At 43.8% G+C, this 56959-nt stretch carries 58 protein-coding genes and 4 pseudogenes (2 of these 62 running past the window's edge); 28 read left to right on the top strand and 34 right to left on the bottom strand.

The genetic code is table 11. The annotated features are described in order from the left end of the window. The 3 genes from ACRQ5D_RS08120 to ACRQ5D_RS08110 form a co-directional block, all read right to left on the bottom strand. Positions 1-1528, bottom strand: partial view of an outer membrane beta-barrel protein gene (locus ACRQ5D_RS08120; RefSeq protein ID WP_432328638.1) — the 5' portion only. 488 nt of this gene lie to the left of the window's left edge; the window shows 1528 of its 2016 coding nt (coding positions 1-1528); its start codon is at positions 1526-1528; its stop codon lies off the left edge, out of view. Between the two features lie 172 nt (positions 1529-1700). Then, the gene (locus ACRQ5D_RS08115) at positions 1701-1880 is read right to left on the bottom strand and encodes a hypothetical protein (protein WP_432328637.1); all 180 of its coding nucleotides are present in this window, start codon (positions 1878-1880) and stop codon (positions 1701-1703) included. After that, positions 1859-2464 (bottom strand): carboxypeptidase-like regulatory domain-containing protein, encoded by a 606-nt coding sequence (locus ACRQ5D_RS08110; protein ID WP_431199381.1) that lies wholly within the window; start codon positions 2462-2464, stop codon positions 1859-1861. Before ACRQ5D_RS08110 ends, ACRQ5D_RS08115 begins: the two co-directional genes overlap by 22 nt. A 437-nt stretch (positions 2465-2901) precedes the next feature. Here ACRQ5D_RS08110 and ACRQ5D_RS08105 point away from each other — a divergent pair, with 437 nt between their 5' ends. Continuing rightward, positions 2902-3174, top strand: coding sequence for a hypothetical protein (locus tag ACRQ5D_RS08105; RefSeq protein ID WP_091174755.1), 273 nt, complete (start codon positions 2902-2904; stop codon positions 3172-3174). A gap of 135 nt (positions 3175-3309) precedes the next feature. Here ACRQ5D_RS08105 and ACRQ5D_RS08100 read toward each other — a convergent pair whose 3' ends face one another. From ACRQ5D_RS08100 to ACRQ5D_RS08090, 3 genes are all read right to left on the bottom strand, one after another. Continuing rightward, positions 3310-5880 (bottom strand): zinc-dependent metalloprotease, encoded by a 2571-nt coding sequence (locus ACRQ5D_RS08100; RefSeq protein WP_432328636.1) that lies wholly within the window; start codon positions 5878-5880, stop codon positions 3310-3312. Positions 5881-6046: 166 nt separating this feature from the next. Beyond that, positions 6047-6865, bottom strand: a complete 819-nt coding sequence (locus ACRQ5D_RS08095; RefSeq protein WP_431199378.1) for a PDZ domain-containing protein — start codon at positions 6863-6865, stop codon at positions 6047-6049. Further along, the gene (locus ACRQ5D_RS08090; protein WP_431199377.1) at positions 6814-7170 is read right to left on the bottom strand and encodes an aspartyl protease family protein; all 357 of its coding nucleotides are present in this window, start codon (positions 7168-7170) and stop codon (positions 6814-6816) included. Before ACRQ5D_RS08090 ends, ACRQ5D_RS08095 begins: the two co-directional genes overlap by 52 nt. Positions 7171-7354: 184 nt before the next feature. Here ACRQ5D_RS08090 and ACRQ5D_RS08085 point away from each other — a divergent pair, with 184 nt between their 5' ends. Continuing rightward, on the top strand, positions 7355-8680 hold the full coding sequence (locus tag ACRQ5D_RS08085; protein ID WP_091174747.1) for a D-alanyl-D-alanine carboxypeptidase/D-alanyl-D-alanine-endopeptidase: 1326 nt from the start codon (positions 7355-7357) through the stop codon (positions 8678-8680). Positions 8681-8802: 122 nt separating this feature from the next. Here ACRQ5D_RS08085 and efp read toward each other — a convergent pair whose 3' ends face one another. From efp to ACRQ5D_RS08055, 6 genes are all read right to left on the bottom strand, one after another. Continuing rightward, positions 8803-9366: an elongation factor P gene (gene efp, locus ACRQ5D_RS08080; protein ID WP_090532660.1), complete on the bottom strand. Its 564-nt coding sequence runs from the start codon at positions 9364-9366 to the stop codon at positions 8803-8805. Positions 9367-9586: 220 nt separating this feature from the next. Then, positions 9587-10207 (bottom strand): ABC transporter ATP-binding protein, encoded by a 621-nt coding sequence (locus ACRQ5D_RS08075; protein ID WP_091174743.1) that lies wholly within the window; start codon positions 10205-10207, stop codon positions 9587-9589. 136 nt (positions 10208-10343) lie between these two features. Then, positions 10344-11129: an acyl-ACP--UDP-N-acetylglucosamine O-acyltransferase gene (gene lpxA, locus ACRQ5D_RS08070; protein ID WP_090532656.1), complete on the bottom strand. Its 786-nt coding sequence runs from the start codon at positions 11127-11129 to the stop codon at positions 10344-10346. Next, on the bottom strand, positions 11126-12532 hold the full coding sequence (locus ACRQ5D_RS08065) for a bifunctional UDP-3-O-[3-hydroxymyristoyl] N-acetylglucosamine deacetylase/3-hydroxyacyl-ACP dehydratase (RefSeq protein ID WP_091174740.1): 1407 nt from the start codon (positions 12530-12532) through the stop codon (positions 11126-11128). Before ACRQ5D_RS08065 ends, lpxA begins: the two co-directional genes overlap by 4 nt. Positions 12533-12588: 56 nt before the next feature. Further along, positions 12589-13482 (bottom strand): UDP-3-O-(3-hydroxymyristoyl)glucosamine N-acyltransferase, encoded by an 894-nt coding sequence (gene lpxD / locus ACRQ5D_RS08060; RefSeq protein ID WP_432328635.1) that lies wholly within the window; start codon positions 13480-13482, stop codon positions 12589-12591. Between the two features lie 564 nt (positions 13483-14046). Continuing rightward, positions 14047-15279, bottom strand: coding sequence for an HD domain-containing protein (locus ACRQ5D_RS08055; RefSeq protein ID WP_091174736.1), 1233 nt, complete (start codon positions 15277-15279; stop codon positions 14047-14049). Positions 15280-15541: 262 nt separating this feature from the next. Between ACRQ5D_RS08055 and ACRQ5D_RS08050 the strand changes: the two are divergent. Next, positions 15542-17096, top strand: a pseudogene (locus ACRQ5D_RS08050) (PglZ domain-containing protein). 145 nt (positions 17097-17241) lie between these two features. On the opposite strand, the gene ACRQ5D_RS08045 reads toward ACRQ5D_RS08050, so the two are convergent. The 3 genes from ACRQ5D_RS08045 to ACRQ5D_RS08035 form a co-directional block, all read right to left on the bottom strand. Beyond that, the gene (locus ACRQ5D_RS08045) at positions 17242-18009 is read right to left on the bottom strand and encodes an exodeoxyribonuclease III (protein ID WP_091174730.1); all 768 of its coding nucleotides are present in this window, start codon (positions 18007-18009) and stop codon (positions 17242-17244) included. A 188-nt stretch (positions 18010-18197) separates the two neighbouring features. Continuing rightward, a complete protein-coding gene (locus ACRQ5D_RS08040; protein WP_091174728.1) occupies positions 18198-18908 on the bottom strand; it encodes a peptidylprolyl isomerase in 711 nt (236 codons plus the stop codon). Positions 18909-19187: 279 nt separating this feature from the next. Further along, positions 19188-19538 (bottom strand): hypothetical protein, encoded by a 351-nt coding sequence (locus ACRQ5D_RS08035; RefSeq protein ID WP_091176622.1) that lies wholly within the window; start codon positions 19536-19538, stop codon positions 19188-19190. Between the two features lie 291 nt (positions 19539-19829). On the opposite strand from ACRQ5D_RS08035, the gene ACRQ5D_RS08030 reads away from it, so the two are divergent. The 6 genes and pseudogenes from ACRQ5D_RS08030 (at position 19830) to ACRQ5D_RS08005 (ending at position 26517) form a co-directional block, all read left to right on the top strand. Continuing rightward, a complete protein-coding gene (locus ACRQ5D_RS08030; RefSeq protein WP_143020927.1) occupies positions 19830-20153 on the top strand; it encodes a hypothetical protein in 324 nt (107 codons plus the stop codon). A 73-nt stretch (positions 20154-20226) separates the two neighbouring features. Further along, complete coding sequence (locus tag ACRQ5D_RS08025) at positions 20227-22548, top strand: TonB-dependent receptor (RefSeq protein ID WP_091176617.1); 2322 nt, start codon at positions 20227-20229, stop codon at positions 22546-22548. Positions 22549-23020: 472 nt separating this feature from the next. Further along, the gene (gene tsaE / locus ACRQ5D_RS08020) at positions 23021-23437 is read left to right on the top strand and encodes a tRNA (adenosine(37)-N6)-threonylcarbamoyltransferase complex ATPase subunit type 1 TsaE (RefSeq protein WP_090532637.1); all 417 of its coding nucleotides are present in this window, start codon (positions 23021-23023) and stop codon (positions 23435-23437) included. A gap of 53 nt (positions 23438-23490) precedes the next feature. Further along, a complete protein-coding gene (locus ACRQ5D_RS08015; protein WP_091176613.1) occupies positions 23491-24717 on the top strand; it encodes an alanine dehydrogenase in 1227 nt (408 codons plus the stop codon). Positions 24718-24726: 9 nt separating this feature from the next. Continuing rightward, complete coding sequence (locus ACRQ5D_RS08010; protein ID WP_091176609.1) at positions 24727-25410, top strand: M15 family metallopeptidase; 684 nt, start codon at positions 24727-24729, stop codon at positions 25408-25410. A 109-nt stretch (positions 25411-25519) separates the two neighbouring features. Further along, positions 25520-26517: pseudogene (locus ACRQ5D_RS08005) on the top strand (YihY/virulence factor BrkB family protein). 338 nt (positions 26518-26855) lie between these two features. Here ACRQ5D_RS08005 and hisS read toward each other — a convergent pair. The 3 genes from hisS to ACRQ5D_RS07990 form a co-directional block, all read right to left on the bottom strand. Next, positions 26856-28232, bottom strand: coding sequence for a histidine--tRNA ligase (gene hisS, locus ACRQ5D_RS08000; RefSeq protein ID WP_431199371.1), 1377 nt, complete (start codon positions 28230-28232; stop codon positions 26856-26858). Between the two features lie 268 nt (positions 28233-28500). Then, on the bottom strand, positions 28501-29187 hold the full coding sequence (locus ACRQ5D_RS07995; protein ID WP_432328634.1) for a hypothetical protein: 687 nt from the start codon (positions 29185-29187) through the stop codon (positions 28501-28503). Continuing rightward, positions 29184-29549, bottom strand: coding sequence for a hypothetical protein (locus ACRQ5D_RS07990; RefSeq protein ID WP_432328633.1), 366 nt, complete (start codon positions 29547-29549; stop codon positions 29184-29186). The genes ACRQ5D_RS07995 and ACRQ5D_RS07990 overlap by 4 nt, the downstream gene beginning before the upstream one ends. Before the next feature lie 960 nt (positions 29550-30509). On the opposite strand from ACRQ5D_RS07990, the gene ACRQ5D_RS07985 reads away from it, so the two are divergent. The 5 genes from ACRQ5D_RS07985 to ACRQ5D_RS07965 all read left to right on the top strand — a co-directional run bounded on the left by ACRQ5D_RS07985 (position 30510) and on the right by ACRQ5D_RS07965 (position 36236). Further along, positions 30510-31172 carry a 3-keto-disaccharide hydrolase gene (locus tag ACRQ5D_RS07985; protein ID WP_208102382.1) on the top strand — a complete coding sequence of 221 codons (663 nt, stop codon included), beginning with the start codon at positions 30510-30512 and terminating at the stop codon, positions 31170-31172. A gap of 130 nt (positions 31173-31302) precedes the next feature. Next, the gene (locus ACRQ5D_RS07980; protein WP_091169100.1) at positions 31303-33039 is read left to right on the top strand and encodes a GMC oxidoreductase; all 1737 of its coding nucleotides are present in this window, start codon (positions 31303-31305) and stop codon (positions 33037-33039) included. A gap of 20 nt (positions 33040-33059) precedes the next feature. Next, positions 33060-33707: a gluconate 2-dehydrogenase subunit 3 family protein gene (locus tag ACRQ5D_RS07975; RefSeq protein WP_091169104.1), complete on the top strand. Its 648-nt coding sequence runs from the start codon at positions 33060-33062 to the stop codon at positions 33705-33707. A 604-nt stretch (positions 33708-34311) separates the two neighbouring features. Further along, positions 34312-35430, top strand: coding sequence for a Zn-dependent alcohol dehydrogenase (locus ACRQ5D_RS07970; RefSeq protein WP_091169108.1), 1119 nt, complete (start codon positions 34312-34314; stop codon positions 35428-35430). Positions 35431-35438: 8 nt separating this feature from the next. Then, complete coding sequence (locus ACRQ5D_RS07965; RefSeq protein ID WP_091169111.1) at positions 35439-36236, top strand: alpha/beta hydrolase; 798 nt, start codon at positions 35439-35441, stop codon at positions 36234-36236. Positions 36237-36429: 193 nt separating this feature from the next. Here ACRQ5D_RS07965 and ACRQ5D_RS07960 read toward each other — a convergent pair whose 3' ends face one another. Continuing rightward, positions 36430-37326: a hypothetical protein gene (locus ACRQ5D_RS07960; RefSeq protein ID WP_091169114.1), complete on the bottom strand. Its 897-nt coding sequence runs from the start codon at positions 37324-37326 to the stop codon at positions 36430-36432. Between the two features lie 93 nt (positions 37327-37419). Between ACRQ5D_RS07960 and ACRQ5D_RS07955 the strand changes: the two genes are divergently transcribed. Both ACRQ5D_RS07955 and ACRQ5D_RS07950 read left to right on the top strand, forming a co-directional pair. Further along, positions 37420-37872 (top strand): 3-oxoacyl-ACP synthase, encoded by a 453-nt coding sequence (locus ACRQ5D_RS07955; RefSeq protein ID WP_091169118.1) that lies wholly within the window; start codon positions 37420-37422, stop codon positions 37870-37872. A gap of 310 nt (positions 37873-38182) precedes the next feature. Further along, on the top strand, positions 38183-38560 hold the full coding sequence (locus ACRQ5D_RS07950; RefSeq protein ID WP_091169120.1) for an RNA recognition motif domain-containing protein: 378 nt from the start codon (positions 38183-38185) through the stop codon (positions 38558-38560). A 153-nt stretch (positions 38561-38713) separates the two neighbouring features. Here ACRQ5D_RS07950 and ACRQ5D_RS07945 read toward each other — a convergent pair whose 3' ends face one another. Further along, on the bottom strand, positions 38714-39643 hold the full coding sequence (locus ACRQ5D_RS07945) for a sensor histidine kinase (RefSeq protein ID WP_432328632.1): 930 nt from the start codon (positions 39641-39643) through the stop codon (positions 38714-38716). After that, positions 39621-39893 (bottom strand): hypothetical protein, encoded by a 273-nt coding sequence (locus ACRQ5D_RS07940; protein ID WP_432328631.1) that lies wholly within the window; start codon positions 39891-39893, stop codon positions 39621-39623. The genes ACRQ5D_RS07945 and ACRQ5D_RS07940 overlap by 23 nt, the downstream gene beginning before the upstream one ends. A gap of 244 nt (positions 39894-40137) precedes the next feature. On the opposite strand from ACRQ5D_RS07940, the gene ACRQ5D_RS07935 reads away from it, so the two are divergent. The 10 genes and pseudogenes from ACRQ5D_RS07935 (at position 40138) to ACRQ5D_RS07890 (ending at position 47813) form a co-directional block, all read left to right on the top strand. Further along, the gene (locus tag ACRQ5D_RS07935; protein ID WP_432328630.1) at positions 40138-40521 is read left to right on the top strand and encodes a hypothetical protein; all 384 of its coding nucleotides are present in this window, start codon (positions 40138-40140) and stop codon (positions 40519-40521) included. A gap of 29 nt (positions 40522-40550) precedes the next feature. Beyond that, positions 40551-40981, top strand: a pseudogene (locus ACRQ5D_RS07930) (dienelactone hydrolase family protein). A gap of 81 nt (positions 40982-41062) precedes the next feature. Next, positions 41063-42025: a lysylphosphatidylglycerol synthase domain-containing protein gene (locus ACRQ5D_RS07925; protein WP_091169130.1), complete on the top strand. Its 963-nt coding sequence runs from the start codon at positions 41063-41065 to the stop codon at positions 42023-42025. After that, positions 42022-43152 carry a glycosyltransferase family 2 protein gene (locus tag ACRQ5D_RS07920; protein ID WP_091169132.1) on the top strand — a complete coding sequence of 377 codons (1131 nt, stop codon included), beginning with the start codon at positions 42022-42024 and terminating at the stop codon, positions 43150-43152. The genes ACRQ5D_RS07925 and ACRQ5D_RS07920 overlap by 4 nt, the downstream gene beginning before the upstream one ends. Before the next feature lie 221 nt (positions 43153-43373). Further along, positions 43374-44582 carry an ABC transporter permease gene (locus ACRQ5D_RS07915; protein ID WP_091169135.1) on the top strand — a complete coding sequence of 403 codons (1209 nt, stop codon included), beginning with the start codon at positions 43374-43376 and terminating at the stop codon, positions 44580-44582. Between the two features lie 40 nt (positions 44583-44622). Continuing rightward, positions 44623-45860 (top strand): annotated as a pseudogene (locus tag ACRQ5D_RS07910) (PP2C family protein-serine/threonine phosphatase). Positions 45861-45946: 86 nt separating this feature from the next. Next, entirely contained in the window at positions 45947-46543 is a 597-nt protein-coding gene (locus ACRQ5D_RS07905; protein ID WP_090532602.1) for a ribonuclease HII, read from the top strand. A 57-nt stretch (positions 46544-46600) separates the two neighbouring features. After that, a complete protein-coding gene (locus tag ACRQ5D_RS07900; protein WP_431199365.1) occupies positions 46601-46960 on the top strand; it encodes a hypothetical protein in 360 nt (119 codons plus the stop codon). Further along, positions 46912-47292: a hypothetical protein gene (locus ACRQ5D_RS07895; protein WP_431199364.1), complete on the top strand. Its 381-nt coding sequence runs from the start codon at positions 46912-46914 to the stop codon at positions 47290-47292. Before ACRQ5D_RS07900 ends, ACRQ5D_RS07895 begins: the two co-directional genes overlap by 49 nt. Positions 47293-47306: 14 nt before the next feature. After that, positions 47307-47813: a glycosyltransferase family 4 protein gene (locus ACRQ5D_RS07890; RefSeq protein WP_431200969.1), complete on the top strand. Its 507-nt coding sequence runs from the start codon at positions 47307-47309 to the stop codon at positions 47811-47813. A gap of 80 nt (positions 47814-47893) precedes the next feature. On the opposite strand, the gene ACRQ5D_RS07885 is transcribed toward ACRQ5D_RS07890, so the two are convergent. The 5 genes from ACRQ5D_RS07885 to ACRQ5D_RS07865 form a co-directional block, all read right to left on the bottom strand. Further along, the gene (locus tag ACRQ5D_RS07885) at positions 47894-48865 is read right to left on the bottom strand and encodes a transglutaminase family protein (RefSeq protein ID WP_091169143.1); all 972 of its coding nucleotides are present in this window, start codon (positions 48863-48865) and stop codon (positions 47894-47896) included. A 96-nt stretch (positions 48866-48961) separates the two neighbouring features. Further along, positions 48962-49897 carry an alpha-E domain-containing protein gene (locus ACRQ5D_RS07880; RefSeq protein ID WP_090532596.1) on the bottom strand — a complete coding sequence of 312 codons (936 nt, stop codon included), beginning with the start codon at positions 49895-49897 and terminating at the stop codon, positions 48962-48964. A 95-nt stretch (positions 49898-49992) separates the two neighbouring features. Next, complete coding sequence (locus ACRQ5D_RS07875) at positions 49993-51441, bottom strand: circularly permuted type 2 ATP-grasp protein (RefSeq protein ID WP_090532594.1); 1449 nt, start codon at positions 51439-51441, stop codon at positions 49993-49995. Between the two features lie 198 nt (positions 51442-51639). Further along, positions 51640-52014 carry a helix-turn-helix domain-containing protein gene (locus ACRQ5D_RS07870; RefSeq protein WP_431199362.1) on the bottom strand — a complete coding sequence of 125 codons (375 nt, stop codon included), beginning with the start codon at positions 52012-52014 and terminating at the stop codon, positions 51640-51642. A 23-nt stretch (positions 52015-52037) separates the two neighbouring features. Next, complete coding sequence (locus tag ACRQ5D_RS07865; protein WP_431199361.1) at positions 52038-52496, bottom strand: AraC family ligand binding domain-containing protein; 459 nt, start codon at positions 52494-52496, stop codon at positions 52038-52040. 89 nt (positions 52497-52585) lie between these two features. Here ACRQ5D_RS07865 and ACRQ5D_RS07860 point away from each other — a divergent pair, with 89 nt between their 5' ends. Further along, the gene (locus ACRQ5D_RS07860) at positions 52586-52786 is read left to right on the top strand and encodes a hypothetical protein (RefSeq protein ID WP_431199360.1); all 201 of its coding nucleotides are present in this window, start codon (positions 52586-52588) and stop codon (positions 52784-52786) included. Positions 52787-52788: 2 nt separating this feature from the next. Further along, the gene (locus tag ACRQ5D_RS07855) at positions 52789-53592 is read left to right on the top strand and encodes a zinc-dependent alcohol dehydrogenase family protein (RefSeq protein ID WP_431199359.1); all 804 of its coding nucleotides are present in this window, start codon (positions 52789-52791) and stop codon (positions 53590-53592) included. Between the two features lie 50 nt (positions 53593-53642). On the opposite strand, the gene ACRQ5D_RS07850 is transcribed toward ACRQ5D_RS07855, so the two are convergent. The 8 genes from ACRQ5D_RS07850 to ACRQ5D_RS07815 form a co-directional block, all read right to left on the bottom strand. Continuing rightward, positions 53643-54107 (bottom strand): hypothetical protein, encoded by a 465-nt coding sequence (locus ACRQ5D_RS07850; protein ID WP_091169149.1) that lies wholly within the window; start codon positions 54105-54107, stop codon positions 53643-53645. A 51-nt stretch (positions 54108-54158) separates the two neighbouring features. Further along, positions 54159-54857 carry a hypothetical protein gene (locus ACRQ5D_RS07845; RefSeq protein ID WP_091169150.1) on the bottom strand — a complete coding sequence of 233 codons (699 nt, stop codon included), beginning with the start codon at positions 54855-54857 and terminating at the stop codon, positions 54159-54161. Positions 54858-54917: 60 nt separating this feature from the next. After that, positions 54918-55298 carry a VOC family protein gene (locus tag ACRQ5D_RS07840; protein ID WP_176844483.1) on the bottom strand — a complete coding sequence of 127 codons (381 nt, stop codon included), beginning with the start codon at positions 55296-55298 and terminating at the stop codon, positions 54918-54920. A 59-nt stretch (positions 55299-55357) separates the two neighbouring features. Beyond that, positions 55358-56047: a helix-turn-helix domain-containing protein gene (locus ACRQ5D_RS07835; RefSeq protein WP_432328629.1), complete on the bottom strand. Its 690-nt coding sequence runs from the start codon at positions 56045-56047 to the stop codon at positions 55358-55360. Continuing rightward, positions 56004-56165 (bottom strand): DUF6597 domain-containing transcriptional factor, encoded by a 162-nt coding sequence (locus ACRQ5D_RS07830; RefSeq protein ID WP_432328628.1) that lies wholly within the window; start codon positions 56163-56165, stop codon positions 56004-56006. Before ACRQ5D_RS07830 ends, ACRQ5D_RS07835 begins: the two co-directional genes overlap by 44 nt. Positions 56166-56292: 127 nt before the next feature. Further along, the gene (locus tag ACRQ5D_RS07825; RefSeq protein ID WP_091169160.1) at positions 56293-56595 is read right to left on the bottom strand and encodes a hypothetical protein; all 303 of its coding nucleotides are present in this window, start codon (positions 56593-56595) and stop codon (positions 56293-56295) included. Positions 56596-56633: 38 nt separating this feature from the next. Further along, positions 56634-56900: a Txe/YoeB family addiction module toxin gene (locus ACRQ5D_RS07820; RefSeq protein WP_091169163.1), complete on the bottom strand. Its 267-nt coding sequence runs from the start codon at positions 56898-56900 to the stop codon at positions 56634-56636. Next, positions 56888-56959 carry the final stretch of a hypothetical protein gene (locus tag ACRQ5D_RS07815; protein ID WP_432328627.1) on the bottom strand. 90 nt of this gene lie beyond the right edge of the window, so 72 of the gene's 162 nt are visible here — the last part of the coding sequence; its start codon lies off the right edge, out of view — the gene reads right to left on this strand; it ends in the stop codon at positions 56888-56890. The genes ACRQ5D_RS07820 and ACRQ5D_RS07815 overlap by 13 nt, the downstream gene beginning before the upstream one ends.

Genomic DNA, 56959 nt, shown 5'->3' with positions numbered 1-56959 from the left:
TGATGCCATAGCTGCTGCTTGCCTCTGCATCAATAACATCAACAATATTTACCCTGAATTTTAAACCGGGGGTAAAGTTGAGGTTTTTGGCTATGTTTTTTAATGGAGCAGCTGATGCGGCAACATTATTACTATCGATGCTGTTTGAGAATGCCACACCATTGGTGTAAGTCAAGGCGCTATTAAATTGCAGGGTAAACTTACGCTGGGCCCACGGCTTGGCGTATACCACGTTAGCAGTGCCCGAATAGTAACCATCCGCATTTAAATAGTTGGTAAGATTGGTGCCCTCAAAGCTTTTTAACGATGGATCTGCTGCTAACACCGCCTTACTAAATTTGCGGGGATAAGAAATAGTGTTTTGTACTATTTTATTTTGTGTTGCGGTAAAGTTGAAATTGGTAAAGAAAATATTGCCGGTTTGGAAACTGAAATTATTATATCTCAATGAAAAGTTATTGGCAAGTTCCGGCTTCAGGTTAGGGTTACCCTGTACCGGGTAAAGCGCGTTTGTGAAATCAATAACGGGCTGCAACTGGCTAAATGTAGGCTGGTTGCTTGATCCGTTATACAGGAAGTTTAAAGCTTTTCCCCTCGAAAAATTATAGCTGAAACGAGCGGTTGGGATCACGTTAAACGTGGTTACGTGCGTAGCCGAATCGTTTTTAAGATTGAGGCCGTTTAATGCGGCCGGTTGTACGCCAATACCCAAAGTAACGTTGTATTTCTTTTCGATAAAGCGATAGTTCAGGCCAACGCGGTTGGTGGTAAAATTGTATTTATAGTTATTGCTCAACCTGTCGTAATGGTCATATGTATTGGCGGTACTGAGCGTATCGGTTTCCCTGTCGCTTGTGGTGTTTGAGCGGTTAAATGCATAATTAAGCTCCAAATACCCCCTTTTACTTATTGGCTCCAGATACGAGATGTTTGTACCAAAGCTGGTTACGCGGCTATCGGTATAAGTTTGCTGATTGGCAGGCGCCTGGCGGGGTGCGCCATCGGCATAATCATAAGTTGGATTATCGAACTGCGATGTTTTTGACGTATTAGCGCTGATGTTAATGCTCAGGTTGCGGCCATGCCCGTTAAAGCGGTGATTATACAAGGCGTTAATACCGTAGCCTGGCGTTGTGCCATCGCTGTGCGACAATGAGGTGTATGACGAGTTGGTTATTCCGCCGATAGTTGATGATACGGATTCATTAGCATTAGTATTAGTGCTCGAGTAGGTGAAGTTCGGTACAACTTTTAAGTAATTAATGGTATCGGGTTTCCACTCGAGGTTAAAATTAAAACGATGGTTAATAGGATTATCTGTTTGATCGCTTTTTTGCGTACTTATACTTGGTGACTGAACGTTGTTGGTTTGGATAGATGAGCTAATGGTGTTGGTAGTATTATCAGTATAGCTGTAACTTCCGTAAACAGAGAGTGTTTTACCCCACTGATCGCGGAAGTTGGCACCAATGGCGTGCGCGTTGGTGATGCCGTTTGCGCTGGTTGTTGAGCTGCTTGAGCCACGCAATGCATTGCCCCTGCCGCCACCGCCTCCCCCGAAACCACCTCCCCACCTCCGGTGGCGCTGCCATAGGTAAATGTATTTACGTTGGTATTGTTAATAGTTCCCAATACGGCTATCTGCTGTTCATTATTGAAGTTAAAAAATTTCAGATCGCCTATATAGCGGTTGGCATTGGTTATGCCCGGGGCTTTGGGTAAAAATCTTCGCCATCGCCGGCAGTAGCCTGCCCAAAATAACCGTGGTTTTTGTCTTTACGAATGGTGATGTTCAGGATCTTGTCCGGTTCGCCGGTTTTGATGCCGGTAAGGTTAGCCTGGTCGCCGTAGTCGTCAATTACCTGGATACTTTCAACCACATCGGCAGGCAGGTTCTTGGTTGCTGTTTTAACATCACCCCCAAAAAATCCTTTCCGTTAACCCTTACTTTGGTCACCGATTTGCCCTGTGCGGTTACGTTGCCGTCTTTATCTACATCAACGCCGGGCAGTTTCTTTAACACGTCTTCAACAGGAGCATTTTCGCGTACAGGATATGCGCTTACTTTATATTCGGTAGTATCCTCTTTTAATATCACCGGGTTAACACCTACGATGGTAACCTGGTTAAGCATATTGGTTTCGGTTTTTAAAACTATCGGGCCAAGGTCAACCGGTTGGCTCCCGGCATCAAGCGAGTAATGTTTTTTTATTGCGGTGAAACCGATTGACGAAATGGTAAGGGTTAGTTTGTTGCCCTTTACTACCGGGAACGAAAACTTACCGGCTGCATCGGCAATAGCGATGGTGCTATCACCGGCATTTGAAACCAGCTTAACGCTACTTCCGGGTAAGGAAAGCTTAGTGGAATCAACGACAGTTCCCTTTACCTCCCGCCCCGTTTGAGCGTTGGAACCAAAGGCAAATAACAGGGTAAAACTTAAAATAAGAAATAGGGGTTTCATAAACGTTTTTTCGGCGTGCAATTATTGTTTTTGTGTGTATATAGACGCAATTGAACTGCAAATGTTCAACTTAAAATTTGCTAAAAGCCTAATCAATATATTATTGTTACACATTAGGCCTGTAATTGCTTATCAATCATATTATTGTTACAAATTATTACGCAAAAAAGGCCGGGGTCTCCGGCCTTGTGGTTGTTATAAAGATCAGTCAGTCAATTATAAGCGGCGGGGAGTGCTCAATGAGCTACGTTTGGATGTTTTTAGGTTTATTACGAATATGTGAATAATTAGTTTCAATATTTGTTGCAGCAAATACCAAATAATGCTATTGATGCGTTAATAATCCACACAAGAAATAAACTATTGTTTAAAATGAATTTATATGATAGTAACATTGTGGCATGAAATTTCGTTATACTTAAACCAAACATTAACCTATGAACAATATTGGAAACTCGCTGCATTCAAAAGTGCACAAATGGATCGATACGATCGGTTTTAGGCTGAATACATCGCAAACAAATAGTAAAAGCCATGTTACAACCAACCATTATTTTTTTGAAACCTTTAATTTTTTCGAAAAATCGAAGAAAAACAGGCCCGAGTTAACAAAATTTTTATGTTTTGATGCTTACGGCGAAAAAATAAACGTGAAGTCGCTGCTTGATTTGCAGGTTGCTTTCTTTGAAAATATAAGCCAGCTTAAATAGGCAAAGGGCTTTTCACACCCTGCCTTATAATTGTTTTAAGTCATCAGCGTTTTGTTTAAATAAATCCATAAAATAAAAATCCCACCCTACAAATAGGGCAGGATTTTAAGAAGGATTTTTAAGGGGTGTGCCAGATTAGTTTTCAACATTGGTGCGTGGCCAGCAGTTCATACTTCCTGTTTTTTCATTCAGTATATCCTGGTTGGGGGTGTTTATACCCCTAATCATTCCCCCTGCAATATTTACAACCGGCCTTGTTGGATTAAGGGCTTCCTTTATCCTGAGGTGAAGGTCGGCATAATGAGCTGCGGTTATTGCATCGCCGCCTTTTGGCAGGCCGGTATCAATTTTCTTTAATTCGGCACGTACCATGGGCCTGATGTCAGACAATGCGATGTTGATTGGAGTAAAGCCCCAGCTTGCCAGCTGCGCACTTGATACACCAGGGAACGCGAAGCTTGCATCTGTATTTAACAGGTTCTTCAGGTTTTCGATATAGCCCCTTTGCAGGTTGCGCTGATAGCCGTCGGGTTTGGTTGTGCCGAATATGCCTGTATGTAAATCGGTTAATAACTGCGCAACGGTATAGGCATTAGCGCCGTTTTTGGCCTCATTGTCATACATCCGCGCCAGCCTTGAAGGGTTTAACTCATTGCCTAGCAATGAAACCTGCATGGCTTTAATACGGTTTATCATAACACCGTTATCAAACTTAGCCAATTCGGCTTTGTTAATTAGCCATAACGGGGTTGTGTATAATTGCTGGTTTAAAAACAAAGCGGCTTCGCGCTGGCGTTCTTTGTTCACAAAATCATAAACCGCACCTTTTTGATCATATGTTTTAAAGTTTTCGTTCATGCCGCCAATGTTGGTGGTAACATGCCCCATGTAACGGTAATACTGACCTAAAACTTCATTATATAATTCATTAAGATCGGCATAGTCCTCATCTTTTTTGTACGACCATTTTTCGAGGTTTGGCAAAATCCGTTTCAGGTTGGCAATACCATAGGCGCTGGCCTTCATGGCATTATCACCCAAATCTTCATTTTGCAGGCGGGGATCGATAGTGGTGCCCTGGCGGCCGAAATAATAAACCGGGTTGCCGGCATTCTTGTTGGTCCACACGGCTAATGTTTCCTTTTCCTGCTCCGGCGTTTTATTGCCCGCGAACCAGGTATAACCCCATTTTATCGCCCAGTTATCGTACTCGCCAATTTGCGGATACAGGTGCGTAACGCCATCGCCGGGTTGGGCTATGTAGTTAAAGCGGGCATAATCCATAATGGAAGGTGCGGTACCATGTGTATCGGTGAAGGTTTTTGAGCGTAGTGAATCAACAGGGTAAGCGTAGCTTGAGCCAAAGTTGTGTGGCAAACCTAAAGTATGACCAACTTCATGCGATGATACGAAACGGATCAGCTCGCCCATTTGATCGTCAGCAAATTGTGCGTGGCGGGCTTTGGGGTTTACCGCTGCTGTTTGGATCAGGTACCAATCGCGCAATAGCTGCATCACGTTGTGGTACCAGCCAACATGGCTTTCCAGGATCTCGCCGCTGCGCGGATCGGCCACGTGGGGGCCATAAGCGTTTTCTACATCCGATGCAAAATACCTGATCACGCTGTAGCGGGCATCTTCGGTGCTAAATTGTGGGTCCTGTTTTGCCGTTGGGGCTTCTTTAGCGGTTATGGCATTTTTAAAACCGGCAGCTTCAAACGCTTTTTGCCAGTCGTTTACGCCCTGTATTAAATAAGTTACCCACTTTTTAGGTGTAGCCGGATCAATATAAAACACAATTTGCTTTTTGGGTTCAACCAGCTCGCCTTTGGCATAAGCAATGGGGTCTTTAGGCTCTAACCTCCAGCGGTGAATATAGGCTGTTACTAAGGCTTTTTGAGCATTGGTGCCATAATCTGTTTGGCGCTGGCCAAAAAAGCCCACGCGCGGGTCCATAATCCGGGCTTTCATCGGGACTTTGGGCAGTAAAAGCATGGAGGTGTTCAACTCAAATGTAATGGCTGCATTACTGTTGTCAGTTGGCGACTCGCCGGCGCGGTAGGTTTTTAGTGTGCGCGCCTCAATATTTATCGGGAAGCTTTTAATGGTGTCGATATAGGAACGAGAGTTATCAACCCCCATGGTTTTATAAGCCTTTTTGATATCATCAGATAAACCAATAGCGGCAATATCGCCATTGTAAAAATCTGTAACATCAATTAAAACGCCGGTAGTGTCTTTGTTAAAGGCTTTTACCTCAAAGGAGGCCAGTATAGCATCAAGGTTTGAGTTTTTAACCGATTGGTACATATCGCTGGTGCTATCGGCACGTAACGAATAGCTGGGCACCCGGATAAATACCTGCTTATCGTGCTTTTCCCATTTCCAAACCTGGTTGTTAATTTCTTCGCCGCCATATTGCTGGCCAAATGTTTTGAGGCCGCCCGGTGTTTTTACAAAACGGGTAACCACCAGCATTTCGCGGTTAATTAATGAATCGGGTATTTCGTAGTAATATTTGCCATCAACTTTATAAGTATTAAAAAGGCCGCTATCAGCCTTTGTTTTAGCGGGAATAAGGTCGCTAAACTTTTTAATACCTTCCTTTTTGGGGTTCCGGTTGTTGCTGTCGCAACGGTTCCGCCTGGTGTGGTAATGGTTTTTAGGGTAAGGCTTGGGTTTGCAGCTTGCTTCCTGGCAGCGCAAGAGCCCGCCAAAACCGCAAGTGCCAATACTGAGCCGCGTAAATAAATACCCGGCAACGGATGTTTTTTCATTTATTAAAAATAGTTTAAACCGTAAACTTATATAAAAAACAGGTTTTTTTAGCTGCAAAGTGTTTTATCAATAATAATTTTACAGGTATTACTAATTATATCCTGCGTTTTAATGTCAGTACAACTTTATCAACCCGTTTGTCATGGTACACCTCAAGCAGCAGGCTTCTATCATCCTTTGATTTGAGTATTTCATCAATATCCTGGAGGTTCATTTTTGAAACGGGTTTAAAATTTACCGATATGATCTCGTCGTCGCGCTCAAGGCCAATTTCATCGGCTGCCGAACCGGGCTCTACGCGGCTGATAACAATCTTGTCGAGGTGGTCGCCTGCGGCATAATACTCAAGGCCGCTCATGTCATGCTCAAACGGATCGTTATAGGTTGGGCCGGGTTTTAAATACATGGCACTATCCGGATAATCAAGAATAACGGTAAATCGCTTTAAGATCCCAACGCCAAGGTTTCCATCGCGCTTCACCGACAGATTGATTTGGTTATTGCTATCATCAGGAAATGAAGCTATTACTCTTTTCATCCTGAATTTACCTAAACTGAATTCGTCCATCCGGCTTATAAAGCCGTTTATTGGTCCGTTTAAGCCAATGCCGAGGTTGGCCGAAGCAATAAATTTTTGCGGAAGGCCATAGGTTTTGATATAACGTTCAATTGATACCGGGTGCCCTGCGCCAAGGTCAACAACCAGCTTTGTATTAATGGGTGCTACGCCTGGCATTATAACCCGCGCATCCACATAGGCTTTCCTGTCTTCGACAGACAGGGGGATCTTATTCGCTTTTCTGAAGGGTTTGAGGTCTTTGGGCCTGCAAACGGTAACTACGCTGTCCTGGAAACTGATCTTTACGGCCAGGTTGTTAAAAAACTCGTAGCCCAGTAACCCATGAATGGGCATGCCTGCGTAACCCGAAAGGTTAAAGAGATCTTTTTTAATATGGCAGCCGCAACATCATAGCTAACCAGTCCCGGTATGGCAACATCTAAGGTTGAGGTTACATAAGCTTCAGAATCCTCCCCTTCGCCAAGTCCCGGGATTTTTAATGTACGTTTATTAGGAATACTGATAGAATCGGCTAATTTAGGATCGGTTATGATCATGAGACCTACGCCGGTATCCAATATAAAGTTAAAGGGCCCTTTGTTGTTGATCTTAAGTTGAATGATCATCAGGTTCCGTTCCAGTTTAAACGGGATATTCACCTTTTTTTATGCACATCAAGATCAAAGTACTGGGCCCGGGCTGTGGTTGTAAGGCAAAATGTTAACACAAATGCCAGCCACAATGCTCCCGGATGGCGTATTTTATAATATAACTTGTGTAACAAAGTGGTTATAGTTGGTATATTAAATTTACGAGATTTATTTGTTAAAAAATTATTTTATTATGCGAAAGTCAACAATTTCATTTCTGTTAATTGTTTGTGTTTTATCCCTTTGTCGTGATATTGTTTATGCCCATTCCATAAAAAAACGAAAGGTTAAAAAGCTTTTTAAGCATTCGCAGATTGTTAATGATCACTTTACCGGTTTCGCCCTTTATGATTTGGACGAGCATAAAATGATATATGAATTAAACGCCGATAAATACTTTACCCCGGCATCCAATACCAAGCTTTTTACTTTTTACACCTGTTTGAAAATGCTTGGCGATTCTATCCCGGCATTGCGTTATCAAACCCGCGGAGATTCGCTGATATTTTGGGGTACCGGCGACCCTTCTTTCCTGCACAGCGATTTGAAAGGAGTAAATGGGCTTAACTTTTTGAAGAGTAGCAGTAAACACCTTTTTTATTCGCCCGGTAACTATACAGGTGAGTTTTTTGGTGCAGGATGGGGCTGGGACGATTACAATGATTATTATCAGGCCGAAATAACCGCCCTGCCTATTGAAGATAACGTTGCCCGGCTTTACGCAGATAATGACGGTAACATGCAGGTAAGGCCCCAATATCTAAAACGGTTTTTAAATGCCGATATTAATTATCGCCCGGCACAGTTTAAAGTTAAGCGCGATTTTATCAGCAATAACTTTGTGTACCCTGCCGGGGTGATCCCCCCAAATTATAAACAGGAAATCCCATGGAAAACAAGCCTGCAGCTTACCATGGCCCTGCTGCAGGATACACTCAAAAAGCAGGTGTCCTTATTGCAGGAACCAATGGCTGCGGATGCGCGGGTTATTTATAATACCAATGCCGATTCCGTTTACCGGCGGATGCTGCAGCCGAGCGATAATTTTATTGCCGAACAATTGCTGCTGGTGTGCTCGTCGGTAAAGTTTAATACCCTCAGTACTGATTCGGTGATCAATTACTCAAAAACACATTTTTTGAATGACTTGCCCGATGTGCCGCAATGGGTTGATGGCTCGGGATTGTCGCGGTATAATTTGTTTACCCCCAGAGACCTTGTAGCCCTGCTGCTCAAAATTCAGGACGAGGTGAAAGATGAAAACCTGTTACATAGCATGATGCCGATAGGCGGCGTAGCGGGTACAATTAAAAGCGCCTATAAAACCGATAACGGGCATCCTTTTGTTTGGGCAAAAACCGGATCGTTAAGCAACAATCATAACCAAAGCGGCTACATAGTTACCCGCAAAGGCAAACGCCTGGCTTTTGCATTCATGAACAATAATTTTACCCGGCCAACCCGCGAAGTAAGAGATGAGATGGTTAGGATAATGACGTATATACATGATAAGTTTTAATCCCTCTATAATGATCCCGAAACAAGTACGACATGAGCGGGGCTAAAACCAGGAAGAGGTTTCGTGAAAACGAAACCTCTTCCTGGTTTATATCTGTTTCCTACCCTTTGAGGGCCGGTGGATTAACCTTTTACACGCTCAACGTAAGCGCCGGTAGCGGTATCAACTTTAACTTTATCGCCAATGTTGATGAATAACGGTACACGGATCTCCGCGCCGGTTTCAACGGTGGCATTTTTCAAAGCACCGCTTGAAGTATCACCTTTAACGGCTGGCTCGGTGTAAGTGATTTCCAGCTCGGCCGAGCCCGGTATAGAACCCATGATGGGCTCGTCGCTTTCGAAGGCAACAATTACGTTCATGCCTTCTTTCAAAAATTTAACTGCCGGGCCAAATAATGCCTTTGGTACGTTATGCTGATCGTATGTAGTGTTGTCCATTACTACTAATGAATCACCTTCGTCATACAGGTATTGATAATCATTGGTTTCAACGCGGGCTATGTCAACCTCTTCATCGGTACGGAAACGGTATTCAACCAGTTTACCTGATTTAACGTTGCGCATACGGGCCTGGTAAAACGCGCGTAAGTTGCCCGGGGTACGGTGTAAAAACTCCTCAACCTGAACTAATTCGCCGTTGAAGCGAAGTACATTTCCATTTTTAACATCTGATGCCTTAGCCATAAAATAATATTGAGGCGCAAACTTAGGAATTTGATTTGAGATTTGAGACGTTAGATTTGAGATTTTCTACTCTGCAGCCACATTTAAAGGGTTATGTATAAAACAGATATGAGATATCAGACGTGAGATTTGAGCTTTTTCAATCCTTTGTACATTCACAATATCTATGAATAGATATCCGATTTGCATTGTCTCAAATCTCAAATCTAACGTCTCACATCTAACTTTTATAATCCACAATGCTTAACCTGTGATTACAGAAGCCATACTCATGCTCCTGATTGGAGCATACTATGGTAAGCCGGCCTTCGGCGAATTGTTGTACGAGGCTTAGGTACCAATCAACGCCCTGAGTATCGAGGTTGGAGGTGGGCTCATCGAGCATAAGCATGGGCGTATCTGCACAAAAAGCAAGGGCCAGCTTAAGGCGCTGTTTCATGCCCGATGAAAAGTATTTGATAAGCTTATTGGCACTTTTAGGGAGGTTAAGCAGCGCGATAACCGTTTCTTTATCTATACCCGGTTTAAAGCTTTTAAATTTAAAATGAAAGTCGACCATCTCGCTCATGGTAAACTCTTCTATCAGCTCAAGATAGGGAGCAGCCAGGCTTAAATGAGTAAAAACGGTATCTATTTCAACCGGTTTTCCTTCGTTAGCAAATTCAATTTTACCTGTAGAAGGCGAAAGGCTCCCATTTAAAACCTGCAGTAAGGTTGATTTCCCGGAACCGTTTGGGCCAAGGATAGCATATGACTCGCCGGAAGTAAAGGTATAATCCACTCCCCTGAAAATCCAGTCGCGGTTAAAGCGGCGGCCGATGTCTTTGAGGGTGATGGTCATTTTTTTAGTCGATAGTCAATAGTCCATGGTCCATAGTCGATAGTCCATAGCCGTTTTGCGTTAATGAATGCAGGGCCACGGCAATTGTTTCGGAAATCCATGGACTATCGACTATGGACCATGGACTTCCAGCCATTTAGGTATTCCCAAACCCTTTCATGATACCGCGTTGTGAGTTTTGCAGGAAGTTGATGATCTCATCGCGTTCTACACTGGGGGTAAACTCGGCCTCGATGATATCAAGCGCTTTGGTTACATTATATTTTTTGAGGAATATGATCCGGTAGATCTCCTGGATTTCGGCTATTGTAGCAGCCGAAAATCCCCTGCGGCGCAAGCCTACAGAGTTGATACCTACATATGATAGCGGTTCGCGACCAGCCTTGGTAAACGGGGGAACGTCTTTACGTACCAATGAACCGCCCGAGATCATGCTATGCGCGCCGATTTCAACAAACTGGTGCACGGCAGATGAGCCGCCGATGAAAGCGTAATCATAAACCGTAATGTGGCCTGCCAATTGCACGGCGTTGGCAACAATTACGTTATCGCCAATAACACAATCATGCGCTACGTGTACATAAGCCATCAGCAGGCAGTTGCTGCCAATGGTGGTGGTATTTTTATCAAGGGCGGTACCGCGGTTAAGGGTAACACACTCACGTATAGTGGTGTTGTCGCCAATGGTTACGGTGCTTTGCTCGCCTTTATATTTTAAATCCTGCGGCGGGGCGGATACAACCGCGCCGGGGAATATCCGGCAATTTTTACCTATGCGGGCGCCATCCATAATTACGGAGTTGGAGCCGATCCAGGTACCTTCGCCAATTTCAACATCCTTATGGATGGTAACGAATGGTTCAATTACCACGTTATCGGCAATTTTGGCCTGTGGATGGATGTATGCTAATGGCTGGATCATGCTTCAGATTCTTTTACTTTTACAATTTGAGCCATCAGTTCGGCCTCAACAACAACACGGTCGCCCACCATGCCTATACCTTTCATGGTAGCTATGCCGCGGCGGATGGGGGCAATCAGGTCGCAAATATAAATAATGGTATCGCCGGGAACTACTTTGCTTTTAAAGCGGGCGTTCTCGATTTTCAGGAACAGGGTAAGGTAGTTTTGCGGATCGGGAACCGTGTTTAACACCAGGATGCCGCCGGTTTGCACCATACCCTCAATTTGTAATACACCGGGGAAGATTGGCGCGCCGGGGAAATGGCCTTTAAAAAACTCCTCGTTAATGGTTACGTTTTTACACCCTACAACGTGGCTTTTAGTAAGCTCCAGGATCTTGTCGATCATCAGGAAAGGCTGACGGTGAGGCAGCATGCCCATAATTTCCACCGTATCAAAAACCGGTTTGGCGTTCAGGTCATAAGTTTTTACCTGCTTACGGCTTTTTTCCTTTTTGATGAGCGCTTTGATCTTTTTAGCAAAGGCAACGTTAGCCGCATGGCCTGGCCTTGCGGCCATGATGTGCCCTTTAAGCGGCACGCCAACCAGCGCCAAATCGCCTATCATATCCAACAGTTTGTGGCGTGCCGGCTCGTTTTGGTGGCGAAGTTCAATATTATTTAAAATGCCCTGCGGGGCAACATTGATATCCTTGCGGTTAAACAGCTTGGCCAGGTGATCAAGTTCTTCCTGGTCAACATCTTTATCAACAACCACGATGGCATTGTTCAGATCGCCGCCTTTAATCAGGTCATGCTTTAGCAACATTTCCAGCTCGTGCAAAAAGCAGAAGGTACGGCATGAAGCAATTTCTTTTTTAAACTCGCCAATAGTTGAGATACTGGCATGCTGGCTGCCCAGCACCTGCGAGTTATAATCGACCATACAGGTAAAACGGTAATCATCCAAAGGCATGGCAACCATTTCAACCTTACGCTCAGGTTCAGAGTAGTGAATGTTATAGGGAATATGATAGTATTCGCGGTCGGCATCCTGTTCAACCAGCCCAACTTCGGTTATTACATCAACAAACTGTATCGAGCTGCCATCCATAATGGGAGTTTCGGGGCCATCAAGATCAATCAGCAGGTTATCAACTTCAAGCCCAACCAAAGCGGCCAGCACGTGCTCAACAGTATTTACTGTAGCACCGTTCTGGCTTATAGATGTTCCGCGTGAGGTATCACTCACGTTATCAACATCGGCATCAATAATTGGCGCACCGGGAATATCAATCCTCCTGAATTTATAACCGTGGTTTTCAGGGGCGGGATTAAAGGTCATTGTAACGCTTTGTCCGGTGTGTAAGCCTGTTCCTGATACCGAAACCGGCGCTTTAATAGTTCTTTGTTTAACGTTCATATTTAAATTTACAGGCTAAGGCTATTCGCTTACCTTGCCTTTACGTAGTTCTTCAATTAATTTTTCAAGCTCGTACACCTTGCGGTCAAGCTCCGGCAGCTTTCGCAGCTTAGCGTGGGCACGAAGGTAATCTTTATATGGCATATATGGAGAGCCCCCCATGCCTTACCTTCTTCTGTTATAGAGCCGTTTATCCCCGTCTGGGCCGAAAACTGCGATCCGTTAGCAATATTGAGGTGACCGGCAAAACCAACCTGGCCGCCAATTACAACCCTTTCGCCAATTTTGGTACTGCCCGAAATGCCCGACTGTGCTGCAATTACAGTATGCGCACCAATTTCCACATTGTGGGCTATCTGGATCAGGTTGTCAATTTTCGCGCCTTTGCGCACTATGGTCGAACCCATGGTTGCCCTGTCGATAGTAGTATTTGAACCCACTTCAACGTCGTCTTCCAATATTACGTTACCAATCTGTGCAATTTTGGTGTAAGTACCATCGGGGTTAGGGGCAAAGCCAAAGCCATCACTGCCTATTACCGCTCCTGAATGCACTATCACATTGTTGCCAATAACGCAATCAAAGTAAACTGTAGCCCCTGCAAACAGTGTTACATTATTGCCAAGGGTTGCATTATCGCCAACATTAACGTTTGGATAGATCTTACAATTATCGCCGATGCTTGCATTTTGGCCGATATAGGCAAACGCGCCGATATAAACGCCCGCCCCTACCTGTGCTGTGGGATGGATAAAGCTTGGCTGTTCAATTCCTTTTTTATCAAGCCTGAAAGTGTTGTACTTGTCAAGCAGGACAGTGAACGCGCTGTAAGCGTTTTCAACCCTGATCAGTGTAGCTTTTACGGGCTCCGTTAACTGCTGATCATTATTAACAATAACAATGGAGGCGTTGGTAGTATACAGAAACTGCTCATACTTAGGGTTGGCCAAAAAGAAAGGCTGCCGGCTCCGGCTTCCTCTATCTTGGCAAGCTGGCTAACAGTTGCCGAAGGATCGCCTTCTACAGTTCCGTTGAGCAGTAAACTTATATCATGAGCGGTAAATTGCATCGGGCAAATTTAAATGTTAAAATTGAAGCAACAAATTATTAATGAGTTATGAACACGCGTTAAAAAGTTTTGACTGTCAACGCGTTTTATTTTTCACCATTTCTTCATTTGTCGCAGATGTATATCGGTTTCGTTTTGCTATTTGTTAAAATCCAAAGTACGACGCCATTGTTTTATCGCTCTCTTAAATAGGGGCGTTGCCTGCGGCCGGGCTTTCCGTTCCAAGTCCTCGCTTGCCCAACCCGTAATTCCAACCCTCACTGCGGGCTTTACACTACAATTCCTAACGCGGCCAGTGCACATTTCCGGCATTTATCCACAATGCCTTTTTATGTAGAGACGCATAATTGCGTCTCCTTTAGGACAGATCGCTTTGCCAATCTCGAACTGCCGTAACCTGCATGCGGGAGACGCAATTATGCGTCTCTACAGTGAAAACCGCCTGTTAATTCAACAACTCCTTATTATAACACAGGATATATTTTTTCACCGTTTTGGCCAAAGCTACCAGGTTTGAGTTGTCGCTGGCGGCGGCAATATCCTTTACCTCGCCATTCTTCATTAATATACCAATGTTGCCATCGTTTTGGTTATAAGCGTTGTTGCGGATAGATGTGGTAAACACAAAGTAGGCCGCAGCATCTTCATAACTAACGCCATACTTTTCCATCGCCTTTTGGCGGAGGCTTTCAACAAAAGCTTCATCGGGGCATTCATTGGTAATATCAACCCTGAAAAGGTTACGCTGCACCAGGTTTTTGCAAAGATGAGAAAGTACCAGGTCGGGATGATATGCCCACACTTTTACCGATGCCATAATATCGGTATCATCCAAACATGCAAAAGTTTCCAGGTGATGGTCCTCGTTCATGAAAGCATCCCGGCTGATGCGGTTCTTTAAAAAATGCAGCAGGGCCGGAGTAGCAAATAGTTCCTTACCCTGCGAAATCAGTTCGCGGCCGCGCCTGAAGATCTTGGTTAACACCTCCTCGCCCGCTATCACTGTTTTATGCAGGTAAACCTGCCAGTACATCAGACGGCGGGCAATCAAAAATTTCTCTATCGAGTAAATGCCTTTTTCGTCAACAACCACATGATCGTCTTTAACATTGAGCATCTTAATGATGCGCTCGGAACTGATCACCCCTTCGGATACACCGGTGAAGAAACTGTCGCGATTAAGGTAATCCAGCCTGTCCATATCCAGCTGACTGGATACCAGTTGATGTAAAAACTTACGCGGATAGGTATCATTAAAAATATCAATGGCCATGGTAAGCTTACCCTCAAACCGGGCATTAAGCTTATTCATCAGCATTGATGAAATATCTTCATGGGCAATGCCATCAATAATGGTATTTTCCAAAGCGTGAGAAAATGGGCCGTGGCCAATATCATGCAATAATATGGCAATGGTAACCGCTTCTTCCTCTTCGGCAGAGATCTGGTGGCCTTTGCTTCGCAATGTTTCAAGCGCGGTATCCATCAGGTACATGGAGCCCAAAGCATGATGAAAACGGGTGTGCAGTGCGCCGGGATAAACCAGGTGCGTCATGCCCAGTTGCTTGATATAGCGTAACCGCTGAAAGTACGGATGGGATATGAGGTCAAAGATCAGTTCGGTTGGGATACTGATAAAACCGTAAACCGGGTCGTTAATTATTTTCTTTTTATTCAATGCTGCTTATGTAAGTGCAAAAATGTAAAACAAAGGTAAAATAAGCGCGACAGGTTTGTTAAATTTTGTTAATACCTTTACTGAATAACAACAAAAGCATCTATTTGGGGTTTACTGTCTGAATCAGAATTCATAGAATTTTAGGATTCACAGAATTTAATGGTAAAAAATTGATATTTGAAAAGCATTTAACCTTATACCGGATCATTCTGAAAGTTTTTAAATTCTGAAAATTCTGATTCAGAAATTTAATATACATATTATGCAAGACACCACCATTTTATGGGCCGATGACAGAAATTGACCTGCTAAGACCACATATACTTTTCCTGGGCGAAAAGGGCTATAAAGTAACCACTGTTACCAATGGCTACGACGCCGTCGACTCTTTTAAGAACAATTATTTCGACCTGGTTTTCCTGGATGAGAACATGCCCGGCCTTACCGGCCTGGAAACTCTGCAGCAGATCAAGAACATCAACAATGATGTGCCCATTGTGCTGATCACCAAAAATGAGGAAGAGTACCTGATGGAAGATGCCATCGGTTCAAAAATAGACGACTACCTGATTAAGCCGGTACACCCTAAGCAAATCCTGCTTACTATAAAAAAACTGACCGAAAACAAACGCCTCGTTACCGAAAAAACCACCATGGCCTACCAGATGGATTTCCGTACACTGGGCATGACCCTTAACGAAAACCTGAGCCACCAGGAATGGGTTGACGTTTACAAGAAACTGATCTACTGGGAGCTTGAGCTGGAAAAGCTGGAAGATGCCGGCATGCACGAGATCCTGACGCTGCAAAAGGCAGAAGCAAATATGCAGTTTTGCAAGTTTGTGGAGCGCAACTACCTTAACTGGATCAAAAACCCGGACCTGGCGCCAATCTCATCGCCGCAGTTATTTAAAAAGAAGGTATTCCCTAAGCTGGATGGCAAAGGGCCTTTGTTTTTTATATTGATAGATAACCTGCGGTATGATCAGTTTAAGATCATTAACCCAATTATTTCCGAATATTTCAGACTGGAGGAAGAGGACACTTATTATAGTATCCTGCCAACAGCTACGCAATACGCCCGTAATTCCATTTTTTCGGGGCTGATGCCTTTGGATATGGAGCGCCGCTATCCATCTATGTGGCAAAACGACGAGGATGAAGGCGGCAAGAACTTGTACGAAGCCGAGTTTTTAGCCGACCACCTGAAACGTGTGCTGCGAAAGGATTGCAAACACTCATACCATAAGATCCTGAATATTGACGAAGGCCGCGCGCTGAATGAGTCGGTGAATAACCTCATGAACAACGAGCTTAACGTGGTGGTATATAACTTTGTGGATATGCTTTCGCATGCCCGTACAGATATGCAGATGATCCGCGAGCTGGCAAGTGATGATGCTGCTTACCGTTCATTAACCCTGTCGTGGTTTGAGCACTCCCCGTTGTTCGACCTGCTGAAATATCTCGCACAAAAACAGGTACGTGTTATCATTACTACCGATCATGGTACCATCCGCGTAAAAAACCCGAGCAAAATTGTGGGCGACAGGAACACTAACACCAACCTGCGCTATAAACAAGGCAAAAACCTTAACTATAATGCCAAGGAGGTTTTCCATATCCGCAACCCGCATGATGCCATGCTGCCAAGGCTGCACATTAGCTCAAGCTTTGTTTTTGCCAAGGAAGACAGCTATTTCGTATACCCGAACAACTACAACCACTTTGTGAATTTCTATAATGAAACTTTCCAGCACGGAGGGATCTCGTTAGAGGAAATGATAGTACCGGTGGTTACTTACGGGCCTAAGTAAACCCATTAATGTCATTGCGAGCGTAGCGCGGCAATCGCGTAGCTATACAGGGCGTATATGCTTCCGTGCGATTGCCGCGCTACGCTCGCAATGACATTTTTTAATATTTCTTAAAGTCTCCCCTTCAGGGGAGATTTAGAGGGGCTTAAAACTCCAATTCCAGCAATACCGGGCAATGATCGGAGTGCTTGGCCTCCGGCAATATGGCCGCGCGGCGGATCTTATCTTCAAGCGGGGTGCTGGCCATGGCGTAATCAATACGCCAGCCTAAGTTTTTACCGCGTGATCCGGCGCGGAAGCTCCACCAGGTATAATTATGCGGTTCTTTGTTCAGGTGGCGGAAGGTATCTATAAATCCGCCTTCAATAAAGTTCTCCATCCATTCACGTTCCTCCGGTAAAAAGCCCGATGAGTTGGCGTTTGATTTTGGATTGTGAATATCAATAGGGCGGTGACAAATGTTATAGTCGCCGCAAACCACCAGGTTAGGGCGCTCCACTTTAAGCAGGGTAAGGTACTTGCCAAACTCATCTAAAAAACGGTATTTAAAAACCTGCCGGTCGTCACCGCTTGAACCCGATGGAAAATAAACGCTCATCACCGAAACCTCATCAAAGTCAACTCGGATGCAGCGCCCTTCACGATCAAAGTCAGGAATACCACAGCCGTACTCAATATGCTTGGGCAATATTTTGGTAAAAATGGCTGTTCCGCTGTAGCCTTTCTTTTCGGCCGGGAACCAGTAGTGCTGATAGCCCATCTGATCTACCAAACCCAGATCAGTCAATACATCTGGCGTGGCTTTAATCTCCTGCAAACAAACAACATCGGCGTCAGTAGCTTGCAGCCAGGCCAGCCAACCCTTGTTTATTGCCGAACGGATACCATTAACGTTATATGTAAGTATTTTCATTTGAGATTTCGGATGTTCGATTTCGGAATTAACTGCGATTTAAAATCACGAAATTACAACAAAATTGTCATTTCGATAGAGCAGAGACGGGGTCTTAGCGACGGGGCGAAAGAGAAACCTTATACGCCCAGTATAGTTTAATTTGCATGGCGTATAAGATTTCTCCCTTCGGTCGAAAAGACAACTTTTTATTTTTTTGCGGGAAAAAGAATAGCATCCAACTGCCTGCATTCCTTTTTGCTTAGCAACTCAACCGTCATAGGCACATCAGCATTGGGACGATCATTGGCATCCTTTTTTACGGCAGCAATCCTATCAACTATATCAATCCCTGAAACAACCTCGCCAAAAACGGTATAATTTTGATCAAGGTGTGGCGAACCGCCGACTGATTTATACCATTCCCGCTGCCATGCCGGGATCTTGCGGCCTTTAAGCCGGGTATTTTCCAGTGTATCCAGTTTGCCGTCGGTAAAGCGTTTGCCTTCCACAATATAAAACTGGCAGCCGCTCGACTCTTTTTTGGGATTATCATCACGGGCGGCAGCAAGTACGCCGCGTTTATGAAACAAGCTGTCGCGAAATTCGGCCGGGAGGGTATAACCCACATCGCCATTGCCCAGTTCAGCGCCGGGTTTTGCTTTTACCGGGTCTTTTGAATCCGGGTCGCCGCCCTGGATCATGAAATTCTGGATCACGCGGTGAAACAGCGTACCATTATAAAATCCCTTTTTGGTTAGTTTGATAAAGTTATCGCGGTGCAAAGGCGTTTCATTATACAGGCGAAGGATACAATCGCCATAAACCGTATGGATACGCACATACTGATTTTTAGGCGGCCCGGCAAACGCGGCTGTAAAGGTTAATAAAAGAATGCTTAGGGTAAAAAGTTTCTTCATGTATGGCCGTTGATTGTTTTCGATTTCGCTGATTGCGTTGATTTTTTTATTGATGAAGATAGATTATTTGTTCCGAATCTTCTAATTCCCTCCTCGGGATCAATTAAAGGGGTAAAAAGCTGGGAAATGTGCGATTCCCCTCTTGAGAGGGGGCGGAGGGGTGTGTTTATGCTTTGATAAGCCAATCGCAGAAACACACCCCTGCTATCGCTCTTCCCTCCGCGCCCCCTCTCAAGAGGGGAATTATAAAGCCCTGTTATCAACCCAATAAACCACTCACTATTCTGCCCCATCCATCTCCTCAAAGTAATTTACAATGAGCGATTTCATCATCATTTCCTGTTCAAGCAGGGTATAGTTCGGGATTACTTTTACGCGTTTCCAGTGTGGCCAGCCATCCTGGTCAAGGCCTTCAAGCTCGTAAAAACCCATCATGCTCATTAAGCGGCAGGTTGCGATATGCATCAGCTCTTCCTTTTGGCGCTTGCTGAACTTACGCGGCCCCTGGCCCAGCTCCTGTACCCCGATCAAAAAAAGCATCACCTTTATATCGGGCTTTTCGTTATCAAAATCGTCAGCTATCCGCTGCTGCAGCACATCCCATTTTTTATTAATCTCAGCAGGTGTCATATTTGGCAAAGATAGATTAGTTCATGGTTCATAGTTGATGGTTCATAGTAAAAATCTGGCAAATGGCTTTTTCCTAACAAACGCCAAAGCCATGACCTATCATTTTATGTTAGTTCATGGTTCATAGATGATAGTTCATAGTAAAATGTGCAATGTGGCCTTTTTCTATCAAACACTAAACCATGAACCATCATCTATGAACTATAAACACCACATTATTGTTACAATGTTGCATTAATATTCTCGTTTTAATACTTATTTTTGCCGTATTCCGTTAAAGGGATGTTGACTGTGAAAAAAAACCGCTTACATATTGTATTTGCGTGGCTGCTGCTTGTTTGCTTTGCGGCCGGGCAATATATGGTTTATTCGCACCAGCACGCGTTGATCAAGGGAATTACCAAACACAGCCATATGGCTGTTGGTCAGCAAACTGTTAAAGAAAAATGTTTGCTGTGCGATGCCATGCACCATACCGATGCTGTGGCCGTTAGCAACAGTTCATTTTTTATCCCTCTTGTAACTTCTGATCATTTTTTTAAACCCGGCGATTACAATTTTGTAAGCCTTGCGCTTATCCTTGCCGCCGGCCGCGCCCCTCCGGTTATTGCTTAAGGTTACCTTACTCTTTCCTCAAAACATAGCCGTTGTTAATAACGGTATTTATTGATTTTCTTAATCTTTTATCATGAAATTAAAGCTTATAAGCTTCATTATATTGCTGTTGGTGCAGGCTTCCGCATTTGCAGATGTTATTATTGTTAAAGGCCGAGTGGTCGACGCGCAATCAAAACAAACCTTACCGGGTGCTGTGATTACTATCCCCGAATTAAAAATATCTGCCATCACCGATCCTAATGGCGAGTTTTCCTTTAAATCATTACCCAACAGGGGCAGGTTCCTGTTCTCGATAGAATATGTGGGTTATAAATCCCTTACCAAAATAGTTGATCTTTCGGCCGGCACTCCGCTGGTTTTTGAATTGCAGTCGAGTATTATCGAAACCCACGAAGTGGTTATTACCGGCACAGCTATCAGCGCTAATAATAAACAAAACAGCACGTCAGTATCAGCTGTGGGGCGCGATGGCTTGTTAAGACAGTCAACCAACCTCATCGACGCACTTGCACACCAGGTGCCGGGCATGTCACAGATCACTACCGGCCCCTCTATTTCCAAACCGGTTATCCGCGGCTTAAGCTATAATCGTGTAGTTACTTTGAGCGACGGGGTTAAACAACAAGGGCAGCAATGGGGCGATGAACACGGTATTGAGATTGATCAATACAGCTCGGACAGAGTAGAGGTGCTTCGCGGGGCAGCTTCACTGCTATACGGATCAGACGCGCTGGGCGGTGTTATAAACCTGCTTGAACCACTTACCCCGCCCGACGGGCAGATCAAAGGTGAGTTTTTAACCAACTACTCCACCAACAACGGCCTAACCGGAACTTCATTGATGCTTACCGGTAACGAAAACGGACTGGTATGGCGTGCCCGCGGCAGCTACAAAAACGCCTACTCCTTTAAAACGCCAGACTACTATTTCCCTAACTCCGGTTTTAATGAAACCGACCTGAGCGGCATGATCGGTCTTAATAAATCGTGGGGTTACTCGCATATCAACCTTAGCTATTTTAAAAACAATATCGGTTTTTACGATCCGGAGCCTGCTAATGGTCTCAACTTTTTGCATGACGATGGCACACCGTTTACGCAGGATGAATATAAAAGCCGCACGCTTGAATACCCTAAACAGGATATCCGTCATTATAAAATAAACTGGGATAACAACTTCATTACCGAAGGGGGCAACCTGAAAGTGAACCTCGGCTACCAGAAAAACCAACGCCGCGAGCTCGACGGACCGGATCCTTCCCTATTCTTTGATTTGAATACGTACTCGGGCGATGTAAAATATTATGTTACCGAAGCAAACGGATGGCAACCTGTTTTTGGCGCGAGTTCGGACATCGGCCATAGTTTAAACAAAGGCTCGGAGTTTTTGATCCCGGCTTATGATACTTATGGCGTGGGCGCTTTCGCATACATCAAAAAAACCTGGGATAAAAACACCTTTAATGCCGGTATCAGGTACGATTATCGTAAAAACAAGGGCAAAGGCCTGGTTGAGGATGGCGAAGCCAAATTTACCCCCTTTACCAACAAATTTTCGAACATAAGCGGAGCGTTGGGTTATACGCATGAGTTTAATGACAATTTGAATTTCAAGGCCAACGCCGGCTCGGCTTTCCGTGCGCCAAACCCGGCCGAACTTGGCTCCAACGGTGTACATGAAGGTACTTTCCGCTATGAAATAGGCAACCCTAACCTGGCGCCTGAAAGAAGTTACCAGGTTGACGCTACCATGCAATACGACGACAAAATTGTAAGTGCCAGTTTAGGGATCTATGAAAACTATATCCACAACTTTATTTATGCGTCGCACAAACAGGGGGATGTAGCACAGGCCGTAAACGGAGCCGGTAGCCCGAGCCAGTTTGATGTATACCGTTACAACCAGGTTAATGCTAACCTGTATGGCGTCGAAGGTAACTTTACCCTGCACCCGGTAAGCTTCATTCATTTTGAAAATACCTTTGGTTATACTTATGCCCGAAACAACACGCTCGACAGGCCGCTGGCGTTCATCCCTGCAGGTACGCTGAAAAATACGCTGCGTTTTGAGCCAACTATTAAAGGGGTGAAACAATCATACATTTCGGTAGGTATTGATAATTTCTTTAACCAGTACCGTTATGATTCCGCTTTTGAAACCGGCACCAAAGGCTACACGCTATTAAATGCCGGCCTGGGCACAACGGTTAACTTTGGCAAACAACCAGTTAAACTGTATGTATCGGGTAATAACCTGGCCAACATCAAGTACTACGACGCGCTTAGCCGTCTTAAGCCCGGTCGTATAAGTTCGGAAGATCCGGAATTTGGCATTTATAACATGGGGCGCAATATTACCTTCGGTATTTATTTGCCATTATCCATCAATTAATCATTAATGATATTTTATATAAAAAGTCCTGCTGCCCGGCGGGACTTTTTATTTTCCTGTAAGAGCGATAAGATGCAAGGGTTTTTTTAAAGCATTGACAGCTAATTTATAATTTAGGGATTTTGAGTATTTTTGGGCAAATAAAAAGATGTCGTGGGGAGTAATCACCGGGGGAGTTCCTGAAAAACCGTGATGGCGTATTAGATAGGCTTTAGCGATGATGTGCGGGGGCAGCGTTAGTGATACTAGCGGATACCGGCCTTGTGGCTAATGCTTGTGCAGTATGAGCGGATAGCACGGGCCGCAGGCAACGCCCACATTACTATCGATCAAAAAAATATATTTAATAATCAATAATTTACGATCACGTCATTATAAAAAACAATCACACGCAAGCACAGCTGCTCTCTGTAGTATGCGGTTGCCACGCTGCGCTCGCAAAATGACATGGTATAGAAAAAAATTATAACACGTGCAACTATCTGTAAATTCAACATCTCAATTACCGCAGGCTGCCGAAGCCATCCTGGCCAACTCGGCAGGGAATAAAATTTTTCTTTTTTATGGCGAAATGGGGGCGGGCAAAACAACGCTCATCAAAGCTTTATGCGAAGAACTTGGCGTAACAGAACAGGCAACCAGTCCGACGTTTTCAATCGTAAACGAATACACCGGCCGCGACAGCAGGATCTTTCATTTTGATTTCTATCGCCTTAAAAATCAAACAGAAGCATTGGATATGGGCTATGAGGAATATTTTTACAGCGATGCCTACTGCTTTATTGAGTGGCCCGAAAAAATTCCCGACCTGCTGCCGAACCGTTACACCAACATCCGGATCCGGGTTTTGGACAGCACCTCGCGCAGCATCAGCATGGAAAATATTTAGTTTTATCATACATCGTTTTTTCTTATCTTCAACAGCCTTAAAAAAAACACATCATGAGTTCAGGGATATATAGCGGGTTTTCGGATATTGCCAAGCAAGCAATGTTGCAGCCCCAGGAGTCGTTGCTGGAGGTAAAAAGCAAAAAGAACAAGCTATACATCGGCATTCCCAAGGAGGTTTCCTTCCAGGAAAACCGTGTGCCCTTGACCCCGCTGTCGGTAGCGCTGCTGGTTAATAACGGCCACGAAGTGATGCTGGAGAGTAATGCCGGGCAGGCCGCCAATTTTTCGGATAAGGATTACAGTGAACAGGGCGCGCAGATAGTATATGATACCAAAAAGGTTTACGAGGCCGATATCATTATTAAAATAGCCCCTCCTACCACTCATGAAATTGAGCTGATGAAGCCCGGGCAGCTTCTGATCTCTACCCTTCAAATCGCTACGCTCAAGGCCGAAAGCATTCAGGCGCTGATGGCCAAAAAGATCACCGCGCTAAGTTTTGAGCATTTGCGCGATGAGGGCAATACCCTTACGGTGGTGAGGGCTATGAGCGAAATTGTGGGCGCTACTTCCATACTTATAGCAGCCGAATATTTAAGCAACGTTTTTGAAGGCAAAGGCCTGATGCTGGGCGGTATAACCGGCGTTCCGCCAACCGAAATTGTGATTCTGGGTGCCGGAACCGTGGGCGAATACGCGGCACGCACCGCCATATCATTGGGTGCCGAGGTTAAGGTGTTCGATCCGTCGATATACAAGCTCCGGCGCCTGCAAAACAATATCGGCAACCGCGTTTTCACTTCGGTGGTACAGCCTATTGTATTGGAAAAAGCCATCACCACCTGCGATGTGGCTATAGGGGCGCTCCGTGCCGAAGATGGCCGCAGCCCCTGTATTATATCCGAGGAAACCGTTAGCCGCATGAAACGCGACTCGGTGATCATTGATGTAAGTATTGACCAGGGAGGTTGCTTTGAAACATCCGAAGTTACCAATCATACCCACCCCGTTTTTCGCAAATATGATGTAATTCATTATTGTGTGCCTAACATCGCATCGCGTGTGGCCCGTACCGCTACCTATGCGCTCACCAATATTTTTGCACCTATACTGCTTGATATTGGCGATATGGGCGGCATCAAAAACCTCATCTGGCAAAAATCGGGGGTGCGTAACGCGGTTTATATTTACCAGGGCCAGCTTACCAATAAACACATTGGCGAGCGTTTCTCGATCCCCTGCAAAGACCTCGATTTGCTGATCGTATCGCACAGGTAAACTGATAATATGAATCATCGATATTTGATATTGCTGATGTTTGTAGCGTGTACTTTGCGTGTTAATGCGCAGCACTATAAATATATCGACAGTGCAAAAATTTATGGTATTGCCCGCTATAAACTACAGGTTAAAGCAAACCCGGATAAACAGCTGGTTGAAATAAAGAAATATATCCCCGAAATTATCTTAGACCTGCGGTATGCTACAACTAACAATTTTATGCGCCGCCGTATGTACACAACGGCCAAAGCTTATGCAAGGCTTCCGGTTGTAAAAGCGCTTCAGCAGGTTGAAGCCGAATTAAAAATGCAGGGTCTTGGCCTTAAAATTTATGATGCCTATCGGCCATATTCGGTTACCGTTAATTTTTATGAAATGGCCCCCGATACCAATTTTGTAGCCGATCCGCGCAAAGGCTCAAAGCATAACCGTGGTTGCGCTATTGACCTTTCCCTTATCAACATTAAAACCGGAAAAGAACTGGATATGCCAACCGGCTTTGATAGCTTTAGCCGTAAGACCGGGGCAAACTATATGGATTTACCGCCGCAGCAAATTACAAACCGCGAATTATTAAAAACGATAATGGCCAAATACGGCTTCAGGGTGATCTCAACCGAATGGTGGCATTATGACTTTACGGGCTGGGAAAAATATGAGCTGCTGGATATTCCGGTACAGGCCCTATAAATATTTTAAGCCCGTCCAAAACTCACAACTTTTATTTAATTAGCCCTACAAAAGGCATCAATATTGCTTAACCATTCACGAATAAGCATTAATCTACAAAAACACAGGCATGAAGTTTTTAAGCAAAGCATACTTTAAACAACTATGGAAGGTGTTGCTGGCATCGTTCACGGGCTTTTCAAAAGATAATGGCTTAAAATTAAGCGCCTCGCTGGCTTACTACACCGTTTTTTCAATTGCCCCTTTATTGATTATAGTAATATCTGTAGCCGGCCTGGTTTTTGGACAGGATGCCGCAACCGAGCGGTTGTATCCCGAAATTGTTCGTTATGTTGGTAAAACACCTGCAGCACAAATTCAGGATGCGTTAAAACACCTTGCGCTATCCGGGAAATCGGGCATAGCAGTTGTTATTGGTGTGGTTACGCTTTTATTGGGCGCGAGCAGTATTTTTATCGAGATCCAGGATTCGCTTAATATGATCTGGAGGGTTAAAGCCAAGCCTAAAAGCGGCTGGATGCAATTGCTGAAAAACCGGTTTGTGTCCTTTTCGCTCATCATTAGCCTGGGCTTCCTGTTGCTGGCATCGCTTATTATCAACCTGGTCATAAGTGCCCTGAAGGATCAGATCCAGCATTTTTTCCCGGTATCGATTCTTTTACGAAAGTATTTGTCCAGGCGTTAAACCTGGGCATCACCCTGGTGGTGATCACTACCTTGTTTGGCATCATATTCAAGTTTTTGCCCGATGTTAAAATCAAATGGCGGGATGTGCGCAGCGGCGCGGTATTTACAGCTATCCTGTTTATGATAGGGCAGTATCTGATCAGCCTTTATATCCAATATACAGCGCAAGGGTCGGCATACGGCGCGGCGGGTTCTATTATTGTGATATTGGTTTGGATCTATTATACATCGGCCATATTGTACATCGGTGCCGAGTTTACCCAGGTATTTGCGGAGGCCAGCGGTAGCCATATCGAGCCCGCAGATTATGCCGTTCATGTTCAGCAAACCGAGGTTGAACACCGCGTAAAAACCCTTCCACCTCAAAACCCGCAGCTTGAAGGGCATTTGAAAAAGAATGAGGGAGAGAAAAAGGGATAGTAAACATTACATATACCTGCCGTCATGCCGAATTTATTTCGGCACCCCATAGGACAGATGGCCGTTTTGCTTAGCATGGCCGCTTAGCGAGTGGGGTGCTGAAACAAGTTCAGCATGACCTTGTTTTTTATTATGTCATGGGCGGCCTATCGAAGCATGTCGGGTAGGGCTCTGCGCGCGACCCTTCGATTGGCTGCATGACATGTTGTAGAATCCAGACTTACGAAGTTTTCAAAACTTCGTAAGTCTTCCCCGGATTTGTCATTTGCCTAAACTATAAAAGGAAATGAAAATACGCTGCGTACAAAATCAAATTCCGCCAATCCAAGAAAAACCGTTTAATCCCGGTTCAGTTTTGCTGCAATCTCATCCGCCGTCAATTTTTCCTGAACCCCGCTTGCCATGTCTTTAAATGTCAATAACCCGGTTTGCATTTCATCACCGCCGATAACTACCACATAAGGGATGTTTTTGTTGTTAGCGTACTCCATCTGCTTTTTGATTTTCGCACCTGCGGGATAGAGTTCGGTGTTGATATTATGGCGACGGAGCCGCTGTAATAGAGGTAAGCTATAAAGTTCGCCTTCTTTATCGAAATTGCATATAAGTACCTGCGTGGTTTGATTGCTGCCGGCCGGGAAAAGGTTTAGCTCTTCCAGTACGTCATAGATCCTGTCGGCCCCAAAGGAGATCCCTGCGCCGGTAAGGCCTTTTAAGCCAAACATGCCGGTAAGGTCGTCATAACGTCCGCCGCCGCCGATACTGCCCATATTTACTTCGTTGGTTTTCACCTCGAAGATGGCGCCGGTATAATAGTTTAAGCCGCGCGCAAGGGTAATATCCAATTCAAGCTTAGCGGTTTGAAGCGGGCAACGTTCTATATAGCCGAAAACGGTTTCTATTTCGTCGCAGCCTTTTAAGCCGATCTCTGATTGGGCTAATGCTTCACGAAGGCTTGCCAGCTTTTCGGTGTTGTTGCCTTCCAACAGGATAACAGGTTTTAGTTTGTCGATATCGGCATCGGTAAAACCTTTTTCAAGCAGTTCTTTAATCACGCCATCAAGGCCGATTTTGTCAAGCTTATCAATAGCTACAGTCAAATCAATGATGTTATCAGCTTTGTCTATAACTTGTGCAATTCCTGATAGTATTTTTCTATTGTTGATCTTTATGCTGAAATCTTTAAGGCCAAGTTTGGTTAAAGCTTCATCATAGATCATAATAAACTCGGCTTCGTTCAGTAGTGAATCAGAACCTACCACATCCGCATCGCATTGGTAAAACTCACGGTAACGGCCACGTTGGGGCCTGTCGGCACGCCAAACCGGCTGCACCTGGAAACGTTTGAACGGAAAAGTGATCTCGTTTTGGTGTTGAACTACGTAACGGGCAAAAGGCACGGTTAGGTCGTAGCGTAGGGCTTTTTCGGAGATAGCAGGCGCAACAGAATTAGAATTGCGTTCAATAAGTTTTTGTTCGTCAACCTTGGCCAGATAATCACCGCTGTTAAGTACTTTAAATATCAGCTTATCCCCTTCTTCGCCATATTTCCCCATTAAGGTTGATGAGTTTTCCATGGTGGGTGTTTCTATCTGCTGATAGCCATATTTGCGGAAAACGGATTTAATGGTGTCGAAAATATAATTGCGTTTCACCATTTCGGCGGGTGAAAAATCGCGGGTGCCTTTGGGTACTGATGGTTTAATGGATGCCATGCGGCAAATGTACAAAAAAGAGGGCTATGCGATGGATTGTCGTGTCGGTTACTAAGCATGCGGGCCACAAGCCGGGAGGCTTGCGGCAGCGATTAAAAAGAGAAGCGGTTTCGCCTGCGAAACCGCTTCTCTTTTCCCCTTTGCTAACGCCCGGCTCTTGCCGGGTGTTGACTATCAAACGGCCTCTGGCCGCCGAAGCCCCGTTATACAGGCCAGAGGCCTGGAAATAGTTGCCACCCGGCTGGAGCCGAGCGCCTGCGTAGTTTTTTTACTTATGTGTATGAAAACTCAGGCTTGTTGCAAAGCCAATGGTAACATACCCATAGCTATCTTCAAAAAACTGGTTGTAATCATCCTGTCCACGGTAGCCACCGCCAACCATAAGGGCAGCATCAGGCATAAAGGGAAACTGGTAATAGTATTTCAGGCTCACGTTTAAGCGTTTCTTGAAATCAAAGGTTGAGTAATTATCGTACTTATCGACAATATAGGTAAAGTCGAACCGGATGCGCTGCCAGTTTTGGTATACTTTTTTGTTCTTATCAATAGGGTCGGTATAGGCTTTGGCGAAGTTGTACATACGACTACCATTAATGCGGATAAAGCCATAATGATCTTTCAAGCCTTCGGACAGGCCAAGGTTGAATAAACCGGCGTGGACCTCTAAACCCAGGTTATCATAACGGTTGATGATCAGGTCTTTTTTATCGAAGCGTTTACCGCTGTAATAAGTTAAAGTATAAAAGTTGGTGGTGAACTTGCCGCTATCCCGGTTAAAGCTGCCGTCGGGATTAAGTGATGGTCCGCGTACGCCGTTGGAATGATGCGAGTAACCGAACGAAAAGAACTTTGGATTGTAAGTGTCCTCGTTCACCCTGAAATACACCGTACCGCCCGGCATAAAGCTTGGCGATTTTACCGGTGCCCCGTGTGAGGCCAGCAGGCGGATCTTCACCCGTGGGGTAAACACAAAAAGAAACGCGACTTTGGCGTGCTGAATAAAACGAAGTTCGGCGCCAGGTCGGCAGTGAGCTGGGTTTTTATTTTGTTAAAGTAATCGTTTCCTCCTTCGGATACACGCAGGTTTTGCTCGTAAATGTAATCAAATGCCCGGTTAATCAGCCGCTTTTTCATCAGTGCGCTGTCGGCCAGTGTATCTGCCGGGGTAGCTGTGCGGGTATTCGCAGCCGCTGTTAAATTGTCAACAGTAATAAAAAGGAGCAGTAAGCAAATCGCTTTTAATGCAAATGTTAAACTAAAACGCCGCGTTAAACCAGATTTCTTGAAACCTGGTTTTATAAAATAAAAAGTGATCAATGTAGTAAGTGTTAAGTACCGATAATGCTTGGGTTATAGTTATTTATGATTAATCTTATGTGTTAAAATACGGTTAACCACAATGGCGCAATATTACTTATTATAAGTTTTTGTACACCGGGGGATATGTCAGGACTAAGTAAATGTATCCCTAAACACTTTCTTATGACATTGGCCAGAAATTATGAACGTTTGTTGGCTGTTTGTCAATCGGCCCGGCGCCGACGCCGGTATAGTGTTTGCTAAAGCCCGGGCTTATTTTGCCCCCTGGGCAAAACAACACCTTTCCATCCAGCATTATGGTGGCAGGATTTTGTCAGCACTCCTTATTGTTCATTCTGCTTAATCCAAAAAACTTTAAAATCCATTAAAAACAGCGAAAATAAATAGGGTTTTTCAGGCCCGCACATGAAATACCTTTGAAATACTCCTTTAGGTTTTACTAATTGATAATCAATTGTTTAAAGTTGTTTCGCTTTGTTTTTTAGGTGGCTGATTACCAATGTGTTTCATAAAAAAGCCGTTCCGCTGTTTCTCTCCCAAAAAATGGAACATTACTGTTTTTTAAAAAATACCGGCCGGCGGTTTTTCACTTTTTTGTGGGGAATCAAAAAATTGGGACACCTCATTTGTTACAATCAGGCGCCCGCTCGATGTTATCCATCTACTATAAAATGTCCATTGTAACCAAGCTTTTACCTCAGTTTTCGCAGGCTTATACTTTATTTTTGCGATAATCGTTTTAGCATTAAAAAAAGCCAATATATTTAGCCCAACCTAAAAAAATGTTCAGTTAATTTGCAATTAAAACGTTTTATCAACATACGCCCTTAAACAGTTTTATACTTTTTAAGTCAGATACCTTGTACAAAGCAAAACAATGAAACCAACAGGAGCCGCCGCAACCAACCAACGCTATTTTAATGGCGGTTCTGATACTATAAAAACAACTATAATTTTATGAAAAAAATCATGCTTGGCCTGATGGCCATCCCGGCTTTTTGCCTGTCGGTATCGGCACAAACCAAACTGTTCGATGGGAAAACCACCAATGGCTGGCACACCTACTTAAAAAAAGACGTTGTAGGCTGGAAGGTTGTTGATGGTGCTTTGCAACTCGATCCTCAGGCAGCAGAAGGTCATGGAGATCTGGTTACCGATGGCGAGTACGAAAACTACGAACTTACCTTAGAGTGGAACATTAGCAAAGAGGGTAACAGCGGTATTATTTTCGGGGTGCATGAAGACCCTCAATTTGACGCAACTTACTTAACTGGCATGGAAATGCAGGTGCTTGATAATAAAGATGCCAGCGATAACAAAAAAGCCAACCACCTTGCGGGTTCATTGTATGATATGATTGCCCCTTCAAAAGATGTATGCAAACCGGCCGGCGAATGGAACAAAGTGAAATTGCGCAAAAAAGATGGTCAGCTTACTTTCTGGCTTAATGGTACCCAAATTGTTGATGTAAAAATGGGCAGCGACGAATGGAACAAAGTATTAGCTGATAGCAAGTTTAAAAACTGGAAAGGTTTTGCCCAATATCCTAAAGGCCACATTGCTTTGCAGGATCACGGTCACCTGGTTAGCTACCGTAACATTAAATTGAAACAGCTTTAATATTTTTTATGAACAGGGTACGGATATAGTGCCCTGTTCATATCTTTATACCATAACTTAAATTGTGTTAACATGCTCCAGGCATGTATAATTTCTCTTCGTATAAGAAAGAAGGATACTTTGATATAATATGAGCGATCTGCAAATTAAAAAATCATCAGCCACCTATGATGTGGTGATTGTTGGTTCGGGTGCCGGCGGGGGTATGGCCGGTTACGTATTGGCCAACGCCGGGATAAAAGTTTTAATGCTTGAGGCCGGTGCTTACTTTGACCCTGCTAAAGATTCACAACAGTTAAAATGGCCATGGGAGTCGCCGCGCCGCGGTGCCGGTACTACCCGTCCTTTCGGCGATTTCGACGCTGCCTATGGCGGTTGGGAAATCGACGGCGAACCTTACACAACAAAAGATAAAACAGAGTTTTTCTGGTTCCGCTCGCGGATGCTGGGTGGTCGTACCAATCACTGGGGCAGGATCTCATTAAGGATGGGCCCGCGTGATTTCCAGGCCAAAGACGGCCTTACCGATGACTGGCCAATCACCTATGACGATGTAAAACCATACTATGATAAGGTTGACCGTATGATAGGTGTTTACGGTACTAAAGAAGGTTTGGAGAATGAGCCGGATGGTATCTTCCTGCCTCCGCCAAAACCGAGGCTTAATGAGCTTTATATAGTAAAAGGTGCTCAAAAAGCAGGTGTTAAAATTATTCCGGGCCGTGGTTCGGTATTAACAGAAGCTTTACCGGGCAATAAAGACCGTGGCGCATGTTTCTTCTGCGGGCAATGCGGTCGCAGTTGTAAAGTTTATGGTGATTTCTCGGCATCATCATGTTTGGTAATCCCGGCTATTAAAACCGGTAACTTAAAGGTGATCACCAACGCTATGGTGCGCGAGGTGATAACCAACGCCGAAGGCCTAGCTGTCGGTGTATCGTACGTTAATAAAGAAGATTTGCAGGAGTACCAGGTTAACGCCAAAACAGTTATCCTTGGTGCAAGCGCAGGCGAATCGGCCAGGATCTTGCTTAACTCAAAATCGGCCCAGCATCCGGGCGGTTTGGCTAACAGCAGCGGTGTTGTAGGGCATTATCTGCATGACTCAACCGGGTCAAGTGCCGGTGGTTTCCTTCCTGAATTAATGGACCGTAAGCGTTACAACGAAGACGGTGTTGGCAGTGTGCACATCTACTCGCCATGGTGGTTAGATAATAAAAAACTGGATTTCCCTCGTGGTTATCACATCGAGTACGGTGGTGGCTTACATATGCCATCATACGGTTTTAGCGGTGGTATCCAAAACATGAACGGCGTTGTTCCGGGCCGCGATGGTAAAATGAAAGATGGTGGCGGCTATGGTGCATCATTAAAAGATGACTATCGTCGTTTTTATGGTACCCAGTTTGGTATGGCCGGTCGTGGTACTGCAATTGCCCGTTATGATAATTATTGCGAAATCGATCCTAACGTAGTTGATAAATACGGGATACCTGTATTGCGTTTCCATTACAAATGGGCACCTGACGAAATTAAACAGGCTAAGCACATGCAGGAAACCTTCCAGGAAATTATGCACAACATGGGCGGTGCAATTTATGGTGGACCTCAAGGCCCTGAAACCAACTATGGTTTGGAAGCTCCGGGTAAGATCATCCATGAAGTAGGTACTATCCGCATGGGTAACGATCCTAAAAAATCGGCCTTAAATAAATGGTGCCAGGCGCATGATTGTAAAAACCTGTTTGTGGTTGACGCTGCTCCATTTGTGCAGCAGGGTGATAAAAACGCCACATGGACAATCCTTGCGTTATCAATGCGTACTGCAGAATATATTATTCAGGAAAGAAAAAAATTAAACGTTTAACAAGCTAACATAACAATTTTATGAACAGACGTGACTCCCTCAAAGCCCTGGGCTTAGGAACACTTTCGGCAGGATTATTACTGGAGGCCTGTAAAACCGATACTAAAAAAGGCGCAGAAGAATCAACCACCGCAGCAGCCGGTGACGAAGTAGGTCGCCAGCCGTTTGAGGTTGAGCGGGATAAAAAACTGCATGCCGACAAGTTTTTCACCACAGCAGAGATGGCAACCATCACTGTGCTTGCCGACATCATTATCCCTAAGGATGATAAATCGGGCAGTGCTTCTGATGCCAAGGTGCCTGATTTCATCGAGTTTATTGTAAAAGATATGCCGGATCATCAAACCCCGATGCGTGGTGGTTTACGTTGGTTGGATTTACAATGCCTTAACCGTTTCGGTAAACCATTTACCGATTGCACAAAAGATCAACAGATTCAATTGATTGACATGATCGCTTACCCCGCTAAAGCTAAGCCAGAAATGGCACAGGGTGTGGCTTTCTTCAACCGCATGCGTGATCTTACAGCATCAGGCTTTTTCACCAGCGAAATCGGGGTGAAAGATATTGGCTACGCAGGTAACCAACCCGGCAAGTGGACAGGTGTACCTGATGATATCCTGAAGCATTACGGTATGGAAAATGTGAAGGCTTCGGCTTCGATGTAAGAAAAAACATGTCATAGATGAGGGACGACGAAGCAATCTAGTAGCTATTCGGTGCGGATCTGTTTCCGTGCGGCTGCCATGCTGCGCTCAAAATGACATGGAGGTTATTCTTGCGCCCGTTTGCAACGAATGCTTAACTTGGGTTTGCGTTTATGACGCAACTGGCGATACAATCGCCGAACCATATTAAGCGCCCGTTGCAAACGGGCGCAAGTTTTTTAAGATTACTTTTCAATTTAACTCCTACGGCTCCACGCCAAATGCGGATAAATTTACCGCCAGCTTCCCCCTTTTGCTTCCTTATAATTGAAGTTTAAAGTGATGTAAAGGCTTGATTATTAACAATAACTACAGGCGTGGAAAACTGGTGTATTTTATCCGATGATCCTTTAAAAACATTGCTGAATGTTATAAAGAGCCTTTTCGTGGATAATATAAGCCACTTTTTGGACAATTTGCTAAAGTTTTAGAATCATGGCTTAACCTATTTTTGTTGCATAGGCTTGGCGTATCCAGCACTGCTGATATGGTAATCTATGGTAATTGCTATTATTTGCACCACCGGTTTAACGGTGTATGAAAAGCGTTTAACATATCCCCAATTATGGCCATAATATGCAAGGCAGCTATTGCCAATGGAAAGGGTGGTTTTTCGGTACAGGATATTGTGGTGAATGAACCGAAAGAAGATGAAGTGCTGGTTAAAATAAAAGCGGCGGGACTTTGCCATACCGATCATGACTCATTGAGCTGGGGAAAGCAGCTCATTATAGGTCATGAAGGCGCTGGTATTGTGGTTGCTGTTGGGAAAAATATTAGCAGTGTACTACCCGGGGATAAGGTGATCTTAAACTGGGCCATGCATTGCGGCAAATGCTTTCAGTGCCTGGAGGGTAACCTGCATTTGTGTGAAGTAGCCTCGCCGGTTGCAGCCGGCGGCAATGGCTACACTCCGGGCCATGCCTGTCTCGACGGAACAACTTACAATGGTGAACCTATTTTAAGGTCTTTCAACATAGGAACAATAGCCGGATATACTTTGGTAAAAGAATCTGCTGTGGTAAAAAACACATCGGAAACCATGTCATTCCCTGCTGCAAGTATCATCAGCTGTGGGGTGATGACAGGCTATGGCTCAGTTGTAAATGCAGCCAGGCTAAAAGCATGTTCATCGGCAGTTGTATTGGGAACCGGCGGTGTAGGCCTTAATGTAATACAAGGTGCAAAAATTGCCGGCGCGGGTATGATCATAGCTATTGATATTAACCCTACCCGGCTTGAAATGGCTGTTAAGTTTGGTGCAACACACACTATTTTAGCCACGAAAGATGATATAGGCCTGCTTAAAGCCGCCGAAGAAGTAAAAAAACTTACGGGTGGGCGCGGGGCAGATTACGCTTTTGAATGCACTGCCATCCCCGAATTAGGTGCAGCCCCCTTAGCAATGGTGCGCAATGCAGGTACGGCCGTACAGGTAAGCGGGATTGAACAGGATATCACTATTGATATGCGCCTTTTTGAATGGGATAAGATTTACCTTAACCCGCTTTATGGTAAGTGCCGCCCGCAAATTGATTTTCCGGATATAGTACAACATTATACCAGCGGGCACTTATTACTTGAAGAAATGATTACACATACATATTCTATAAACGAACTTGATAAAGCTTTTGACGACATGCTGAAATGCAGGAATGCCAAAGGGGTTATCGTGTTCGACTAAAAAAGCTCATGCCATTTAAAACAACAGAAATTTCCAATCCGCAATATGAAAGTAATCAGCTACGGTTTATAACCGTAAAAACGCCCAATCTAAAAGGCCGTGGTGATATCTGTTTATATGTACCGCCGGGTGCTAACAAGAATGAGGTTTTGCCCATTGTAATATTACTGCACGGTGTATATGGCAGCGCCTGGAGCTGGGCTATGAGCGCAGGCGTTCATTTAAAAACCAATGCACTTATTGAAAAAGGCGAATTGCCAAGAATGATATTGGCCATGCCGTCAGACGGGCTTTGGGGCGACGGATCGGGATATTTACCGCACAGTGGCTTTAATTTTGAGCAATGGATTGCCGACGATGTGCCTACTGCTGTAATGGAGAATATCCCCGGCGCAACACCAAACTCGCCGCTGTTTATAGCTGGCTTATCTATGGGAGGCTTCGGTGCCTTAAGGATAGGCGCAAAATACGGGCATAAGTTTAAAGCCATTGCCGGGCTGTCGTCTATAACAAGCCTGCCACAGATCAAACTTTTTGCCGGCGAGCCCTTAAAAACCTATGCACAGGATATTGTGGACGATGAAGATGTGTTTGCAACATTTAAAAAATACAGGGCCCAGCTGCCGCCTGTTCGGTTTGATTGCGGTATAAATGATTTGCTGATTAACTATAATCGTGACCTGCATAAAAAGCTGGATAAGGAAAAGATCCCTCATATTTATGAAGAAAACCAGGGTGGACACGAGTGGTCATACTGGGCAAAACATATTATTTCAACCCTTAAATTTTTTGCCGGTAAGCTGTAGATAAGGCAGTTAATATAAACTAACGACTGGCTTGTAATGTGCGAATATCATTATTTTGTCAGTTTTAATTAGGCATATATACCATTATTGCACTTCGTAACGTTTATCTACTTTGTAGGTTAACGCCTGCAAATAGTGATAAGGTTTAGGTTTAAAGCCCCCAAGCAGCGAGTGCAAGGGGGCTTTTATTTTGCTAAAGGTCACACAACACTTTTACAGGGTATTTTTTATCGCCAAATATTCTGAGGCGTTTTTCTAAATCAAGAAATTCTGCTTCGAGATCTTCAAAAGTACTAAGTCCGCTTAGTGAACCAGACTTTTTTAGCCCAGGCAACATTTTTAAGGTGCCGATACTTTCAAGCTTGCTATTGAAGCTTGTTAGATTTTTATGATTTATGCTAAATTGAACAATGCCAAAAAAGAAATTGCAATTTCCTCCCTCTTTTTCAAAGTTCCAGACACGTTCAATTCCTGGCTGCAGTGCCCTGGTTTCTGATTGATCGTAACCGGTGCCCATCTTTCTGCCAATTATCTCACTGTTTAGTAAATTGGCCAAAGTAGGTTTTTCTTTTGCTCGATAGGTTGTCAACGCAAAACGATAATCACATGCGCCGCGGTGTTGGATAATATCGATACAGATAATCACCCTATAACTGTCGTCGATATGCTTAAAGGTTAGTGCTGTATCTGGCTTAAAGTATAAGTTTGTAATGGTTCGGTATGTTTTAGGTGCTCTTATCTTAACGTTTTCCAGGGATATCTTTTTCCAGAATCGTTCAAGTTGGTTGTGCCGGGCTTTCCCTTCGTTTACAGAACTTTCGGTCCAAATCGCGACGCTGATGCCTTTGTCAATCATTCTCTTTACAAGGGATAATATTTCAGCATTGATTTTCCCGATTTCCCAGTATGCTAAGGCACAGGCTGTGATATAAATTTCGTTGTCATAATCGTCAAAATGGCTTAATTCCATCACCGGAAATTTGTCTTTGATGAGTTCAAAATCAACCTTACTGTCATATAGGTCCATAATGCCCCAATAAGTATCATGAGCAAGATCTCCGTCAATTATTTTTACCCCGTCGGTAGCCATATAATTTATGTTGTTAAAGAACTGCTAAATAAAGAACTATTATTAACTGATGTTAGCCTTTTCCCTATTTTCGTTTTTTATTTGATTTAGTAGATGAGCGATTTGAAGAAAGAATTACACCAGTTATGTGTTAATCACGTGCGTAAAATTATGGAAGCCACAGAGCTTGCCATAGCCGATGCGCAAAAGTCGTCGACTGATGATACTAAAAGCAGTGCGGGCGATAAATATGAAACCGGGCGCGAAATGGCGCAGCAGGAAACCAACCGCAATATGGCGCAGCTAAATGAGGCAAACAAGCTGTTGGTTGCCTTAAACCGGATTGGTACCACCGGTGCCCCGGTACATGCGGAACCAGGTAGTGTGATAATTACCAATAACGGCAATTTTTACCTGGCCATTAGCGCCGGTGTTTTGACACTCAATGGCAAAACATTTTTCGCGGTTTCGCCCGCATCTCCAATAGGCAATTTACTTAACGGCAAAAAAGCCGGAGATGAGTTTGCGCTAAATGGAAAACGCTATAAAATTGAGTCGGTTGTTTAGGTTTTTAATACCGATTTATCTTCGGAAAATAACTTTATGTTACTTTAATATTAAAAAAATACGGGCGGCCCATTCTTTCTATATTTATTTTACGAAAACACTATATTTTCAAAACAAAACGGATTGGCCTTTGTATTAATGGGTTGGCTTTCACCATTTATTTCCTCAAAAGGGTCAAAAAAATAATTTTTTTAAAATAAAAGCACTCATTCACATAAACATGCAGTAATCATCAAATATCTATTACTATATTTGATGTTAACAAAACGTGGGTAATTAACAAAGCATGCCCATTAAAAACTAAATATTAATGAACATATTCGTAGGAAGTCTTCCTTTTTCTTTAGGGGAAGCCGATTTAAAGCAGCTTTTCGAAGCTTATGGTGAAGTTAACTCCGTAAAAATTATTATTGACAGGGAATCAGGAAGAAGCAAAGGGTTCGGATTCATTGAAATGGCAGATGATGAGGCAGCACAACAAGCTATAAGCGGCCTAAACGGTTCTGAAGTTAAAGGAAGATCAATTGCAGTAAGCCAGGCAGAAGAGAAAAAACCAGGCGGCGACCGCAGAAGCAGCGGCGGCGGTTACGGTGGTGGTAACCGTGGCGGCGGTGGTTATGGTGGCGGCAACCGCGGTGGCGGTGGCGGCTATTCAAGAGATAACCGTGGCGGCGGCAAAAGCTGGTAAAAATATAACCTGAAGTAAAGTACCGGGCTTTTAGGTCGGTATTTTACTTTAAGTATTGCATCTATAATCTACCTTCAGGAAAACAACTTATTTAGGGATTTTTTGCCTACGCAAACCTCTATGCCCTATTATTGCTCCGGACAGGTTCTTTTATTATTGCATTTTTTGTGGGAGCCTTACCTCAAATACAGTCCCTTGGCCAGGTTTTGAGTAGATATTGATTGACCCTTTAAGGGTTTCGATCAGATGTTTTACTAATGCCAGCCCAAAGCCAAATCCTGCTTCGCCGGTTGTTCCTGTTGTTGAAGCTGCATTGCCTTTCAGTATTTTTTCGATAGCTTTTTCATCTATGCCGACACCACTGTCCTTCACCTGGATTTGCAGTATATGGGTATGGTCGTTCGGTTCAAGGCTCAAATCTGCATTAACATAACCGCCAGCCGGAGTAAATTTTATGGCGTTTGAGATAAGGTTCCCTGTTATTTGTAACAGTTTATTCCGGGCAAAGGGAATCCGCTCCGATTCGGATGTGGTTGTAACCGTAAGCATAATGTTTTTATTGCGGGCTTGCGGAATAAAAAGCCGTTCAATTTTATCTTTAAATACAAGCAGGTTAAATTCCGCCCCATTGGATATGGGTTTATGATCGTTTTTATCAGCACTCAGGATCTCATCTGCAAGCTCCAGTATCGATCGCCCGCTTTTATGGATCAGGTTGGTAAACTCCAGCACCTCTTCTATCTGGTTTGACTCCCCCTGTTCGCTGATCAACTGGGCGAGGCCGATGATTCCGCTTAAAGGCCCGCGGATATCGTGAGCTACCTTTTTTTGTATTTCGCTGGCTTCAGCAAGCTTACTTTTTAGTTTGTTAATTACTTTCAGGTCTTTTAACCTGCTTAGTATTTCATTGGCAATGATCTTTAAAAGTTCAACCTTTTCGGGTGTGAGTTCCTTAACATTTTTATCAAGCACACATAAGGCCCCGATATTATGATCGTCGCCTACCTTTAGCGGTATGCCATAATAATATCTTAATTTGGGCCCGTCGGTTACATAAAATTTATCCCGGAAACGTTCTGTCATTCCGCAAGTCTTCAACCTCAAAATATTCTCCGTCTATAATAGTATACTGACAAACCGAATCCTCACGGGGCATTTGTTCAATTTCTAAACCATGACCACTGATACTCCATTGTGTATAGGAGTCGATAAGATTAACCAGCGAAACCTCCGTGCCGGTAACTTTGGCTGCCAGCTTAGCCAGGTCCTTAAAACTGTCTTTGTGTTCGGTATAATCAAGATCAAATTCCGAAAGGCTTAAAAGCCTTTCCATCTCATTGTCAGGGATTGGCGGGACAGGCATATTAAATATATATTGGTAATTGTTATATACGTGTTTTTACCCAAATAAGATTCAGTAGATAATAAACAGGTGTGCATTAAATTTTAGGTAAGTGTGTATACATTATCATAAATTTATGCCGGTTAATCACATTATCCCTCGCGCAACTAAAACTGTATTATCAACGTAATTGTTTTAATGCACAACAGCATTCATTAACATAAAATTGAACCATATGAAAAAACTGCTCTTATTAACATTATTTATCAGCTTAACCACTATAACTTTTGCGCAGCGCAAAGTAGTTTGCTGTAGCAATCCATCGGCAACACAGCAGTTTGCTATGCTGGCCTCCGACACCCGGTTCAAAATGTCGCACAAAAATCCTTTGCCAATCCGCTTTCAAAGCAGTATCGGCGAGGTCATCACCTACAAAACGCCGGATGGTAAACAGGCATCAGCATTTTTCATGAAAGCCAAAAAGCCTACTAATAATTATTTATTGGTGATACACGAATGGTGGGGCCTTAATGACTATGTAAAAAAGAATCGGAAAAGCTATATAATGACCTGGGTAACGTCAACATCATTGACCTCGACCTATACGACGGCAAGGTAGCTACCACACGCGAAGACGCGGGGAAATTTATGCAGGCGGTAAATGATGACAGGGCCCGTGCTATAGTAAACGGAGCCATAGCATATGCCGGCCCCAAAGCACATATTGCTACTATTGGCTGGTGCTTTGGCGGCGGGTGGAGTTTACAAACCAGCTTACTTGCGGGTAAAAAGGCGGTAGCTTGCGTAATGTATTATGGCATGCCCGAGCAGGACGTAAATAAACTAAAAACCTTAAACGCCGATGTGCTGGGGAACTTCGCCAATAAAGATCAGTGGATTAACCCTAAGGTTGTAGCTAAATTTGATGCTGATATGAAAGCCGCCGGAAAAAGGTTTACCTACACCAGTATGATGCCGACCATGGTTTTGCAAATCCGAGCAATCCTATTTATAACAGCGATGCTACGAAGGACGCATATGCAAATACGCTGGAGTTTTTAAAGGCAAGATTGAAGTAAACAAAATTAACCGTGCAGTGTTGTATGGGGCAAGCTTTAGCATGCCCCATTTTTTTGTAACATTGCATAAAATTTATCTATTTGACACGCTCTGCTAAAAAGGTTGTTTCATATCTTCTTAAGGCCGGTATATTGATAATTGCAGGGTGGTTTATTTACCGGCAGTTCAACAAAAAGAATAACGACCTAAAGCAGTTTGAACATTTCGCATCGCAAATAAGTACTACCCATGTTGTTATTGTTATGGGGCTGGTGGTTATGTTGATGTTTTTAAACTGGTTTCTGGAGGCGCTTAAATGGCGCTATGTAACCAAAGCATTAATCAATATTTCATTATGGGAAGCCGTTGAGGCTGTTTTTTGCGGCCTTACCTGGGCTGTAACCACACCGAACCGGCTGGGCGAATATGGCGGCCGCGTTATGTTTTTGCCGCCCCGCAAACGTATTCCGGGCATTTTTGCCATGGGCGTAGGTTCATTTAGCCAGGGTTCGGTAACCAATGTTTTGGGCGTAATAGCCATGATCTGGTTTGTAGTCAATTTCATTCATGCCAATTTATTGCTGGCCTGGGGGGTAGTTGCTATCGGCGTTATAATTGTAGCTATGCAGCTGATATTTTATTTTCATATCAACTGGGCGGTTACTTTGCTTGACAGGGTTCCGTTCATTAAAAAATATCATCGCTTTTTTGAAGTAATGGGCCGGTATCACACCCACGAGCTTATCAAGATCATGGGTTTTAGTATTGCGCGGTATATCACCTTTTCAATGCAGTATTTTCTGGTTTTTCAGTTGTTGATGCCGCATATGGCTGTTGTATCCATGATGCTGATGCTGATGCTGTTTTTTGTGGTATCGTCAGCCATCCCATCGCTTGATCTTTTTGATATTGGTGTACGCGGATTTACTGCTTCGCACCTGTTTGTGTATGTGACAGATCAAAATATCGCCGTAATAGCCGGTGTATCGTCAATATGGCTTATTAATTTATTTATTCCTGCTATTTTAGGATCGTTGTTTGTTTTAAAACTCAAATTCTTTTGACCGCGCTGATTAGTATTATTTCATTATTTTCCATAGGGCTTTATGTGCTGTTGCTGATCTATCTCCGGATAGGCTGGGCAAAGGTCACAATCCCTCCGGTTATCGCCCAAACATTTAGCACCAAAGTTACTGTGCTTATTGCGGCCCGTAATGAGGAAGAGAAGATCCACCTTACCATTGAAGATATTTTGGCCCAGGATTATCCCAAACACCTGGTAGAGGTCATCATTGTTGACGATCATTCAACAGATAATACTGCGGCCATCATCAGCAGTTATGCGGCACAGGGCGTAAAGCTATTGCAGCTTAAGCTTGGCGAAACACTTAACTCCTATAAAAAGAAAGCGATAGCCGAAGCCATTAAACTTTCAACAGGCGACTTAATGGTAGCAACAGATGCTGATTGCCGCATGGGTAATCAATGGCTGCGTACTATAGTTGGCTTTTATGAGCAGCATGACCTGGTTATGATTTCTTCGCCGGTAACTTATTTCCAGGAGCAATCGGTGTTTGAGCGCATGCAAACGCTTGATTTTTCATCGCTTATTGGTATGGGGGGCGCGTTTTTAGGTCATGGTTTTGCTGCCACCTGTAATGGGGCAAATTTTGCTTATCGTAAAGATGTATTTTATGAAGTTGGCGGTTTTACCGGCATTGATGACCTGGCTTCGGGCGATGATGAACTTTTATTGCACAAGGTTGGAGAGCGTTATCCCGGCAAGATAGGCTTTTTAAAACGGCGCGAAGCAATTGTATATACCCACGCAAAGCCTAATTTAAAAGAGTTTATACAGCAAAGGCGCCGCTGGGCATCAAAATCAACCAAGTACAAAAATAAAAAAATGGTTGCCTTTGCGCTTAGTATCTGGCTGTGTAATTTTATGCTATTGCTAACCGCCGTGCTGGGTATTTTCGATATCTGTTTCCTGAAATTGTTTTTGCTTACTATCGGAATTAAATATGCGATAGACTTGTTATACATGACACCGATCATGAACTTCTTAAAACGGCGCGAACTGCTGCTGTACGTAAGCTTCGTTTTGCCGCTTAATATCCTTTATTTCGTTATTATCGGTTTTTTAGGGAAAAATAAGAAGTATGCCTGGAAAGGCAGAATCGTTAAATGAGCTAAAAGCTCAAGGCTAAAAGCATAAAGCTGAAATTGGGGCTTAACCAAAGCAGATCAGATGTACTGGATTTAGTGATAAGAGGCTCGTAAGCTTTATGCTTTCGGCCTTCAGCTTTCTGCTTTGAGCTTTCGGCTATCTAAATGTAAAGAAAGCCGTCCTTATTGCTAATTGCACCTATTTAAGCGATATTTAGCCTGTACACATGAACTATTAACACATTGGCCGAAATTACACCAGCAAAACGCACCTGGCATGTTTTTAAGCATAATAAAATTGCTTTAAGCGGGCTTGCATTTATCCTGCTTACGCTGCTTGTTGCGATACTGGGCTACCTCATTATGCCCGATGATACGCCCCTGGCCAATAATATGATCATACAGCTTAGTATAAAAAAGCCAGGCTCAACCTATATGATGTTAAAGCTCAGGAAAGCGGAGGCTGTTGATACTGTAAATTTGTTCAGCAGGATGCTGTATGGGCAGCCATCGTTTTATAAAGAAGTTCCTGTTACGGGGTATCATTTCGTTAAAGATTCTATTTACGTTAACGGATATATTGGCGATGAAGATAAGCCCGAGAAAAAAGCCTACAATATTTTTGAGGTAATGACCGGGCAAAAGCCGGTTTATAAAAACGGGAAGGTTATTTTTAATTATAACGGCCAAACAATTGCCCTGCCTGCAACCCCGGCTGTTTATCAAACGTTTGAAGCCCGCTTACGGGAGGAGAATATCGGGGCTAAAACCTTTTTACTTGGTACTGATGGTTATGGCCGGGATATGCTGAGCCGCCTGCTGCTGGGTACACGGATCTCGCTCGCTGTTGGTTTGATGTCTGTTATCATCAGTATGCTGCTGGGCGTAACTGTAGGGGCTGTAGCGGGTTATTTTGGAGGATGGGTTGATTCCTCATTAAGCTGGCTGATGAATATTTTATGGGCACTGCCTGCCCTGTTATTGGTGATCGCCATATCATTTGCGCTGGGTAAAGGATTATGGCAAATATTTATAGCCGTTGGCCTTTCCATGTGGGTTGAAGTGGCGCGCCTGGTGCGCGGCCAGGTAATGGGCCTTAAACAGGTGGAGTACATTGAGGCCGCACGTGCATTGGGTTTTAGCAACAAGCGTATTATAGCTAAACATATTTTGCCTAACATAACCGGGCCAATACTGGTTTTGGCCTCCTCAAATTTTGCCTCGGCTATACTTTTAGAGGCGGGGCTTAGCTTTTTGGGTTTTGGCGCACAACCGCCTATGCCAACCTGGGGCGGCATGATCAAGGAGCATTATGGATATATTGTTATGGACTCAGCTTTTTTGGCTATCATTCCTGGTATGGCCATTATGCTGCTGGTTTATGCTTTTAACCTGGTAACCGTTGGCTTGCGCGATGCCTTTGATATAAAATCACAAAGTACTCGTATTTAAAAATTATTTCCTCTATTTTAGTCAGCGTACTTATATCAATATGCTGAATGTAGACGACGGTTCCGGCGAAGACGAATTGATCAGGCTTTTGCTCAAACGGCAGTCGGAATTAAATTCTTTATTGGAAATAACGCGGGCCATAAACAAAAATACCGCTACTCCTATTCTCATTCAAATGCTGGAAGTTATTCTGCAAAACTATTTGCAGGTAGGTAAACTCAGGTTTTTGATTGAAAAGGATGATAAATTTGCCTGTATAGCCAAGTATGGCGGCGACGTTGAATCATCGGTAGTGCTGGCCCGTGCGTGTAAAAAGCTGAGTAAAGTTAAAGCGCCTATAGCTATTGCCGGGCATCGCGACCCCCTCCTTAAAAAATATAATTACTTTATCCCTGTATATCACAAAAGCAAAGCTCTTGCCTATGCCCTTATCGGCGATTTTAATACCTCGGGCGAGATGCTTAACAATGATCTCAATTTCATCCAAACGCTGATGAACGTGATCATTGTGGCGCTTGAAAATAAAAAACTTTTCCGCGAACGGCTGCAATCAGAACGTTTTTTGCGCGAGATGGAGCTTGCGGTGGAAGTGCAGAATATGCTGATCCCCATGCGTGAACATAAAGATGATAGTGTGGAGATTGGGGCTAAGTATCTTCCGCATCAAAACATCGGCGGTGATTATTTTGATTTTATCCGCCTTAATGAGCATGAGTTTTTATGGTGTATTGCCGATGTATCGGGTAAGGGTATTTCGGCTGCTTTGCTGATGGCCAATTTCCAGGCCAGCCTGCATGCCTGGGCGGCGGTTGAGGATGATTTGACCAATATTATTGACCGTTTAAATAAGATTGTACTCAGCAATACCAAAGGCGAACGGTTTATCACCCTGTTCCTTGCGCGATATAATCAAAAAAACGGCGGCTTAATTATATCAATGCGGGGCACAACCCAACTATACTTTATTCAGAAGGCGGTGCCATTCCACTTAAACTGGGTACCACCATGATTGGGGTTTTTGAAGATCTGCCTTTTTTAAACGAGGGCGAAGTTGATGTGGAGCCCGGCAGCCTGATCTTTAACTATACAGATGGGCTCATGGATTTTGAATCGCCCAGCACCAAAATATGGAATGAGGATAAATTACTTGATTTTGTGCTTGCGCATGGCGAGCTATCGCCCGATAATTTTAACCAGGCGCTGTTGGATTATTTGAGCAACGTTTATAAAAGCAAGCCCATTGATGATATTACCCTGCTTACGCTAAAAATTTTTTAAGTAAAGGATGCGTTAACTACATGTTGAAAAACACATCATACTAATTGTTTTACTAACACGTTTACAACTCTTATTATATTTGCCGGATGTTATCAGCCAGGTACCAGTACGAATTTTTGGAAGCAGGATGCGATGAAGCGGGACGAGGATGTTTGGCCGGGCCTGTTTTTGCCGCCGCAGTTATTTTACCGCCTGATTTTGATCATCACCTGCTGAACGATTCTAAACAAGTTACCGAAGAGATAAGGTACCAGCTTCGGGCCGAAATTGAGGAAAAAGCGGTGGCTTATGCCGTAGCATCTGTTGATAATCTGGAGATAGATGAGATCAACATTCTTAATGCATCATTCCTGGCGATGCACCGGGCTATCGAAAAATTACATCTTGAACCCCAGTTTCTGATCATCGACGGCAATCGCTTCAAAAAATACCGGAACATCCCACATGAGTGTATTATACAAGGCGATGGAAAATATTTCAGCATAGCGGCCGCATCTATCCTGGCTAAAACCTACCGCGACGATTATATGATGCAAATAGCGGCCGAACACCCGGAATATGAATGGCATACCAACAAAGGCTATCCAACTATAAGGCATCGTGAAACCGTAATGAAGATTGGTTTTACGCCCTATCACCGCCGTACTTTCAGGGTAACCGACCCGCAGTTAAGTATTTTTTAATGAAGTTTTGAATACCACGTTCAGGATGGTATTTTTGTTAAAAACCAAATTCACCGTTTGAAGATCCTAATTTTAACACATCGTGTACCATTTCCGCAGAATGGCGGTTACGCTATTGTGGTTTGCAATACTATAAAAGGGTTGATTGCACTTGGGCATGAAGTTGCATTGGTGGCTTTAAACGGGAAAAGATATCATGGTAGTGTACAAACAGGCGAAGATGAGCTGATGCAGAAGATCAGGTACACATCATATGACATTAACATCAATATATCTGTACTTGATTCCATAACTAACCTGTTCAGAAAAAATCAAACGATGTTGATCGTTATTACAATGCCGAATTTGAAAAACTCCTGCTGCGCGAATTGCGCCAGACGTCGTACGATGTTATCCAGTTTGAAGGCCTGTTTGTAACGCCTTACCTGGCCGCTATGCGTAAGCATACCAAAGCCAGGTTAATTTACCGGTCGCATAATATTGAACACCAGGTATGGATGAGGCTGGCACAACGAAAAAGCGACCTGTTTAAGAAGTGGTACTTGCATTTGCTGGCCCGCCGGGTGAAAGATTATGAACTGCAGCAGCTTAATAAATTTGATGCCATTGCTGTATTTACCAATGAAGATAAAAAAACGCTGTTATCATACGGTGTTACCATTCCGGTTGATATTTTTCCAGTAGGTATTTCCCTGACCGATTATAAGCCTGATTATAATAAAACGGAGTTCCCAAGTTTGTTTTTTTAGGGTCGTTGGATTGGATGCCCAACCGGGAGGGGATTGAATGGTTTATTGAGAATTTTTATAAAGATCTTACCGAGGGCGACCTCCGTGTAAAATTTTATGTTGCCGGGCATAACATCCCCGATAGCTTTGATGAGTACGAAGCGATGGGAAAGATCTTTATCCAGGGTGAGGTTGACGATGCTTCTGAGTTTGTGAACAGTAAGGCTATTATGGTGGTGCCCTTGCTTTCAAGCGGTGGCATGCGGGTTAAAATAGTAGAGGGTATGGCAATGGAAAAATGTATTATCTCAACCTCATTAGGTGCCGAAGGCATCAATTTTACCAATGGCACTAATATCCTTATTGCTAATAACCGGCAGGAGTTTTATGATGCCATTGAACGCTGTATTACCGACGAAGAATTTTGCCGTAATATTGGCCTCAACGCCCGCCGTTTAATTGAAGAACAGCACGATGTGCATGTAATAGCACCGGGCCTTGTTGCTTTTTATCAAAGCCTGAACGTTGATTTACCTGAATAAGGGATTCCCTATGCCGTTGTTGGTGTGACAATAATTTCTCCGCTGCTGCCGCCAACTGGAAACTGCCACTGCCAACTAACCTACTGTTGCTGTTGTTGCTGCTGCTGTTGAATGATCTCCATATATCGCTGATAGCTGTTTTTAGGAAATTCGGCTACCGCGTGCATAGCCGGCGATTCGTGGGTTTTATCCTCAAAAACAATAGTATCTGCATCGTCAACAATTACTGACACTTCCAGCTTGTGGCCGTAGGCGCCTTTATAAACACCTTTAACCGGCGAACAATCTGAAAAATTGCGGCCCACAGCCAGGCGTACGTGGGTTTCATTGGCAATACAGTTATTTGTAGGGTCGATGCCAAGCCAGCCATAGTCGGGCACATACACTTCGGCCCAGGCATGGGTTGCGCCTTCGCCGCGCATAGCGCTGCTATGGGTGCAGATATAGCCGCTTACATAACGGGATGGTATTTTAAGCTGGCGGAGCATCACCATTAAAATATGGGCAAAATCCTGGCAAACGCCGGCTTTAAGCTTCCATACTTCATCCAGTGTAGTTTCAACCGTGGTAACACCTTTGATGTACTCAAAGTTTTTGTAAACCCAGCCGCAAAAACGAAGTGCTATCTGAAAGGGAGTTTCATCTTTACGCCGTTCCTGCTCAACTATTGCCTGTAGCTCGGGCAGGCCTTCAAAATATTCCTGCTTTAAAAAATCAATATAGGGCACCATGTATTGAAGGCGCTTAAGATCTTCCCATTGCTGCTCCGGAAAAATATCATTAACCGGAAGGGGGCGCTGTCGGGTAATGACAACCAGCTTTGAGTTTATAACCAGCATGTTGTGCTGGTTGCTGTAGGTGAAACTGCCAACCTCGTTGCCATAGTAGTCGGTATGAGTATCAACTACCGGGTTGCCGGTTATACTTAGCTCCTGTTTTACTACTTCCTGGTATTCATCTTTTATCGGGAACAGGATGATTTGGTTGGCGCTGTCACGAACAGGGCCTTCATAAGTGTATTTGGTGATATGTTGGATCTTAAATTCAGGCATTGTTTTAATTTTTTAATTTGAGGATTTGAAAATTTGAAAATGAAAAGATAGACTGGCATTTTCAAATCTTCAAATCAAAACATCTTCAAATTGTGATCATGAATTAGCAAAGTAATGTTGGTTTAATGAATTGCCTATGCCGTATAGCTCACTCCTGATCTGGGTGAGGAACAAGTGCAAGCCCTCCTGTTTGATACTTTTTACCGAACTATACTTTATGCGGCTTTGCAACCGGCCTATCTGAAACGACATTTCCCTGTAGTCATCGGCATTGCTGTCATTCTTCAATCTGTCGAAATAACGCTGAATATTATTTACCGAATAAATAACCGAGCGCGGAAAATCGTTGTTCAGTACAACCTGTTCCAAAACGTTTTCGGCCTCAAAACCTTCTCGGTATGTTTTTAAATACAGCTCGTAGCCACCCAATGAAAGCAGCAGGTGTTTCCAGTAAGTGGTATCAGTAAGCAGATCGGGGTTATCACTTATCGAGCTGAATTTAGTATCCAAAATATCAACCGACTGGATGGCCCGCTCCAGGTATTTGCCAATGTTCATAAAGGCACGGCCTTCGCCGCGCTCCATAGTGATCTCCACCGTGCCGTAATAAAGCATTACTTGTTTTATCAGCACGTCCAGTACCCCTATCGGGTCTTCCCGGTGCAGGGCGCGTTCCAGTCGCGGATCTTTTACGGTGTGGTAATATTCATTCAGGCATTGCCAAAGGTCTTTGGTGATGTGCTCCTGTACACCGCGGGCGTTTTCTCGTGCCAGTGTAATGATGTTGAGTATGGAATTAGGATTGTTTTTCCCGGTAACCATATACTTTAAAACCGACCGGCTGTCGTTGTCCAGCTTTTCGGCTTCGCCGGCGTTTAGTCCTGCAAAAATCCTCATTACGGGCTCCCAGGTAAATTCCTGCACCGTATCCTGCGATGAGGCATAATTAATTTTGAGCATCCGCAGCATACCATCGCTGCGCTCAATGTAACGGCTTAACCAATAAAAACTTGCTGCAACCCTGCTTAACATATGATCTGAATTTCGGAATTAGGATGTTCAATTTCGGATTTACTTAGCTCCGCATCCTTCTTATTTTTTATTTTGATTTAAAAGCCTTTTACCTTTCAGGCTAACACCCACGTGTCCTTACTGCCGCCACCCTGCGAACTGTTTACCACCAGTGAACCTTCTTTTAACGCCACACGGGTTAGGCCGCCGGGGACTATCTCAATGCCATCGGGGCCGTACAGCGCGTATGGCCTTAAATCAACCCTGCGTGGCTTTAGTTCGCCCTGCATGTAACATGGCGCCGCCGAAAGGCTGATGGTTGGCTGTGCTATGAAGTTACGTGGATCTTTCAGGATTTCCTTTTTATATTCATCTATTTCCTGCTCGCTTGCTGCATGCCCCATCAGCATCCCGTAACCGCCGCTGCCATTGGTTTTTTTAACCACCATTTTATTGAGGTTTTTAAATACCATTTCGCGTTCATCCGGATTGCCTAACTGGTGTGTTGGCACGTTTTTGAGTATGGGTTCTTCGTTTAGATAATAGCGGATCATATCGGGCACATAGGCATAAACTGCCTTATCGTCGGCGACGCCTGTGCCTGTAGCATTTACTATGGCTACATTGCCTTTACGGTAAGCTCCCATAAGGCCTGCTACTCCAAGCATACTTGCCGGGTTAAATACCAGGGGATCGAGAAATTCATCGTCCACCCGGCGGTAGATCACGTCAACCTGTTGCAGCCCGGTGGTGGTTTTCATGTACACTTTATGGTTGTTCACTACCAGGTCGCGTCCTTCTACCAATTCAACCCCCATCAGGCGGGCCAGCGTGGTATGCTCAAAATAGGCCGAATTATAAATACCCGGCGTAAGTAAAACAATAGTTGGGTTATGGATCTGCCGGGGTGAAAGCGCCAGCAGGTTTTTATATAGTATTGACGGATATTCGGTAACGCTGCGCACACTGCATTGAGGTAGCAGGTCGGGAAACAAGCGTTTGGTGATCTCCCTGTTCTCGAGCATATAACTTACGCCCGATGGGGTGCGCAGGTTATCTTCAAGCACGTAAAAAGTGCCGTCTTCATCACGGATAAGGTCGATGCCCGAAATATGTACATAAATATCATAAGGCACCTGGAGCTGGTACATCTCGCGCAGAAAGTGCGGACACGAATAAATAATATCAATAGGTACTATGCCGTCCTTTACAATAAACTGATTGTGGTATATATCCTTCAGAAACAAATTAAGCGCATTAAGGCGCTGCTTAATGCCTCGCTCAACAAAAGCCCATTCATCGGCAGTGATGATACGGGGGATAATATCAAAAGGAAAGATCTTTTCAATGCCTTCGCCGCTGTTATAAACGGTAAAGGTGATGCCCTGGCTCATGAAAAGGCGCTTGGCAAGCTCCTCCTTTTTGTTCAGGTCGTCGGCCGATTCCTTCGAAATGTAGTCTATAACTTTACGGTAATGCTCCCGAACATTAGCATCCAAGCCATACATTTCGTCCCAAACATTATCAATTGGGCTGTATTTGTCAAAATAAGCTGATTCTTCCATGAAAAAATTACAATAAATTAAAAATTGACAATCAGTTATCTTTCAGAATTGTAATTTATGAAGTGTTTTTGATAAAAAAGCAAATTATTTTGAAATTTTTGAAGATATTTTAATCAAATTTTCAATTCATGGTGATTTTTAAAATATAATTCTTGTGTTTGTCGGGTCGTTAATGTAAAAATGACCGCCTTTAACGTATTAAACAAGGGCATTCAATTCTCCTCCCGCTTTCCTAAAATCCGAAGGGTTCATACTTCTGTATTTTTTAAAAATGCGGTTCAGGTGGCTTTCATCATTAAAACCAAGCTCGTTGGCAATTTCAACCATACGCATGTTGCTGTGCAGTAAACGGTTCTCAATCAGCTTCAGTTTGTAATTGATGATATACTGCTGCATACTTTCGCCGGTATGTTTTTTAAAATACTGGCCAAGGTAGTTTTCAGAGATTCCCGCTTTATCGGCTATGACTTTAGCTTTTAGTTTTTCGGGGAAGTAGATGTTGGCCTGGATGTATTGCAGGATATCAAGCGTTTTTTCTTCGGTGTTCTCACTAACTTCATCGGGCATGCTCATAGCCACATTACGGGCGGCGATTACTATAACCGTATTGATATATTGCTGCAGGAGCGCTTTACTGTAAAGCCCTTTTTTTCTTTTTCACTGATGATGGCCTGCATAATGGGTTTTACAACGGCTTTGTCTTCATCGGTTTTTAATATGCATCCCGGTGCCTGGCCTGCGTTTTTTAGCAGAAAATTGAGATGCTCGGCTGTTTCGCTGCTAAGGCCGCGATCTTTAATGTAAAGTGGGTTGAAACGGATAAACAGGAACTGTGTTTCGGTTAGTATCTCAAAATAATGTGAATCATTAGGTGTAAGTAAAAACAGGTGACCGGGTTTATAGGTAAACTTGCTTTTGTTTATGCACTGCTTTCCGGTGCCGCTTATGATATAAATAAACTCGAAAAAGCTGTGTGAGTGTTCGCTGCGGGGACAGGCGCTGAGTGGTTCGCGCAAAACAACTTCAAAAGGCTGGTATAAATTATCTTTTACCATAGTGTAAATGTACAAATGTTACGAGGGATTGTACAAGGAATATGGCTGCCTCCTTGTATAATTTTGTATTGTAATTAAACAACAACACAATGGAAACTCAAAATACAACAATGCAGGCCCTTATCGCTCCTGAAGCAAATGCGCCTTTCACAATAACCGCAGTTGACCGCCCAATTGCCTCCAAAGGCCAGGTACTGGTGCGTATTATAGCCAGCGGCGTCAGCGTATTGGACAATAAGATCCGTACCGGTAAAGGGGGCATGCCAGGCAGCCCTTACCTGCAATTTTAGGGATGGACTTTGCCGGCATAGTTGAAGCAGTTGGTGCTGATGTAAATACTTTTAAACCTGGCGATGAAGTGTATGGCCTTGCAGGTGGTATTGGTGGGCTACAGGGTACTTACTCGGAATATGCTGCCTTTGATGCAGACCTGCTTGCTATTAAAACATCTCACTTAAGTTTCAGACAGGCGGCTTCGATGCCGCTTAACTTTATCACTGCCTGGGAGGGCCTTGTAGACAGGGCAAATGTACATGAGGGACAAAAAGTGCTGGTACATGGTGGTGCCGGAGGCGTTGGCCATTTAGCGGTTCAGGTAGCGAAAGCCTTTGGTGCGGACGTATATGCTACCGGCAGCGCGGCCCAACAGCAATATATTGAAAGCATTGGCGCTACTTTTATCGATTACCGCGCCACAACAGTTGACGAATATGTGAACAATTATACTAACGGCGAAGGGTTTGACATTGTATATGATACCCTGGGCGGAGCCACTTTAGATGCATCATTTAATGCGGTACGTTATTATACCGGTCATGTGGTAAGCTGCCTGGGTTGGGGTGAGCATAAGCTGGCGCCCTTATCATTCAGGGGAGCTACATATTCCGGAGTGTTTACTTTGATGCCGATGCTCACCGGTAGAGGGCGCAAACATCATGGTGAAATTATGCAGGAGGCTACAAAGCTTGTTGAAGCCGGCAAAATTGTTCCGCTGGTAGATGAGCGTACATTTACATTGGCTACGGCCAATCAAGCCCACGAGATATTAGAGAATGGTAAGGCGAACGGTAAGTTGGTGATTGATGTTGCTGAGTGAGGTGGTTCGCCCTTAAATAAGATGACCGCTCAGTTTTCAAAGCCCGGTATTTAAAACGGCCTGAATAACGGGCGGCTGATCAGCGGCGAAAACGACCAGGGGATGGAACTTAAAATAACCAGCAGGGCAATGGTTAGCCAAATGGCCGTGGTTTTAAATTTGTCCTTATCAAGTGTTTTTCGTTTGGCTTTTGATGAGGCAATGGTAATCAGCGTAATGCCGATCAGCATCATGGTAACGTGCTCCATGCCAAAAAACCTGATCTGCCGCTCGTGCACCGCCTCTTTAAAATGGCTGATGAAATAATTGGCTATCGGGCTGATGAAATACAGCCAGAGCCCAATAGTTAGCTGGATATGGGCAATGTTGGTGGTAATAACCCGTAAGCGGTCGTCAAATTTTGAATAACTTTTGTTAGTAAGCCATCCGCTGTAGGCGCGATAAAGGGCAAAAAGCAAGCTGGCCAAAACAAACCAGCGCGTAAGGGAGTGTAATGCTAAAATAAAAGCGTACATATATTATATGTATGACGATCGGCAAAGGAAAAGATTTTATCCGAAATAAAATTATTTCGATGCCGATCCCCTTATATAAATTTCACCGGGTTTATCAGTTGAGTGCCTTCCGGCAATAGGGCCTTTGCGGGCTTCAGGCACCAGCATCCATATATTGATCGTTACATCTGGCGACCCATCTTTATTCTTTTTCCAGGTTAGGTTTATTTCGTTGATGTCCTGCGCCGAAATGAGCATACTTTCATCGTCAACAAAATAGCCGTCAACAGCAAATCTCACTTTACCACTTACTCCAAATCTCCTTTTTATATCGTCACAGGTATTTGTTTCAATTTTCACTCCTTTTTTAAGGGTTATCGTTATTATACCAAACCTGCTTAGGTTGGCAAGGTTTGCCGGAGCGTCCTTTTCTTTAAAAATTGTCAACCAGGCAACATCATTTGGATTTATATGGCCGAGACCGGCAATGATTTTGAAGTTAACAATGATTGATGGCTGCCATTCCTTTGCATCAGGTAAATGCCTGTATAAGGAATCGCCGGGAGACTTGGGTTGGTAGCTTTTATATGTAGTTGTGTCTTTAAACGAGGGGCTTTGATTGGGGTTTAACAAAGCTTTGCCGGTATCTGGCTTTGCCTGCAAAGGTTGAGCTGATTTGCTTTGCGGCGGTGGCGTTTGAGGTAGGGCTGCCTGGGCAAAAGCGGTAATTCCATAAAATAAACACACTAAAACAGCCAAGAGATTTTTCATGTTGTGATTTTACGGATAAGATGCAGGCGCTGTGTAATTTCCATAAATTATTCAAATTATTTATAACGGGTTAGTAATCCACCATGTATTTCCGAACGGATCTTTTACCCCTGCACTCCTGCCGTATGGTTGATCGGCCGGCGGCATAATGCTTTCGGCTCCGCTATCAATGGCCTTCTGGTAAGTTTCGTCACAGTTTTCTACATATACAAACATACCTGCATTTTGCTGTTGATATGTATCGGTACAATCGGCAAACATGATGGTGCTGCCATTGATGTTAACCTCGGCGTGCATAATGGTGTGTTCATCGCGCATGGTTTTAAACTGTTCAGTCGCACCAAAAACCTTTTGGGTAAACCCGATAAACTGAGCGCCGTTTTTAACAATGAGATAAGGCATAACAGCCTGGTAATTTTCGGGAATGTTTATTGTTGCCATAATTTGTTTTTTCTCAAAATTAGCTGTCCCCCTGTTCTCAAAATTGTAAAAACCGGACATTATGTGTTCCGGTATTCAGTTCCCTCAGCCTTGCCTGAAAAATAAAAGCCCGGATGATAGCCAGTAAACTCCTTCACGTCATGAATAAAGTGCGATTGGTCATAATACCCGCATTCCAGCGCTATCTGCGTTAATGTTTTATCCGTATTGTATTGCCTTAACGCATCCTGGAGGCGCGTGAGCCGCATATAGGTTTTGGGGCTAAAGCCCGCGGACTCCTTAAATCTACGGTCAAACTGCCGTGCCGATAAATTATAGGCATCAGCCAGTTGAGCAACCGTTCTGTATTGTTTATTATGGATCACATTCCTGATCGCTACCGCTATGCGATCGTCTTTTAACACATTTTGACGTAACCGGGCTATTAAAAATGCAGACAGGATCTCTGCCCGTTTATAGTTATTTCCGGCTAACATGATTTGCTCTTCCAGCTCCCGGCCGGGCCGGCTTAAAAATGTGTCGAAATCAAATGCGAGGTTACTGGTTTGGCTGCTGGGGATATTAAAAAAATAAGGCACGGCAAAAGGATAAATATAGGCGCCAAAAATGCCAAAGCTTTCGGTTGTTATAAACCTGCGGTATTGTGTAGTTTGAAATTGAATGCCTGATAAGCTTGGGCTTTGCTCATTCTTCTCCTTCAATTCATTAAACGACGAGACGGTAGTGAAATACCAATTCGGCACAGGCATCAGCAACAGAACGATAAATATATGACGAATGATCCGGCGCCAGCTCATGCTCCAAAACCCAGTAAAATCTTACATAAGGTTTAAGCTCGGCCGGTGGCTGGATAGTGAAATAGCGCATCGTTCTGATTTGGGATTTCGGATGTTCGATTTCGGGATTAAATAAATTTAGGATTTTTATTTAAAAGAAAACCATCCGCCAGTTTAGTTATTATTCCTTCACTATTTGAAAAATGTTCAATCCGTCCTCAATCACCTATAATTATAAAACCCTCCTGAACCTCTTTAAAACGAGCGAGCACCCGGCTTAATATTGCACGCTTACTCAGAATACTATTGTTTAATGTTAACAAAAATCTCTGAATCAGTGATATCATAAGCCAGATATGATTTGCATATATCCGCGTTGTCCCATAAGGATCAATTGTTACCCCTGTTGTCTTTTTTAAACTGGACAATACCGGCTCTAAAGTTTCAATGTCCGTTTCATCTAACTCAAATAGTTTTTGACTGAGGTGGATATCATTTATATCATAAAAATCCAGAGGCATTTTATTTCAGGATAACTTTTCTCCCAAGATGTGGGATATTATTTCGTATAATGAAACCTAAGTGAGTAAACAGTTACAATATGGTCTTCTACTTTGTAAACAATACGATGTTCCTGGTTAATGCGTCTTGACCATGCACCCGAAAGGTTGTGTTTTAGTGCTTCAGGTTTACCTATACCTTTGAACGGATCAATTTGTATTGCCTGGATCAATTGACGAATCCGTTTAAGGATAATGATATTTCCGCTCTTCTTCCAGTATTCGAGATCAGTCAGCGCTTCGTCAGTAAAATTTATAGTTTCCATATATCATCAAGGTTAAGTTTGGTGACTTTACCTTGATGCTCTTGCTCAATTGATTTTTG

Origin of the sequence: Mucilaginibacter sp. P25 (assembly GCF_050859465.1) — a bacterium.
Classification (GTDB): domain Bacteria; phylum Bacteroidota; class Bacteroidia; order Sphingobacteriales; family Sphingobacteriaceae; genus Mucilaginibacter; species Mucilaginibacter gossypii.
This window is presented reverse-complemented; position numbering and strand designations above follow the sequence as displayed.

Excerpts from the sequence above, each read along its gene's own strand:
- ACRQ5D_RS08025 (WP_091176617.1), top strand. The coding sequence starts at position 20,227 with ATGAAATTAAAGCTTATAAGCTTCATTATATTGCTGTTGGTGCAGGCT.
- efp (WP_090532660.1), bottom strand. The coding sequence starts at position 9,366 with ATGGCTAAGGCATCAGATGTTAAAAATGGAAATGTACTTCGCTTCAAC.
- ACRQ5D_RS07855 (WP_431199359.1), top strand. The coding sequence starts at position 52,789 with ATGGACTTTGCCGGCATAGTTGAAGCAGTTGGTGCTGATGTAAATACT.
- ACRQ5D_RS08105 (WP_091174755.1), top strand. The coding sequence starts at position 2,902 with ATGAACAATATTGGAAACTCGCTGCATTCAAAAGTGCACAAATGGATC.
- hisS (WP_431199371.1), bottom strand. The coding sequence starts at position 28,232 with ATGGCATCCATTAAACCATCAGTACCCAAAGGCACCCGCGATTTTTCA.
- ACRQ5D_RS07850 (WP_091169149.1), bottom strand. The coding sequence starts at position 54,107 with ATGTACGCTTTTATTTTAGCATTACACTCCCTTACGCGCTGGTTTGTT.
- ACRQ5D_RS08085 (WP_091174747.1), top strand. The coding sequence starts at position 7,355 with ATGCGAAAGTCAACAATTTCATTTCTGTTAATTGTTTGTGTTTTATCC.
- ACRQ5D_RS07865 (WP_431199361.1), bottom strand. The coding sequence starts at position 52,496 with ATGGTAAAAGATAATTTATACCAGCCTTTTGAAGTTGTTTTGCGCGAA.
- ACRQ5D_RS07885 (WP_091169143.1), bottom strand. The coding sequence starts at position 48,865 with ATGCCTGAATTTAAGATCCAACATATCACCAAATACACTTATGAAGGC.
- ACRQ5D_RS08075 (WP_091174743.1), bottom strand. The coding sequence starts at position 10,207 with ATGACCATCACCCTCAAAGACATCGGCCGCCGCTTTAACCGCGACTGG.
- ACRQ5D_RS08035 (WP_091176622.1), bottom strand. The coding sequence starts at position 19,538 with ATGACACCTGCTGAGATTAATAAAAAATGGGATGTGCTGCAGCAGCGG.
- ACRQ5D_RS07880 (WP_090532596.1), bottom strand. The coding sequence starts at position 49,897 with ATGTTAAGCAGGGTTGCAGCAAGTTTTTATTGGTTAAGCCGTTACATT.
- ACRQ5D_RS07970 (WP_091169108.1), top strand. The coding sequence starts at position 34,312 with ATGGCCATAATATGCAAGGCAGCTATTGCCAATGGAAAGGGTGGTTTT.
- ACRQ5D_RS07870 (WP_431199362.1), bottom strand. The coding sequence starts at position 52,014 with ATGAGCATGCCCGATGAAGTTAGTGAGAACACCGAAGAAAAAACGCTT.
- ACRQ5D_RS07985 (WP_208102382.1), top strand. The coding sequence starts at position 30,510 with ATGAAAAAAATCATGCTTGGCCTGATGGCCATCCCGGCTTTTTGCCTG.
- ACRQ5D_RS07830 (WP_432328628.1), bottom strand. The coding sequence starts at position 56,165 with ATGCGCTATTTCACTATCCAGCCACCGGCCGAGCTTAAACCTTATGTA.
- ACRQ5D_RS08040 (WP_091174728.1), bottom strand. The coding sequence starts at position 18,908 with ATGAAGAAACTTTTTACCCTAAGCATTCTTTTATTAACCTTTACAGCC.
- ACRQ5D_RS07960 (WP_091169114.1), bottom strand. The coding sequence starts at position 37,326 with ATGGCTACCGACGGGGTAAAAATAATTGACGGAGATCTTGCTCATGAT.
- ACRQ5D_RS07950 (WP_091169120.1), top strand. The coding sequence starts at position 38,183 with ATGAACATATTCGTAGGAAGTCTTCCTTTTTCTTTAGGGGAAGCCGAT.
- ACRQ5D_RS07975 (WP_091169104.1), top strand. The coding sequence starts at position 33,060 with ATGAACAGACGTGACTCCCTCAAAGCCCTGGGCTTAGGAACACTTTCG.
- ACRQ5D_RS07955 (WP_091169118.1), top strand. The coding sequence starts at position 37,420 with ATGAGCGATTTGAAGAAAGAATTACACCAGTTATGTGTTAATCACGTG.
- ACRQ5D_RS07835 (WP_432328629.1), bottom strand. The coding sequence starts at position 56,047 with ATGCCTGTGCCGAATTGGTATTTCACTACCGTCTCGTCGTTTAATGAA.
- ACRQ5D_RS08110 (WP_431199381.1), bottom strand. The coding sequence starts at position 2,464 with ATGAAACCCCTATTTCTTATTTTAAGTTTTACCCTGTTATTTGCCTTT.
- ACRQ5D_RS08010 (WP_091176609.1), top strand. The coding sequence starts at position 24,727 with ATGAATCATCGATATTTGATATTGCTGATGTTTGTAGCGTGTACTTTG.
- lpxA (WP_090532656.1), bottom strand. The coding sequence starts at position 11,129 with ATGATCCAGCCATTAGCATACATCCATCCACAGGCCAAAATTGCCGAT.
- ACRQ5D_RS08015 (WP_091176613.1), top strand. The coding sequence starts at position 23,491 with ATGAGTTCAGGGATATATAGCGGGTTTTCGGATATTGCCAAGCAAGCA.
- ACRQ5D_RS07860 (WP_431199360.1), top strand. The coding sequence starts at position 52,586 with ATGGAAACTCAAAATACAACAATGCAGGCCCTTATCGCTCCTGAAGCA.
- ACRQ5D_RS07840 (WP_176844483.1), bottom strand. The coding sequence starts at position 55,298 with ATGGCAACAATAAACATTCCCGAAAATTACCAGGCTGTTATGCCTTAT.
- ACRQ5D_RS07890 (WP_431200969.1), top strand. The coding sequence starts at position 47,307 with ATGCCCAACCGGGAGGGGATTGAATGGTTTATTGAGAATTTTTATAAA.
- ACRQ5D_RS07980 (WP_091169100.1), top strand. The coding sequence starts at position 31,303 with ATGAGCGATCTGCAAATTAAAAAATCATCAGCCACCTATGATGTGGTG.
- ACRQ5D_RS07875 (WP_090532594.1), bottom strand. The coding sequence starts at position 51,441 with ATGGAAGAATCAGCTTATTTTGACAAATACAGCCCAATTGATAATGTT.
- ACRQ5D_RS08095 (WP_431199378.1), bottom strand. The coding sequence starts at position 6,865 with ATGCCCATTCATGGGTTACTGGGCTACGAGTTTTTTAACAACCTGGCC.
- ACRQ5D_RS08065 (WP_091174740.1), bottom strand. The coding sequence starts at position 12,532 with ATGAACGTTAAACAAAGAACTATTAAAGCGCCGGTTTCGGTATCAGGA.
- ACRQ5D_RS07945 (WP_432328632.1), bottom strand. The coding sequence starts at position 39,643 with ATGACAGAACGTTTCCGGGATAAATTTTATGTAACCGACGGGCCCAAA.
- ACRQ5D_RS07820 (WP_091169163.1), bottom strand. The coding sequence starts at position 56,900 with ATGGAAACTATAAATTTTACTGACGAAGCGCTGACTGATCTCGAATAC.
- ACRQ5D_RS07905 (WP_090532602.1), top strand. The coding sequence starts at position 45,947 with ATGTTATCAGCCAGGTACCAGTACGAATTTTTGGAAGCAGGATGCGAT.
- ACRQ5D_RS07845 (WP_091169150.1), bottom strand. The coding sequence starts at position 54,857 with ATGAAAAATCTCTTGGCTGTTTTAGTGTGTTTATTTTATGGAATTACC.
- ACRQ5D_RS08045 (WP_091174730.1), bottom strand. The coding sequence starts at position 18,009 with ATGAAAATACTTACATATAACGTTAATGGTATCCGTTCGGCAATAAAC.
- ACRQ5D_RS07965 (WP_091169111.1), top strand. The coding sequence starts at position 35,439 with ATGCCATTTAAAACAACAGAAATTTCCAATCCGCAATATGAAAGTAAT.
- ACRQ5D_RS07935 (WP_432328630.1), top strand. The coding sequence starts at position 40,138 with ATGAAAAAACTGCTCTTATTAACATTATTTATCAGCTTAACCACTATA.
- ACRQ5D_RS07825 (WP_091169160.1), bottom strand. The coding sequence starts at position 56,595 with ATGCCTCTGGATTTTTATGATATAAATGATATCCACCTCAGTCAAAAA.
- ACRQ5D_RS07940 (WP_432328631.1), bottom strand. The coding sequence starts at position 39,893 with ATGGAAAGGCTTTTAAGCCTTTCGGAATTTGATCTTGATTATACCGAA.